At 72.4% G+C, this 57,671-nt stretch carries 44 protein-coding genes, 2 tRNA genes and 1 riboswitch (2 of these 47 cut by a window edge); of the genes, 20 read left to right on the forward strand and 26 right to left on the reverse strand.

Annotation, left to right across the window (positions count from 1 at the left end; all coding sequences use genetic code 11):
* Together QSK22_RS18265 and QSK22_RS18270 are read right to left on the reverse strand one after the other, a co-directional pair.
* Positions 1–332, reverse strand: the beginning of a protein-coding gene (locus QSK22_RS18265) for an ABC transporter permease (RefSeq protein ID WP_285495417.1). 628 nt of this gene lie to the left of the window's left edge; 332 of the gene's 960 nt are visible here — the first part of the coding sequence; its start codon is at positions 330–332; its stop codon lies beyond the left edge, outside the window.
* Between the two features lie 49 nt (positions 333–381).
* On the reverse strand, positions 382–2,001 hold the full coding sequence (locus tag QSK22_RS18270) for an ABC transporter substrate-binding protein (RefSeq protein WP_285495418.1): 1,620 nt from the start codon (positions 1,999–2,001) through the stop codon (positions 382–384).
* Positions 2,002–2,223: 222 nt separating this feature from the next.
* Here QSK22_RS18270 and QSK22_RS18275 point away from each other — a divergent pair, with 222 nt between their 5' ends.
* Entirely contained in the window at positions 2,224–4,098 is a 1,875-nt protein-coding gene (locus QSK22_RS18275; protein ID WP_285495419.1) for a sialidase family protein, read from the forward strand.
* Entirely contained in the window at positions 4,095–6,080 is a 1,986-nt protein-coding gene (locus QSK22_RS18280) for a beta-galactosidase (protein ID WP_285495421.1), read from the forward strand. The genes QSK22_RS18275 and QSK22_RS18280 overlap by 4 nt, the downstream gene beginning before the upstream one ends.
* A gap of 88 nt (positions 6,081–6,168) precedes the next feature.
* On the opposite strand, the gene QSK22_RS18285 is transcribed toward QSK22_RS18280, so the two are convergent.
* The 5 genes from QSK22_RS18285 to QSK22_RS18305 all read right to left on the reverse strand — a co-directional run bounded on the left by QSK22_RS18285 (position 6,169) and on the right by QSK22_RS18305 (position 13,975).
* Positions 6,169–7,005 carry a CPBP family intramembrane glutamic endopeptidase gene (locus QSK22_RS18285; protein WP_285495422.1) on the reverse strand — a complete coding sequence of 279 codons (837 nt, stop codon included), beginning with the start codon at positions 7,003–7,005 and terminating at the stop codon, positions 6,169–6,171.
* 204 nt (positions 7,006–7,209) lie between these two features.
* The gene (locus QSK22_RS18290) at positions 7,210–8,145 is read right to left on the reverse strand and encodes an NADP-dependent oxidoreductase (RefSeq protein WP_285495423.1); all 936 of its coding nucleotides are present in this window, start codon (positions 8,143–8,145) and stop codon (positions 7,210–7,212) included.
* A 376-nt stretch (positions 8,146–8,521) separates the two neighbouring features.
* The gene (locus QSK22_RS18295) at positions 8,522–9,847 is read right to left on the reverse strand and encodes a PAS domain-containing protein (protein WP_285495424.1); all 1,326 of its coding nucleotides are present in this window, start codon (positions 9,845–9,847) and stop codon (positions 8,522–8,524) included.
* Between the two features lie 327 nt (positions 9,848–10,174).
* Entirely contained in the window at positions 10,175–11,533 is a 1,359-nt protein-coding gene (locus tag QSK22_RS18300) for an MFS transporter (protein WP_285495425.1), read from the reverse strand.
* A gap of 60 nt (positions 11,534–11,593) precedes the next feature.
* Positions 11,594–13,975, reverse strand: coding sequence for a cytochrome P450/oxidoreductase (locus QSK22_RS18305; protein WP_285495426.1), 2,382 nt, complete (start codon positions 13,973–13,975; stop codon positions 11,594–11,596).
* Positions 13,976–14,215: 240 nt separating this feature from the next.
* Here QSK22_RS18305 and QSK22_RS18310 point away from each other — a divergent pair, with 240 nt between their 5' ends.
* The 12 genes from QSK22_RS18310 to QSK22_RS18365 all read left to right on the forward strand — a co-directional run bounded on the left by QSK22_RS18310 (position 14,216) and on the right by QSK22_RS18365 (position 25,075).
* Positions 14,216–14,899, forward strand: coding sequence for an IclR family transcriptional regulator (locus QSK22_RS18310; protein WP_285495427.1), 684 nt, complete (start codon positions 14,216–14,218; stop codon positions 14,897–14,899).
* A 477-nt stretch (positions 14,900–15,376) separates the two neighbouring features.
* Entirely contained in the window at positions 15,377–16,333 is a 957-nt protein-coding gene (locus QSK22_RS18315; RefSeq protein WP_285495428.1) for an ABC transporter substrate-binding protein, read from the forward strand.
* Positions 16,330–17,121: an ABC transporter permease gene (locus QSK22_RS18320; RefSeq protein ID WP_285495429.1), complete on the forward strand. Its 792-nt coding sequence runs from the start codon at positions 16,330–16,332 to the stop codon at positions 17,119–17,121. Before QSK22_RS18315 ends, QSK22_RS18320 begins: the two co-directional genes overlap by 4 nt.
* Positions 17,118–17,891 carry an ABC transporter permease gene (locus tag QSK22_RS18325; RefSeq protein ID WP_285495430.1) on the forward strand — a complete coding sequence of 258 codons (774 nt, stop codon included), beginning with the start codon at positions 17,118–17,120 and terminating at the stop codon, positions 17,889–17,891. Before QSK22_RS18320 ends, QSK22_RS18325 begins: the two co-directional genes overlap by 4 nt.
* 31 nt (positions 17,892–17,922) lie before the next feature.
* The gene (locus QSK22_RS18330) at positions 17,923–18,723 is read left to right on the forward strand and encodes an ABC transporter ATP-binding protein (protein WP_285495574.1); all 801 of its coding nucleotides are present in this window, start codon (positions 17,923–17,925) and stop codon (positions 18,721–18,723) included.
* A complete protein-coding gene (locus QSK22_RS18335; RefSeq protein ID WP_285495431.1) occupies positions 18,720–19,559 on the forward strand; it encodes a DUF1932 domain-containing protein in 840 nt (279 codons plus the stop codon). Before QSK22_RS18330 ends, QSK22_RS18335 begins: the two co-directional genes overlap by 4 nt.
* Positions 19,543–20,181 carry a GntR family transcriptional regulator gene (locus QSK22_RS18340; protein ID WP_285495432.1) on the forward strand — a complete coding sequence of 213 codons (639 nt, stop codon included), beginning with the start codon at positions 19,543–19,545 and terminating at the stop codon, positions 20,179–20,181. Before QSK22_RS18335 ends, QSK22_RS18340 begins: the two co-directional genes overlap by 17 nt.
* 351 nt (positions 20,182–20,532) lie before the next feature.
* Positions 20,533–21,276 carry a PIG-L deacetylase family protein gene (locus QSK22_RS18345; protein WP_285495433.1) on the forward strand — a complete coding sequence of 248 codons (744 nt, stop codon included), beginning with the start codon at positions 20,533–20,535 and terminating at the stop codon, positions 21,274–21,276.
* Entirely contained in the window at positions 21,273–21,971 is a 699-nt protein-coding gene (locus QSK22_RS18350; protein ID WP_285495434.1) for a 4-carboxy-4-hydroxy-2-oxoadipate aldolase/oxaloacetate decarboxylase, read from the forward strand. The genes QSK22_RS18345 and QSK22_RS18350 overlap by 4 nt, the downstream gene beginning before the upstream one ends.
* The gene (locus tag QSK22_RS18355) at positions 21,968–23,035 is read left to right on the forward strand and encodes a 4-oxalomesaconate tautomerase (RefSeq protein WP_285495435.1); all 1,068 of its coding nucleotides are present in this window, start codon (positions 21,968–21,970) and stop codon (positions 23,033–23,035) included. The genes QSK22_RS18350 and QSK22_RS18355 overlap by 4 nt, the downstream gene beginning before the upstream one ends.
* A gap of 32 nt (positions 23,036–23,067) precedes the next feature.
* Positions 23,068–24,021, forward strand: a complete 954-nt coding sequence (locus QSK22_RS18360; protein ID WP_285495436.1) for a catechol 2,3-dioxygenase — start codon at positions 23,068–23,070, stop codon at positions 24,019–24,021.
* 868 nt (positions 24,022–24,889) lie between these two features.
* On the forward strand, positions 24,890–25,075 hold the full coding sequence (locus QSK22_RS18365; protein ID WP_285495575.1) for a glycoside hydrolase family 6 protein: 186 nt from the start codon (positions 24,890–24,892) through the stop codon (positions 25,073–25,075).
* Here QSK22_RS18365 and QSK22_RS18370 read toward each other — a convergent pair.
* The 5 genes from QSK22_RS18370 to QSK22_RS18390 are packed head-to-tail and all read right to left on the reverse strand — an operon-like array spanning position 25,004 to position 30,514.
* The gene (locus tag QSK22_RS18370) at positions 25,004–25,459 is read right to left on the reverse strand and encodes a hypothetical protein (protein ID WP_285495582.1); all 456 of its coding nucleotides are present in this window, start codon (positions 25,457–25,459) and stop codon (positions 25,004–25,006) included. The genes QSK22_RS18365 and QSK22_RS18370 overlap by 72 nt on opposite strands.
* Positions 25,446–26,504 carry an NfeD family protein gene (locus tag QSK22_RS18375; RefSeq protein WP_285495437.1) on the reverse strand — a complete coding sequence of 353 codons (1,059 nt, stop codon included), beginning with the start codon at positions 26,502–26,504 and terminating at the stop codon, positions 25,446–25,448. Before QSK22_RS18375 ends, QSK22_RS18370 begins: the two co-directional genes overlap by 14 nt.
* 26 nt (positions 26,505–26,530) lie before the next feature.
* Entirely contained in the window at positions 26,531–28,447 is a 1,917-nt protein-coding gene (locus tag QSK22_RS18380; protein ID WP_285495438.1) for an nSTAND3 domain-containing NTPase, read from the reverse strand.
* Positions 28,444–29,172, reverse strand: coding sequence for a toll/interleukin-1 receptor domain-containing protein (locus QSK22_RS18385; protein ID WP_285495439.1), 729 nt, complete (start codon positions 29,170–29,172; stop codon positions 28,444–28,446). Before QSK22_RS18385 ends, QSK22_RS18380 begins: the two co-directional genes overlap by 4 nt.
* A gap of 10 nt (positions 29,173–29,182) precedes the next feature.
* The gene (locus QSK22_RS18390; protein ID WP_285495440.1) at positions 29,183–30,514 is read right to left on the reverse strand and encodes a helix-turn-helix domain-containing protein; all 1,332 of its coding nucleotides are present in this window, start codon (positions 30,512–30,514) and stop codon (positions 29,183–29,185) included.
* A 521-nt stretch (positions 30,515–31,035) separates the two neighbouring features.
* On the opposite strand from QSK22_RS18390, the gene QSK22_RS18395 reads away from it, so the two are divergent.
* Entirely contained in the window at positions 31,036–31,431 is a 396-nt protein-coding gene (locus tag QSK22_RS18395) for a Rossmann-fold NAD(P)-binding domain-containing protein (RefSeq protein WP_285495441.1), read from the forward strand.
* A gap of 629 nt (positions 31,432–32,060) precedes the next feature.
* Here QSK22_RS18395 and QSK22_RS18400 read toward each other — a convergent pair.
* From QSK22_RS18400 to QSK22_RS18420, 5 genes are all read right to left on the reverse strand, one after another.
* A tRNA-Lys gene (locus QSK22_RS18400) sits at positions 32,061–32,133 on the reverse strand.
* 89 nt (positions 32,134–32,222) lie between these two features.
* Entirely contained in the window at positions 32,223–32,795 is a 573-nt protein-coding gene (locus QSK22_RS18405) for a response regulator transcription factor (protein ID WP_285495442.1), read from the reverse strand.
* Between the two features lie 154 nt (positions 32,796–32,949).
* Positions 32,950–33,025: transfer RNA gene (locus QSK22_RS18410), tRNA-His, on the reverse strand.
* An 81-nt stretch (positions 33,026–33,106) separates the two neighbouring features.
* Positions 33,107–33,715: an oligoribonuclease gene (gene orn, locus QSK22_RS18415; protein ID WP_285495443.1), complete on the reverse strand. Its 609-nt coding sequence runs from the start codon at positions 33,713–33,715 to the stop codon at positions 33,107–33,109.
* Between the two features lie 204 nt (positions 33,716–33,919).
* Positions 33,920–34,570, reverse strand: a complete 651-nt coding sequence (locus tag QSK22_RS18420) for a pyridoxamine 5'-phosphate oxidase family protein (RefSeq protein WP_285495444.1) — start codon at positions 34,568–34,570, stop codon at positions 33,920–33,922.
* A gap of 69 nt (positions 34,571–34,639) precedes the next feature.
* Here QSK22_RS18420 and pdxR point away from each other — a divergent pair, with 69 nt between their 5' ends.
* Positions 34,640–36,082 carry a MocR-like pyridoxine biosynthesis transcription factor PdxR gene (gene pdxR, locus QSK22_RS18425; RefSeq protein ID WP_502872329.1) on the forward strand — a complete coding sequence of 481 codons (1,443 nt, stop codon included), beginning with the start codon at positions 34,640–34,642 and terminating at the stop codon, positions 36,080–36,082.
* Here pdxR and QSK22_RS18430 read toward each other — a convergent pair.
* A complete protein-coding gene (locus QSK22_RS18430; RefSeq protein WP_285495445.1) occupies positions 35,979–36,893 on the reverse strand; it encodes a hypothetical protein in 915 nt (304 codons plus the stop codon). The two genes, pdxR and QSK22_RS18430, sit on opposite strands and share 104 nt — an antisense overlap.
* Before the next feature lie 450 nt (positions 36,894–37,343).
* Here QSK22_RS18430 and QSK22_RS18435 point away from each other — a divergent pair, with 450 nt between their 5' ends.
* Positions 37,344–38,459 (forward strand): phosphotransferase family protein, encoded by a 1,116-nt coding sequence (locus QSK22_RS18435; RefSeq protein WP_285495446.1) that lies wholly within the window; start codon positions 37,344–37,346, stop codon positions 38,457–38,459.
* Between the two features lie 40 nt (positions 38,460–38,499).
* Here QSK22_RS18435 and QSK22_RS18440 read toward each other — a convergent pair whose 3' ends face one another.
* The 3 genes from QSK22_RS18440 to QSK22_RS18450 all read right to left on the reverse strand — a co-directional run bounded on the left by QSK22_RS18440 (position 38,500) and on the right by QSK22_RS18450 (position 44,780).
* The gene (locus QSK22_RS18440) at positions 38,500–40,014 is read right to left on the reverse strand and encodes an RNA polymerase sigma factor (protein WP_285495447.1); all 1,515 of its coding nucleotides are present in this window, start codon (positions 40,012–40,014) and stop codon (positions 38,500–38,502) included.
* A 257-nt stretch (positions 40,015–40,271) separates the two neighbouring features.
* On the reverse strand, positions 40,272–41,894 hold the full coding sequence (locus QSK22_RS18445; protein WP_285495448.1) for a sigma-70 family RNA polymerase sigma factor: 1,623 nt from the start codon (positions 41,892–41,894) through the stop codon (positions 40,272–40,274).
* Positions 41,895–42,314: 420 nt separating this feature from the next.
* Positions 42,315–44,780: a substrate-binding domain-containing protein gene (locus tag QSK22_RS18450; protein ID WP_285495449.1), complete on the reverse strand. Its 2,466-nt coding sequence runs from the start codon at positions 44,778–44,780 to the stop codon at positions 42,315–42,317.
* A 305-nt stretch (positions 44,781–45,085) separates the two neighbouring features.
* On the opposite strand from QSK22_RS18450, the gene QSK22_RS18455 reads away from it, so the two are divergent.
* Together QSK22_RS18455 and QSK22_RS18460 are read left to right on the forward strand one after the other, a co-directional pair.
* Positions 45,086–46,039, forward strand: coding sequence for an endonuclease/exonuclease/phosphatase family protein (locus QSK22_RS18455; protein ID WP_285495450.1), 954 nt, complete (start codon positions 45,086–45,088; stop codon positions 46,037–46,039).
* 207 nt (positions 46,040–46,246) lie between these two features.
* The gene (locus QSK22_RS18460) at positions 46,247–47,077 is read left to right on the forward strand and encodes a TrmH family RNA methyltransferase (protein WP_285495451.1); all 831 of its coding nucleotides are present in this window, start codon (positions 46,247–46,249) and stop codon (positions 47,075–47,077) included.
* A 41-nt stretch (positions 47,078–47,118) separates the two neighbouring features.
* Here QSK22_RS18460 and QSK22_RS18465 read toward each other — a convergent pair whose 3' ends face one another.
* From QSK22_RS18465 to QSK22_RS18480, 4 genes are all read right to left on the reverse strand, one after another.
* Positions 47,119–48,144: a hypothetical protein gene (locus tag QSK22_RS18465; protein WP_285495452.1), complete on the reverse strand. Its 1,026-nt coding sequence runs from the start codon at positions 48,142–48,144 to the stop codon at positions 47,119–47,121.
* 189 nt (positions 48,145–48,333) lie between these two features.
* A complete protein-coding gene (locus tag QSK22_RS18470) occupies positions 48,334–48,702 on the reverse strand; it encodes a UCP033725 family protein (protein ID WP_285495453.1) in 369 nt (122 codons plus the stop codon).
* Positions 48,699–52,433 (reverse strand): SseB family protein, encoded by a 3,735-nt coding sequence (locus tag QSK22_RS18475; RefSeq protein ID WP_285495454.1) that lies wholly within the window; start codon positions 52,431–52,433, stop codon positions 48,699–48,701. The genes QSK22_RS18470 and QSK22_RS18475 overlap by 4 nt, the downstream gene beginning before the upstream one ends.
* 101 nt (positions 52,434–52,534) lie before the next feature.
* A complete protein-coding gene (locus tag QSK22_RS18480; protein WP_285495455.1) occupies positions 52,535–53,824 on the reverse strand; it encodes an aminotransferase class V-fold PLP-dependent enzyme in 1,290 nt (429 codons plus the stop codon).
* Positions 53,825–53,919: 95 nt separating this feature from the next.
* Positions 53,920–54,035: riboswitch (SAM riboswitch) on the reverse strand.
* Between the two features lie 50 nt (positions 54,036–54,085).
* On the opposite strand from QSK22_RS18480, the gene QSK22_RS18485 reads away from it, so the two are divergent.
* Positions 54,086–54,466, forward strand: coding sequence for a DUF8711 family protein (locus tag QSK22_RS18485; protein ID WP_285495456.1), 381 nt, complete (start codon positions 54,086–54,088; stop codon positions 54,464–54,466).
* A 122-nt stretch (positions 54,467–54,588) separates the two neighbouring features.
* Here the strand turns inward: QSK22_RS18485 and QSK22_RS18490 are convergent, their stop codons facing one another.
* Positions 54,589–57,671, reverse strand: partial view of a transglycosylase domain-containing protein gene (locus QSK22_RS18490; protein ID WP_285495457.1) — the 3' portion only. Its footprint extends 265 nt past the window's final position; 3,083 of the gene's 3,348 nt are visible here — the last part of the coding sequence; its start codon lies beyond the right edge, outside the window; the stop codon is at positions 54,589–54,591.

A 57,671-nucleotide genomic window follows, 5' to 3' on the forward strand; every position in this document is an offset into this window, starting at 1 on the left:
AGCACCCCGTACAGGGTGAGCTGGAGCGTCAGCGGCAGCGCGGTGAGCACCGAGTCGCGCACCGGCGCCTTGGTGAGCACGCTGGTGCCCATGTCGCCCCGGACCAGGTCGCCCACGAACCGCGCGTAGCGCACTGGCAGCGGATCGAGCAGGCCGTTCTGCTCCTGGAACGCGCGGATCTGCTCCTGCGTGGGGTTGGCCCCCTGGAAGTAGGCGTACTCCGGCTTGCTGTCGGAGAACCGCATCACGATGAACACCAGCAGGCTGACGCCCAGCAGCAGCGGTATCAGCAGCAGCGTGCGCTGCACGAGCATGCGGACGACGATCGCCACCGCGCACCCCCTCGGACCTCGAAGACAGCAGGGATCGGGGATGGGGCCGTCACAGCCGGCGCGCCTGCAGCAGGTTGACGCCCGGGTACGCCTGGGCCCGCACCCCGGTGATCTTCTTGGGGTCCCAGGCGGTCATCAGCTCGGTGTGCACCACCGGGTAGAGCACGGCCTGCTCGGCGATGATGTCGATGTAGGCGCGGGTGAGCGCCAGCTTCTTGGCCGGGTCGGGTTCGCGGGTGGCCGCGTCCATCTTGGCGAACAGGTCCTTGGCCTCGGCGGTGCCGTCCCATCCGGTGTACTTCATCCAGGTGCCGCCGGAGGTGTAGTTGTAGCGCATGATCAGGTCGGCGTCGAGGCCGAACTGGTTGGGGTTCGAGGCGGCCGCCACCACCTGGTAGGACTGCGACTGGTCCATCTTGGTGAACAGCGCGCTGGTGTCCTGCGGCTCCAGCGTGGTGCGGACGCCGATCGCCGACCACGAGTTGGCGATCGTGGGCAGGCACTCGGTGATCCAGCTCAGGTTGACCGCCATCAGCTTGACGGCCAGGTTCGTCACCCCGGCCTCGGCGAGCAGCGCCCTGGCCTTGGCCGGGTCGTAGGAGTAGACGGTCTTGGCGCGGGCGTACGAGGGGTGCTGCTCGTTGAGGAAGCTGGTCGCCGGGGTGCCGTGGCCCTTCAGCCCCACGTTGATCATCGTCTTGGTGTCGATGGCGTACAGCAGCGCCTGGCGCACCCGGACGTCGTCGAACGGCTTCTGCTTGGTGTTGAACATCAGGAACATGTGGTTCATGCCCTTGCCGCCCTCGACCCGCAGCCCGGCGCGGCGCAGCTGGTCGATGTTGGCGAACGGCACGTTGTCGGCGATCTGCGCCTCGGCGGCGCTGCCGGAGATCTTGGCGACCCGGGCCGGCGCCTCCACGATCGACAGCCAGTTCATCTTCTTGACCAGCGGCTTGCGCGGCCCGTTGTAGTCGGGGAACGCCTCGAAGGAGGTGTTGGACTTGGGGTTGTGCGCGGTCATCCGGAACGGGCCCGAGCCGACCGCCTTGCCCTTGGCCGCCGCGTCCCAGCCGCCCGGCGCGCCGAACACGTGCCGCGGCATGATCTTGGCGATGGTCAGCCGGGGCAGCGCGTCCGGGAAGGGGAACTTCAGCACCAGCTCGACGGCGTTGTCGCCGGCTCGGCGGACCTCCTTCAGCCAGGTGGCGAAGAAGGAGTAGGTCAGCCGCTTGGCCTTGTCGTCCAGGATGGCCTCGAAGGTGAACAGCACGTCGTCCACGGTGACGGGCTTGCCGTCGTGCCACTTGGCGCCGGGCCGCAGCTCGAACCGCCAGGTGGTCGCGGAGGTGTCGGCGGGCAGCGCGGTGGCCAGCGCCGGATAGGGCGCGCGGGTGATCGGGTCGGTGTCGACCAGGCCCTCGTAGATGTGGTTGTTGGCCGCCATCGAGAACGCCGACGCGGTCATGGTCGGGTCCCAGCTCTGGTCGTTGCCGTAACCGATCACCGCGGTGATCAGGTCTTTGTCCTTGCCGGCGCCGCTCGACCCGGTCGAGGCCGGGCCGCCGCACGCCGACAGCGTCGCGGTGACGGCCGCGGCGGCGCCGAGCGTTCCGGTGTAGCGCAGAAAGTCCCGGCGGCCGAGGTCGGGCGTGGGGTCCGACGGGCTCACGATGCCTCCTGGGGGTGGGCGGGCGGATGCGGAGTCTCATCCTTCGGACAAGGGACATCGGACGTCCTACGTCTTGGGATTGTGAGGCTAGGGTCGGTTTCTCCGCCCGGTCAAGGGCCCGGCGGCGTCCGATCCGACCACGATTCGGCTCTTGCCGGATGAGATGTAGGACGTCCAACATGGGATGTCCCGGACGCTCCTCGACCACCCCGGAGGGCACCCATGACGTCCGCGACCGCGAGGGCGATGCTCGCCGTCTCGCTGCTGGGCGCGCTCGCCGCCGCCCCGGCGCCGCACGCCGCCGCCTCGGCGGCCCGCCCGTACATCGACGAGCAGGTCCTGTTCGAACAGGGGGACTTCGGTTACGCCTGCTTCCGCATCCCGGCGGTCGTCCGCGCAACGGACGGCACCGTCCTCGCCTTCGCCGAGGGACGCGTCGCCGACTGCGGCGACGACGGCGACATCGACCTGGTACTGCGCCGCTCGTCCGACGGCGGACGCACCTGGGGCCCGCTCCAGGTGGTCTCCGAGGGCAACGGCTCCACCCACGGCAACCCGGTGCCGATCGTCGACCGGCGGCACCCCGGACGCGTCGTCCTGGTGAGCACCCACAACGGGCCCGACCCCTGCCCCGACGGCTGCGACCGCGACCCGTACGTGCAGATCAGCGACGACAACGGCGCCACCTGGTCGGCGCTCCGCGAGATGACCGAGGGCAAACGGCCCGAGTGGAACTTCTGGTACGCCACGGGCCCGATGCACGGCATCCAGCTCACCCGCGGCCCGCACGCCGGACGGCTCGTCGTCGGCGCCAACTACGAAAGCTACGACCGCGCCGGCGGCCCGCACGTCTACGGAACCCACCTGCTCTACAGCGACGACGGCGGCCTGACCTGGCACGTCGGCGCCCAGAGCGCCTTCGACGACGGCACGGTGATCGCCCAGGAGGTCACCGTCGTCGAACGCACCGACGGGAAGATCTACGCGCTCGCCCGCGAACGCGGCACCGCCCCCGGGCACCGCGCCTACGCGGTGAGCAGCGACGGCGGCGAGACGTTCGACCGCCCCTTCCGCACCCTCGACCTGCCCATGCCGGACGTGCAGGCGTCCACGCTGCGCCTGCACGCCCGCGACGAGGGCGACGCCACCAACCGCATCCTGGTGTCGTCCCCGGCGCACCCCGTGGCGCGGGAGGTCATGGCGGTACGCTCCTCCTACGACGAGGGCCGCACCTGGCAGCCCTGGACCAAGGGCAAGGTCTTCTGGTGGGGCCCGTCGGCCTACTCCGACATGGTGAAACTCGGCGACGACGAGATCGGCCTCTACTACGAGGCGGGCACCTCCTCGCCCTACGAGACCATCCGCTGGGCCCGCTTCAACGAGGCCTACCTGGCCACCCCCAACGGCACCCCGCCCGGCATCCCCGGCCCGCCCGCCCCCGGCCCCAAGACCCCGGACTCCTCGCCCAACCGCAACGACGCCTACGTCAGGGGCGGAGCGTCCACGGCACCGGGCCGCTTCGGCAACGGCCTGGCCCTCGACGGCGTGGACGACCGCGTCGAGGTGCCGTTCGACCGGTCCATCGACGTCGGCGGCGGCGACTTCACCATGACGACCTGGTTCCGCTACACCGACACCACCGGGTCGCACGCCCTCCTGTGGGCCTACCGGACCGGCAGCGGCACCACCCCGCAGGTGTGGCTGCGCGCCGAACCCGCCGCAGGCCGCATCCGCGCGCTGATCATGGTGGACCGGTTCAACATCACCGTACAGTCGGCGGGCGCCTACAACGACGGGCAGTGGCACCATGCCGCCCTGCGCCGGGCCGACGGACGCCTCGGCCTGTGGATCGACGGCACCGAGGTCGCCTCGGCCGAGGTCCCGCCCGGCTCGGTCACCGAGGGCAAGGAGTTCGGCGTGGACGGCATCCACATCGGGCAGCGCCTCGACGGCGCCGACCGGTTCCACGGCACCATCGACGACGTGCGCGTCTACCGGCGCGCGCTGTCACCGGCGGAACTGGAGCGGGTCCGGGCGGGCGAACGGACGCCGGCGTCCCGGCTCGGCCTGTGGCTGCGCATGGAGGACATCACATGACGATCATGTTCGGCGGCGACTACAACCCCGAGCAGTGGCCGCCCTCCGTCTGGGCCGAGGACATGAAGCTGATGGCCGAGGCCGGCGTCACGCTGGTCACGGTGGGCGTGTTCGCCTGGGCGAGCGTCGAACCGCGGCCCGGCGAGTACGACTTCGGCTGGTTCGACCGGGTCATGGACAACCTGGCCGACCACGGCATCGGCGCCTGCCTGGCCACCATGACCGCGTCCCCGCCGCCCTGGCTGTCGCGACTGCACCCCGAGGTGCTGCCCGTCCGCGCCGACGGCACCAGACTGTGGCCGGGCGCGCGCCAGCACTACTGCCCGTCCAGCCCCGTCTACCGCGAGCACGCCCGCCGCCTCGCCGAGCAGGTGGCGCGCCGCTACGCCGGCCATCCCGCGCTGCGGCTCTGGCACATCGGCAACGAGTACGGCTGCCACGTCCGCCAGTGCTACTGCGAGGTGTCGGCCGCCGACTTCCGGCGCTGGCTGCGCGACCGCTACGGCGACATCGACGCGCTCAACCGGGCCTGGTCCACGGCGTTCTGGTCGCAGCGCTACGACGACTGGGAGGAGATCAACCCGCCCCGCACCACGCCCACGTTCGTGAACCCGGCGCACCGGCTGGACTTCGAACGGTTCAGCGACGACGCGATCCTCGCCTGCTACCTGAGCGAACGCGACGCCGTTCGCAGGCACTCGCCGGACGTGCCGGTCACCACCAACTTCACCGGCCTGGTGCACAAGCCGATCGACTCCTTCCGGTGGGCCGCCGAACAGGACGTCGTCAGCCTCGACAGCTACCCCGACCCCTACGACCCCCGCGCGCACGTCGACGCCGCGTTCGCCTACGACCTGGTCCGCTCCGCGGGCTCGGGCCGGCCGTGGCTGCTGATGGAGAACGCGCCGAGCGCGGTCAACTGGCGTCCGCGCAACGCCCCCAAACCGCCCGGCCTCATGCGCCTGTGGTGCTGGCAGGCCGTCGCGCAGGGCGCCGACGCCGTGCTGTTCTTCCAGTGGCGCCAGGCCGCCGGCGGCGCCGAGAAGTTCCACTCCGCGATGGTCCCGCACGGCGGCCCCGGCACCCGCACCCACCGGGAGGTCCGCGCCCTGGGCGCCGAACTGGCGGCCGTCCCCGAGCTCGCGGGCACCCGCGTCCGCGCCGACGTGGCGATCCTGCACGACTGGGACAGCTGGCGCGCCGTCGAAGGCGACGCCCACCCCGCCCCCATCGACCTGCTGGACGCCCACCGCGCCCACTACGCGCCCCTCTTCGACGCCCACGTGACCTGCGACGTCGTCCCGCCGACCGCCGACCTGACGGCGTACCGGCTGGTGGTCGTCCCCAACCTGTACCTGATGACCGGCGACGTCGGCGCCCGCCTCACCCGGTACGTCGCAGGCGGCGGGCACCTGCTCGTGTCGTTCTTCTCCGGCATCGTGGACGAGTCCGAACGCGTCCACCCGGGCGGCTATCCGGCGCCCCTGCGCGAGGTGCTCGGCCTGCACGTCGAGGAGTTCTGGCCTCTGGACGGGCCCACGCACATCGACATGGGCGGCGAACGCCACGAGGCCGCCCTGTGGTCCGAGTGGATCGACGTGGAGGGCGCCCGGCCCGTCGCCACCTTCACCGAGGGGCCGCTCGCCGGCCGCCCGGCCGTCACCCGGCACGCATACGGCGACGGCGTCGCCTGGTACCTGGCCACCCGCCCCGCCCCGGCGGCCATGCGTCGGCTCATGGACCGCGCCCGCGCGGACGCCGGTGTCCGCCCCGTCCTGCCCGGCCTGCCCCCGGGTGTCCAGGCCGTCGTGCGTCACGGCCCGGAGCACCGCTACCTGTTCCTGCTCAACCACGGCGCCGAGCCCGCCTCCGTCCGCCTCACGGAACCCGCCCCCGACCTTCTGGCAGACCCGGCCGAGCCCGTCGAGACCGTCGAACTGGCACCCCGCGCCGTCGCGGTCCTGCGCCACCCCCGGCACTGATCAGCGGCTCGCCCAGCGCCCCCAGCCTGGGCGGTGTCCGGCTTGTCGAACACCGCCCAGGCGCCGTCGTCCACGGGAAACCACGGGGTCAGACCTGCTGCAGCCCGGCGGCCGCGGCGGGGGCGGTGCGGCGGCGGAGGGGCACCAGGTTGCCGCGCCGACGGGCCAGCCACAGGAACACGACCGTCGCCAGCGCGCAGAACAGGATCGAGTAGACGCTGCCCTCCGGGCCGAAATCCCCGCCGCTGATCAGCTTCGGGCCGGACGTCGCGGCGTCCAGCAGCCCCTGCGAGGTGCCGTTGCCGGAGACCTCGGTGCTGAAGATGCCGGCCTCGGCGAAGTTCCAGCCGAAGTGCAGGCCGATCGGCAGCCACAGGTTGCGGGTGGCGGCGTAGGCGGCGGCGAGCATGCCGCCCGCCTCGATCGCGATGGCGATCGCGCCCCACAGGCTGGCGTGCGGGTTGGTCAGGTGCGACAGGCCGAACAGCACAGCGGTCAGCGCCAACGAGATCCACGTGCCGATGCGCTCCTCGATGATCCGGAACAGGACGCCGCGGAAGATCAGCTCCTCGGTCACGGCGGCGGCGGCCATGAAGCCGAACAACCCCACCGCGCCCGTCGGCGACCCCAGCCCGTCCACCTTGTAGTGGCCGAGGAAGGCGATGTTGGCGATGACGGCCCCGAACAGCGCGACCCCGATCAGGACTCCGACGCCCAGCGCGCCTCCGGCCCCCTTCCGGGCCACTTCCGCGACCGGGCGGCGCTCGGTCCGCCGCACCACCCATCCGTAGACCAGCAACGCGAGCACGGCCGTCACAAGGCCGGTGGCCAGCTCAAGCCACGGATTGCCCTCCACGGCGGCGAAGCACTGGCTGCCGGCCATCGCGACCACCACGACGGCCAGGAGCTGCCAGACCAGTCTCATGAGCATCCCCTCTCCGGATTCCGCGACCGGAGTGCCGCGGCTTGAGGGAACGCTACGGAGTCGAAGGCCCTCGAATCGTCACCGTCCGGTGGACATTTGCAAGTAGCTCGTACGGGGGACAGCCCGCGCGCGACGTGGCCATGATCGGCTGACCGCCCTTCCGTCCGAGCGGCCCCCTGTCAACACCCTTGACCCGACCTGTTGTCACGGGACGGGCTCGTGTTCGTCGGCGACCTTGATGATCGTTTTTCCGGGCGTGCGGCGGTGGCGGGCGAACGCGGAGGGTGTCTCGGAGAGCGGTCGCACGGCGCCGATGATGGGGTTGAGGCGTCCGGCCCGCAGACACCGGGCGAGCTCGGCCAGCCGGGCGCGGTCGGGTTCGACGACGAAGAAGACGGCTCGCCCGTCCTTGGGCTGCACGGTGGGCGGCATGGCGACGGAGACGACGCTGCCGCCCGGGCGCACCAGCTCCGTCGATCGCACGAGGACGTCGCCGCCGATGACGTCGAACACCACGTCCACCTCGCCGGCGCGCCGCGGATCGTCGGCGTCCAGATCGATGAAGGCCTGCGCGCCGAGGCCGAGCACGACATCGCGGTCCTCGGCCCGGCCGGTGCCGATCACGCGGGCGCCCGCAGCTCGCGCGAGCTGGACGGCGATCGAGCCGACGCCGCCCGCGGCGCCGTGGACGAGAACGGTCTGCCCGGTCGTGAGGCGGGCGTGGTCGAACAGTCCCTGCCATGCGGTCAGCCCGGAGATGGGCAGCGCGGCGGCGACGGTGTGGTCGATGTCGGCGGGGAGGGGAGCCAGGTTGCGGGCCTCCACCGCGGTGTATTCGGCCAGGGAACCGTTGCGGGCCCAGTCGGCCAGTCCGAACACCCGCTGGCCCTCGGTGAGGCCGGTGGTTCCATAGCCCAGTTCGACCACGACTCCGGACAGCTCGTGCCCGGGAATGCTGGGCGTCCGGTCGCGGCCCGTGCGATCGCACCACGTGCTCGGCCAGTCGAGTTCTCCGGGAGTGAAGCCCGCGGCGTGCACGCGCACGACGACGTCGTTCTCCGCCGCATGGGGGTAGGGCATGTCGCACAAGGTGAGCCCGCCGACACCGGCGTCACGGTCTCGCACGGTGATCGCTTGCATGCTCGATTCCTTTCAAGAACGCGGGCGCGGTCCGCTCGGGCCTGCGTCATGCCGCGGAGGACTCTGGCCGCCGCCGGGATCGACGCCGTCCACCGCATGCCATGGTGCGACGCCGGGCCGGGTCGGCGAGACGCCGCCGGATTCGCCACCACCGCACCGAACCCCCAGGTCGCGCCATACCCCACCGCGCCGGGCCGAAGCCGGGGCCGGGGAGATGAAACGCTGCGGCACCGATCACCGAACCGCGCCGCCGTTCGCGCGGACGGGGGTGTTCGCAGCAGCGCACGGCCGGGCCGTCCGGCGGCCCTCCTTGCCGGGCCGGCCGACTACGCACGCCGCCGCACGCCCGCGCGGCGGGCGGCGCGGCGGTTGCCGGTCACCCGGTGGACAGGGGCGCGGAGGTGCCCAGGGCGCCGCGCATCTTGTCCAGATGGGCGCCCAGCAGGCCGGCGTCGAACGGGATGACCGCGGACCGGTACTCCCGTCCCAGCGAGCGGAGCATGTCCATCCAGTCCCAGCTCGCGGTGATCTCGGCGTCGATCGTGGCGAGTTCGTCCCGCAGCGACGAGTCGGACCGGGACCGGAACACCAGATTGCGCCACTGGCCGAGGAACCGGCGGAACGTCTCCAGCAGCTCGCCGGCCTCCGCGACCAGGTCCGCGGACTGGCGCAGCTCCTCGTTCACCCGCCGGACCTGCTCCGACATCTCCAGGAACCCGGCCTGCGCGGCGTGGCACAGCAGGGGCACCGCGTGCAGCGAGTCCGGCGGCGCCGCATTGTCGATGACCTCGGCGGCGAACGCGGCGACCATGTCGTTGTAGACCCTCGCCAGCGAGATCCGGAACCGCAGTTCCGCCACGTCGGTGCGCAGCCGGCCGAGGCGGGCGCCCAGCCGGGAGAGCGCCGCGCCGGCGTCGCCCATCGGCGCGGCCATCACGCGGGCGACGTTCGCCAGGGTCGGCGCGGAGTCGGCGACCAGTTCCGATGCGTGCTGCGCGGCGGCCACCGAACCGGCGAGCCGCTCGGTGATGTCGAGGACGGTCGAGGACGTCGCCGCCAGCCGGTCGCACAGGTTCTGGTAGGCGGTCAGCCGGTCGACGAGTCCGCCGAGCAGTTCGTCCAGGGCGCCGGCGCCGCCCAGGACTTCGCCGATCACCCCGTGGGCGGGCCTGGCGAAGGCCGTCGTCACCAGATGGCGGCGGGCGGAGACCTCCGCGGGCAGCGCGTCGAGCGCGAATGCGTCGAGGGAGGCGAAGCCGTGCCGCCCCAGCGCCGTCTCGATGGCGGCCAGTCCCAACCCGGCGGCGTCGCGGCGCCCCGTCCCGCGGGTCCGCACCGCCTCCCGCTCCGCTGCGACCGCCTCCGCGTACACCTGCCTGACCACGTCGAACAGCGGGCCGCGCGGGGCCATGCGAACCGACAGGTAGCCGCTTGGGACCGGGCTCAGCACCGCGAACACCCAGTAGGCGCTGCCGTCCTTGGCCCGGTTCTTGACGTAGGCGCCCGCGGAGCGGCCGGCCGCCAGCCTGTCCCAGATCCACCGGAAGGCGCCGCCGGGCATGTCCGGGTGGCGGACGATGTTGTGCGGCTTCCCGGCGAGCTCGTCCCGCGAGTAGCCGGAGATCCGGACGAACACGCAGTTGCACTGCTCGATCACTCCGCGCCGGTCGGTGGTGGAGAAGAACAGATCCTCCGTCGCCACCGTCTTCTCACGGTCGTCGTGAGGGGACGCATGGGCCTGCATCAATCGTCTCCGCTCTACCGGGCACAGGCGCGGCGGGCGCGTGTGGCGGCGCAACACTCCACGACGAAACGTAGATCATTCACTCCGCCGAAACCAGCAGGAAACGTGTGATATACGCCAACCGGCGGCCGGCGAATACGCTGCTTCAGGCGCCGGATCCACGGGGCAGCGGACTCCGGCGCCGAGCGCACCGGCAGGCGCCGTGCCGCCCGCGCCGGGCGAGACGCGGGCCGTCCCCGGCGCCGCCCTGCCGGACGACGCCGGGGCGGTCCCGGCGGACGTGGATCAGCCGACCCGATCCAGGTCCACGCCCTTGGTCTCCCAGCTTGTGATCACCGCGACGAAGGTGATCGCCGTGGTGAGCACCAGGTAGCCGACGACCATCCCGACCCCGAAGCCGTCGATCAGCCACACCGCGATGAACGGGGCGGGCGCGCCGGCGATGATCGAGGACCCCTGGAACACCAGCGAGGAACCGGCGTAGCGGTACCGGGTCGGGAACAGCTCGGCGATCCAGGCGGCCTCCGGTCCGGCGAGCATGCCGTGGAAGAACGCGCCGACGCAGACACCGACCCACAGCAGCGGCAGGCTCTCGAAATGCACCAGCCAGAAGAACACCGGCGCCCAGACCACCAGCACCGCCGACGGCACCAGCATCGCGACCTTGCGGCCGACCCGGTCCGACCAGGCGCCACCTGCGATCATCCCGACGAACTGGAACACCGACGCGAAGGTGACCACCAGTGTCACGTCTCCGCGGTCGAAACCGTGGTACTTGGTGGCGTAGGCGATGACGAACACCGTGTAGATGTAGAACGCGATGTTCTCGCCGAGCCGCATGCCGAGGCCGTGCAGCACGGCCCGCGGCCGCGACAGCGCCTGCAGGATGCTGGACCGCTCGGCGTGCGCCCCGGCCGCCGCCTTCCGCCGCCCCTCGGCCGCGAGCTGCGCCTGGCGGAACACCGGCGACTCCTCCAGGCCCCGGCGGATCATGAACCCGATGACCAGCAGCGGCGCGGCGGCCAGGAACGCGATCCGCCAGCCCCAGGACTCGAAGTCGGCGTCGCTCATGGACATGCCCAGCACGGTGATCACGGCGGCCGCCAGCACGGTGCCGGCCGGGGCGCCGGCCTGCGGCCAGGACGTCCAGAACCCGCGGCGCCTGGGGGAGCCGTACTCGCTGACCAGCAGCACGGCCGCGCCGAACTCGCCGCCGAGCGCGAACCCCTGCACCAGGCGCAGCACGACGAGCAGGATCGTCGCGGTGATACCGACGTCGTGGTAGCTGGGCAGCAGGCCGATCGACGTGGTGGCGGCGCCCAGCATCAGGAACGTCGCCACCAGCATCGGCTTGCGGCCGAACCTGTCGCCGAGGTGCCCGAACACGATGCCGCCGAGCGGCCGGGCGAAGAAGCCGATCCCCTGGGTGGCCAGGGCCAGCAGGAGCTTGACGAAGGCGTTGCCGCCCGGGAAGAACAGCGGCCCGAGCACCGTCGCCGCCATCACGCCGTAGATGGCGAAGTCGTACCATTCGAGGACCGCGCCGGCCATGCTGCCCGCCAGCAGGCGGGGGAACCCGCGGGCGGGGGCTTGGCGGCCAATGCCGGTGCCTGCCGTGCGGGTGCGTGCCGCATCCGATGCCATGGGTTTTCCTTTCGATCTCCGAGGCCTGCTCCTCGCCCCCCGGAGCCAAGCCGCCGCGCGTCAAATACGGAGTGTGAGCGCCTTGCCGCAGGCGCGTGAGCAGCACGTCATCATCCGGTCGCCGCGTGCCCGCTCGGCCTTGGTCAGCACCAGGTCGCGGTGGTCGACCTCGCCGTCCACGACGGGGACCTCGCAGGTGCCGCACAGCCCTTCCTCGCAGTCGCTGGGCACCTCGACGCCGGCGGCGCGCAGGGCCGCGAGCACGGTCTGGTCGGCGGGGACGCGGACGGTGCCGCCGGACTCGGCCAGGTGCACGTCGAAGGCGTGCTCCTTGTCCGGGTCGAGCGCGCCCACGTCGGACGTGAAGTGCTCGATGCGCAGCGCTTCCTCGGGCCAGTGCCGGGTCGCCTCGCCGAGCGCGTCGAGCAGCCGCCGCGGGCCGCACGCGTAGATCAGGGTGCCCTCCGCCGGCTCGGCCAGCAGCGCGCCGACGTCCAGCCGGACGCCCTCGGCGGACCGGTACACGGTGAGCCGGTCGCCGTGGTCGCGGACGAGCCGGTCGAGGCAGGCCATCGCACCGCTCGACCGGCCGCAGTAGTGGATCTCGTAGTCGCGGCCGGTGCGGCGGGCGTGGTCGGCCATCGCGATGATCGGGGTGATGCCGATGCCGCCGGCGATGAACACGTAGCGCCGCGCGTCCGGGTCCAGCCGGAAGTGGTTGCGGGGCCCGCGCATGCGCAGCACGTCGCCGACGGCCAGGCGTTCGTGCAGGTAGCGGGAGCCGCCGCGGCCATCGGCGTCCCGGCGCACCGCGATCTGGTAGCAGGACCGGTCGTCGGGGTCGCCGCACAGGGAGTACTGGCGGGAGAACTCGCCGAACTCCAGGTCCACGTGCGAGCCGGGCGACCACTTCGGCAGGGGCCTGCCGCGCGGGTCGGCCAGCGTGATCCGCACGATGTCGTCCGCCTCCCGTTCGATGCGGCGCACGGCCACGGTGCGGGCGGCGGCGCGACCGGCCGGTCCGCGCAGCCGCACCGGCCGCCGGCGGTCCAGGATCGCCGGGTCGGCGCGTTCGGGGTTGCGCTCGGGATCCCATTCCACCCACAGGTGCTCGGGGCCGCGGAAGGAGGTGTTGGGCAGGTAGGTGAACTCCTGGTCGGGGACGAGCCGCAAGTGCGGCAGGCGCGTGGTGAACTCCTCCAGGATGATCTGCATCTCCATCCGGGCCAGGTGCTTGCCCAGGCACTGGTGGGAGCCGTAGCCGAACGACAGGTGCCGGCCGGCGTTGTCACGGCGGATGTCCAGCTCGTCGGGGTCGTCGAAGTGCCGCTCGTCGTGGTTGGCCGAGGCCTGGACGATCAGCAGCTTGGCGCCCTCGGGGATGGGCACGCCGCCGATCTCGGTGTCGGCCGTGGCGATCCGCCGCCACGCCACGATCGGGCCGGAGAAGCGCAGGCACTCCTCCACCGCGGCCGGGATGAGGCCCTGGTCGGCGCAGATCTCCTCCCACTGGGCGCGGTTCTCCAGCAGCAGCCGCAGCGCGTTGGTCGTGGCGAGCGCGGTGGTCTCGTGCGCGGCCACGATGCCGGCCATCATCATCGAGTGCAGGTAGGAGTCGGTGATGACGTCGGGCATCTCAGGCTGCAGCCGGATCCCGTACGGCATCCACCCGGGCATCGAGGGGGCCCGGCGCATCTTGTCCAGGACCTCGCCGGAGTACTGCCAGAACTTGCCGACCGACTCGGCGACGGCCATCTGCTCCTCGGGTGAGGGCCGCCCCCAGGTGTTGAGGGTGTGCGCGACCGAGTAGCGGCGCAGCGTGGCCATGTCCTCCTCGGGCACGCCGAGGAAGTGCAGCGCGACGGTCAGCGGCACCTCGTACAGCATCTCGGCGACGAGGTCGGCCCGGCCCGCGTCGATGATCCGGTCGACGTGCTCGCGGACGAGACGCCGCACGATCGGCTCGTGGTGGGCGAGCTTCTCGGGGGTGAACGGCTCCTGCAGCGCCCGGCGGCGCAGCATGTGGGCGGGCTCGTCCTCGTTGACCAGGGTGCGGTCCATCGCGTACCCGTGCGCCTTCAGCACCGCGTTCGCCTCGTCGGAGAACGGGGTGATCTTCTCCAGGGCGATGGACGGCGAGAAGGTGATGTTGTCGCGGAAGACCGCCTTGACGTCCTCGTAGCGGGTGACCACCCAGTAGCCCAGGACCGGACTGTAGAAGACCGGCTCCTCGTCCCTCGCCCACCGCAGCGCGCCCGCCGGGTCCCGCAGGTACGCCTCGCCGAACGGATCGAAGGCGGCCGCGTCGGCGGAGACGGGCCGTCCGGTCGGATCCAGCCGGTCCAGCCGGGAGTGGTCGACCGGGCAGCCTCCCGCGCCCGCGCCGAAGGCGGCCGCGGCGCCCTTCGACGCATCGGCTGCGGGGGATGAGACCGAGCCCATATGTTCTCCTCGCACCTCTCTGAACAGCGCTTTTACTTTTATCGAACACTTATGTGCGATAAGCGAGTTCGTGCAGGGTAAGCTGCATCACATTGGCAGGTCAAGAGCCGTTCCGCCGCGGGGCCGTCCAGGCGCCGTGCGGGAGCGCCGGCGGTGCGGGCGCACGCGGCACGGTGCGGACGGCGTTCGGCAAGACCGCTGTGCGATCATCTGAGGCGATCCATGGGGACGAGGAGTGGGATGAGCACGCTGCAGACGCTCGATCGCGGTCTGCGCGCCTTGGACGTCGTGTCGCGGAGCCCGGCGGGCATCTCGGTGGCGGAACTGGCCAAGGAGCTGGGCGTCCACCGCGCCATCTGCTACCGCATCGTGGCCACGCTGGAGGCCCACTCGCTCGTCGCGCGCGCCGCCGACGGCCGCATCCGGCTCGGCCTCGGCGCCGCGGTGCTGGCCTCCCGGTTCGAGCCGCATTTCATGCGCGGTGCCCGCCCCGTGCTGGAGGAACTGGCCGAACGGACCCGCGCGACCGCCTTCATCGCCGCCGCGGAGGGCGACGCCTGCGTCGCGGTCATGGTGGCCGAACCGCGGGAGGCCGTGCTGAGGGTCGGCTACCGGGTGGGCAGCAGGCACCCGCTGACGCAGGGGGCGTCCGGCATCGCGATCCTGGCGATGCGGCCGGAGAGCCCGCGCGACCCCGAGTCCGTCCGGCGGGCCCGCCGCGACGGCTACTGCGTGACCAGAGGCGAACTGCAGAAGGGTGCGGTCGGCGTTTCGGCGGGCATCGGCGTGCCCGCCGACGTGGAACCGGGCACCGTGATCGAACGCAGCGTCGGCGTGGTCTCCACCGAGGAGCTCGACGTCGAGGGCGCGGCGGCCGCCGTCACCCGCGCCGCGCGCCTCCTGTCACAACTCGTCACCGGCTGACGCGCCCCATCCGCTCCGCCGCCTGCCCGCTCAGGCCCCGGTTGAGCAGCCCTCTCTTCCTGCCGATCGGCTGCATCGACTCGCTGCCCGTCCAGCAGCGCCCCTCGCACATGAAGCCCGCCCGTTGCGCGCCGGTCCGTGGCCGACAGCGCCGCTCCCGCACGGCCCGTGGTCCGCGCCGTGCCCGACGGCGCGCTCTGCCACGCGATGCGGGCCGCCGCTCGGCGCCCGTCCCGATCGGGTGTTCGCCGAACCGGACCCGTCCGGCACCTCTCCCGGGGACGTGCCGGGCCGTCTGCCGTCGAACTCACCGAACCCCCTGACCGCCAGGACAACGGCACCAGGACGCCCGGGGACGCAGCAGCCAAAGATTGCAGGTCAAATCGTTGACAATTATGTAAGCGGATTTGTACCGTCTCGGGCACAGTGTGGAGGTCAGCGTTCCCGCTCACCCCCTCCGGGACGTTTGGAGATCACATGATCAGAGTCCGTGCGGCCCTGGCCGCAGCCGCCGTCCTGCTCCTCAGCTCCTGTGGAGGAGGGAGCTCGAGCGATGACGCGGCGAGCGGCGGTCTCGCCGAGGTGAAGGTCAGCGTGATTCCGATCGTGGATGTCGCGCCCGTCTACGTCGGGATCCAGCAGGGCTTCTTCAAGGAGCAGAACCTCAAGCCGGACGTCGTCACCGCGCAGGGCGGGGCGGCGATCGTGCCGGCGGTGGTGGCCGGTCAGGTGGACATCGGGTTCAGCAACTTCGTCTCGCTGATGGTCGCCAAGTCCAAGGGCCTGCCGCTCAAGGTCGTCTCGTCCGGGGTCGGCTCGACCGGCGCCGCGGGCAAGGACTTCGGCGGCATCGTCGTCAAGAAGGACAGCCCGATCAAAAGCGCCAAGGACCTGGCCGGCAAGAAGGTCGCGGTCAACACGCTGAACAACATCAACGACACGACCGTCCGGGCATCGGTCAGAAAGGCCGGCGGCGACCCCAAGGGTGTCAAGTTCACCGAGCTGGCCTTCCCTGACATGGGGGCCGCGCTCGACAAGGGCAACGTGGACGCCATCCAGGTGGTCGAGCCGTTCCTGTCGACCGCGCTCAAGGCCGGCGGGCGCCTGATCGCCTCCAATTACGTCGACACCGCGCCGAAGCTGACGATCGCCGGCTACTTCACCTCCCAGAAGACCGCGTCCACCAAGTCGGACATCGTCAAGCGCTTCACCGCGGCGATGCAGAAGTCGCTGCAGTACTCCGCGGCGCACCCCGAGGCGGTCCGCAAGGCCCTGCCGAGCTACACCAAGATCGACAACTCCGTCCTCCAGGAGCTGACGCTCCCGGACTACCCGGCGCAGGTGAACAAGGACAGCCTCCAGACGCTGGCCGACCTCGCCGTCCAGGACGGCCTGCTCACCAAGGCCCCCGACGTCTCGGCGCTGCTGCCATGACGGGTCGTCGCAACGGCCCCGCCCCGGCCTGGCTCCTCGGGGGCCTGGGCCTGGCGGGGCTCATCGTCCTCGGCGAACTGGTCCCCAGGTCGGGCCTGGTCGAACGCCGCTACCTGCCCCCGGTCAGCAGCATGCTGTCGGCGCTCGCCGACCAGGCCGCGGCGGGGGAGTTCTGGCAGGCGCTGGGCGAGACGCTGCGCGGCTGGGCGATCGGGCTGGCGATCGCGATGGTCGCCGGTGTCGTGCTCGGCGTGGTCATCGGCTGGGTCCCGCTGCTGCAGGCCGCGTTGAACTCCACGATCGAGTTCCTGCGGCCGATCCCGTCGGTCGCGCTGATCCCGCTGGCGGTGCTGCTGTACGGCACCGAACCGCGCTCCACCCTGCTCCTGGTGGTGTACGCCTCGTTCTGGCAGGTGCTCGTCCAGGTGCTGTACGGCGTCCGGGACGTCGACCCGGTCGCCCGCGACACCGCCCGCTCCTACCGCTTCCGCCTGCTGACGGCCGCCCGGACCGTGATCTGGCCGACCGCCCTGCCGTATGTGATGACCGGGTTTCGGCTCGGCGCCGCCGTCGCGCTGATCCTGGAGATCACCGGTGAGCTGGTCATCGGCTCGCCCGGCCTCGGCAGGCAGATCGCGGTCGCGCAGAACTCCAACGCGGTGTCCGCGATGTACGCCCTGATCATCGTCGTCGGCCTGATCGGGGTCGCGGTGAACGTCGTCGCGCGCGCCGTGGAGCGGCGGGCCCTGCGCTGGCACCCCTCGATCCGCACGGAGGCCGCCGTATGAGCGCACTCAAATCCGTCGTCCGGCTGCTGGCGGTGCCCGCGCTGCTCGTCGCCGTCTGGTGGACGGCCACCGAAGGCAGCACCGACTACTTCTGGCCGCCGCTGCGTACGATCGTCGGCACGTTCGACGACACCTGGTTCCACGGCCGGCTCACCAGCGACGTCCTGCCCAGCCTCCTGCGGCTGGTCGCCGGGTACCTCCTGGCGCTCGTGCTGGGGATCGGCGCGGGCGTCGCGATCGGATCGTCCCGGACGCTGCGCGCGGTCCTGGAACCGGTGCTGGAGTTCTTCCGGGCGATCCCGCCGCCGGTGCTCGTCCCGATCCTCATGCTGTTCGCCGGCATCGGCGACGGCATGAAGATCCTGGTGATCGTCACCGGCTGCGTGTGGCCGGTGCTGCTCAACACCGTCGAGGGCGTCCGCGCCCTGGACGAGGTGCTGCGCGACACCGCCCGCTCCTACCGGCTGCGGCGCGGCTCCCGCCTGGTGCATCTCGTGCTGCCCGGGGCGAGCCCCCAGATCGCCGCGGGGGCCCGGCAGGCGCTGTCGGTGGGCATCATCCTCATGGTGATCAGCGAGATGTTCGCCGCCAGCGAGGGCGTCGGCTTCACCATCATCCAGTTCCAGCGGACGTTCGCGATCCCCCAGATGTGGACCGGGGTCATCCTGCTCGGCGTCATCGGCGTCGCGCTGTCGGCGCTCTTCCACCTGGCCGAGGCGCGCGTGCTGCGCTGGTACACCGGGCTCCGCCGAGCCCAGCGAGAGGGTTGACATGACCATGACCACGGCCGACACCGGCACCATGCTCGAGGTCCGCCACCTGAAGAAGGTCTTCCAGGGGCGGGGCCGCACCGTCGAGGCGGTCGGCGACCTGACGTTCAAGGTCAAGGCGGGTGAGCTCGTCTGCGTCGTCGGGCCCTCGGGGGCGGGCAAGACCACCCTGCTCAAGTGCGTCGCGGGGCTGCTGGACAGCACCTCGGGCGAAGTGCTGCTGGAGGGCAGGGCCGTGACCGGGCCGCCGCCCGGCATGGCCGTCGTCTTCCAGGAGTACGGGCGCAGCCTGTTCCCGTGGATGACGGTCCGGCAGAACATCGAGCTGCCGCTCAAGGAGAAGAAGGTCCCGAAGGCCGAGCGGCAGCGCCTCGTGCGGGAGGCCCTGGCCGCCGTCGGGCTCTCCGACGCCGCCGACGCCCACCCCTGGCAGCTGTCGGGAGGCATGCAGCAGCGGGTGGCGATCGCCAGGGCCGTCGCCTACGAACCGCACATCCTGCTCATGGACGAGCCGTTCGCGGCCGTCGACGCGCAGACCCGCGCGGAGCTCGAAGACCTGGTCCGCTCGCTGTGGAAGCGCCTCGGCGTCACGGTACTGTTCATCACCCACGACATCGACGAGTCGGTCTACCTGGCCGAACGCGTGATCGTGCTGTCGTCCTCGCCGACCGAGGTGCTGGCCGACGTCGCCATCGACCTGCCCGCGGAGCGCGACCAGCTCGGCACCCGGTCGCTGCCGCGCTTCGCCGAGCTGCGCGCCGAGGTGTACCGGCTGGTCCAGCAGGCCAAGGACGGCGAGCGCCCCAGCACGATCGGAAAGGTCGCCCGATGACGGACAGGACTCTCACGGTCGCCGTTCTGGGGCTGGGCGAGGCGGGCGGCGAGATCGCCCGGGACCTGCTCGCGGCGGGCGCGCACGTGCGCGGCTACGATCCCGCCGTCCGGCCCGGCCCCGGGATCCGCGCCTGCGCCGACGAGGCCGACGCCGCCGTCGGCGCCGACCTCGTGCTCAGCGTGAACAGCGCCCACGACGCCGAGGACGCGCTGCGGGCGGGGCTGCCCGGCCTCGCGGCCGACGCGGTCTGGGCCGATCTCAACACCGGTTCGCCCGGCCTGAAGCGCGCCCTGGCCGAGCGCGCCGGACCGCGCTTCGCCGACGTCGCGTTGATGGCGCCGGTGCCCGGCAAGGGGCTGCGCACCCCCATGCTCGCCTCGGGTCCGGCGGCCGCCCGAGCCGCCGAACTGCTGCGGCCGCTCGGCGCCTCGGTGACCGTCCTGGACGGCGACGCGGGGGAGGCCGCGGCGCGCAAGCTGCTGCGCAGCGTGTTCTTCAAGGGGATGGCCGCGGCCGTCACCGAGGCGCTGCACGCCGCCCGCGAGGCGGGGCTGGAGGACTGGCTGCGCGACAACATCGCCGCCGAACTGGCGGGGGCGGACGCCTCGCTCGCCCGCAGGCTGGAGGAGGGCAGCGTCAAGCACGCCGTCCGGCGGGCCGAGGAGATGCGGGCGGCGTCGCAGCTGCTCGCCGAGCTGGGCGTGCCGTCCCGGATCAGCGACGCCAGCCGCGGCTGGCTCGAGCAGCTCGCATCGTCCACAGGATCGTCAACGATCGTCGAGGGCGCGATAAGATCCGAGCGTGGGAGGGAGAAAGGTGACGGAACTGGATGACGGGGTCGGCCTCGACATCACCGCGGCGATCCGGGAGGCGATCGTCAACGGTGACTTCGCCCCCAACCAGCGGCTCGTCGAGGCCGATCTGTCGCGCCAGTTCGGGGCCAGCCGCAGCAGTGTGCGCGCGGCTCTGTTCGAGCTGACCAAAGAGGGTCTGGTCGAGCGGGAGCAGAACCGGGGCGCGCGGGTCCGGGCGGTGACGCTCGCCGAGGCCATCGAGATCTCCGAGGTGCGGATGGTCCTCGAGGGGCTGTGCGCGGCCAAGGCCGCCGAGAACGTCACCGACGCCGAAATCGTCGAACTGCGCGGGCTCGGGGAGTCGATGCGGGCGGCCGTCGCCAACGGGCATGTGCTGGAGTACTCCGAGCTCAACCAGACCCTGCACCGCCGCATCCGCGAGATCAGCCGCCAGGCCACGGCCGCGGACCTGCTGGAGCGCCTGCGCGCCCAGAACGTCCGGCACCAGTTCCGGCTCGCGCTCGTGCCCGGGCGCCCGCAGGTGTCCCTGGCCGAGCATCTGGCGATGATCGACGAGATCTGCGCCCACTCCGCCGAGGGGGCCGAGCGGGCCGCCCGCCGCCACCTGGTCAGCGTCATCGAAGCGCTCCGCGGCATCTGATTCCGGTCGCCGCGAGACCCTGGCAAGCCCGCAGAGCTTTTCCGGGCATCCGGCTTTGAGTGCCGTTACCGCGCATTGTCGACGATTGTTCCGACGCATGTGTCGGATATCACTCCGGCGGGCGGGATCCTCGCCTCCTGCCCCGCGCCTCGTGCCCTGACCGGCCGACGCCGTTGGCCGGCGCGGGGTTTTCTGGGTCTGCCGGGCGCCGCCGCCGGAGAGTGCGCCTGAGAGCGCTCACGCACCGCGCGTCCGATCCGCTCCCGGATGGGCCGAATCTTCGGAACGATTGTTGACAATTTCGTGCAACATAGGTCAGGATGAAACCATCCACTGCGATCGAGGAGATTCATGGCTGCTGAGAACACGGGCGCCGGGCCGATGCTCGTCGTGAGCGCCCACGCCGGGGACTTCGTCTGGCGGGCCGGGGGCGCGATCGCGTTGTCGGCGTCGCGAGGCGAACGCGTCAAGGTGGTCTGCCTCAGCTACGGCGAGCGGGGCGAGTCGGCCAAGGCGTGGCGCGAGGGCAAGAAGCTCGAGGAAATCAAGCAGATCCGGCGCGCCGAGGCGGAGGCCGCCGCCGCCGAGCTGGGCGCCGAGATCGAGTTCTTCGACGCCGGCGACTATCCGCTGGTGGAGTCGCAGGAGCTGGTCGACCGGCTGGTCCATGTGTACCGCGAGGTCGAGCCGGCGGTGGTGCTCACCCACACGCTGTCCGACCCCTACAACGGAGACCACCCGGCCGCCGCCCGCATGGCGCTTCAGGCGCGCATCCTCGCCCAGGCGATCGGCTACGACGCTCCCGGCGAGCCGCTGGGCGCCCCGCCGGTCTTCTTCTTCGAACCGCATCAGCCCGAGCAGTGCGACTTCCGGCCCGACGTGCTGCTCGACATCACCGAGGTGTTCGACCGCAAGCGCAAGGCCATGGAGTGCCTGCCGGCCCAGGTGCACATGTGGGAGTACTACACCGACCTGGCCAGGCGGCGCGGCGTCCAGCTCAAGCGCAACGCCGGCCCGAACCTGGGCCTGCCCCACACGACGATGGCCGAGGCGTTCGTCCGCCTCTACCCGCAGACCACCACGGTGCTGGCATGAAGCCCGTCGTGGTCACCGGCCCGCCCCGGGCCGATCTGAAGACCGTGGACGCCCTGGCCGCACACGGGGTCGCGACCGTCCACGAGGCGATCGGCCGGGAGGGGTTCCTCGGCCCGCATCTGCGGCCCACGCACCTGGGCTCGCGGATCGGAGGGACGGCCGTCACGGTCCTGTCGTGGCCGGGCGACAACCTGATGATCCATGTCGCGGTCGAGCAGTGCGCACCCGGCGACATCCTGGTCGTCACCACTACCTCGCCGTCCACCGACGGGATGTTCGGGGAGCTGTTCGCCACCGCCCTGCAGTACCGGGGCGTGCGCGGCCTGGTCATCAACGCCGGGGTGCGCGACACCGCCGAACTGCACGCCATGGGCTTTCCCGTGTGGTCGGCTGCGGTCAGCGCCCAGGGCACCGTCAAAGCCACGCCCGGCTCGGTCAACGTGCCGATCACGATCGGCGGCCAGGTGATCCGGCCGGGCGACGCGATCCTGGCCGACGACGACGGCGTCATGGTCGTCGCCCGCGAGGCCGTCGACTCCGCGCTGGCCGCCGCCGAGGCGCGCGCGGCCAAGGAGGAGGCCACCCGCCGGGCCTTCCGCGAGGGCCAGCTCGGTCTCGACCGGTACGGGATGCGCGACAAGGTCGCCGACTTGGGGATCGAGTACGTCCCCTACGCCGAATGGGACCCCTCATGAGCGCAATTCCCTGCACGCTGATGCGCGGCGGCACCTCCAAGGGCGCCTACTTCCTCGCCGAGGACCTGCCCGCCGACCCCGCCGAACGGGACGACCTGCTGCTGCGCATCATGGGCAGCCCCGACCCCCGCCAGATCGACGGGATCGGCGGCGCCCACCCCCTCACCAGCAAGGTCGCGGTCGTCTCGGTCTCGCAGCGGCCCGACGTCGACGTCGACTACCTGTTCCTGCAGGTCGCGGTCGACGAGGCCGCCGTGTCCGACAAGCAGAACTGCGGCAACCTCCTCGCCGGCGTCGGCCCGTTCGCCGTCGAGCAGGGACTGGTGAAGGCCGGCGACCCCGAGACGACCGTCCGGATCAGGATGGTCAACTCCGACAGCGTCGCCGTCGCGACCTTCGCCACCCCCGGCGGGCGGGTCCGCTACGCCGGGGACACCGCGATCTCCGGCGTCCCCGGCACCGCCTCCCCGATCTACCTGGACTTCGCCGACACCGAGGGCTCGGCCACCGGCGCGCTCCTGCCGACCGGCCGGATCCGCGACGTCATCGACGGCATCGAGGTCACCTGCATCGACAACGGCATGCCCGTCGTCGTCGCGGAGGCGTCGGCGTTCGGACTGACCGGCCACGAGAGCGTCGCCGACCTCGCCGCCGACGAGGACCTGCGCGACCGGATCCAGTCCCTGCGGCTTCAGGCCGGACGGCTCATGGGGCTCGGCGACGTCTCGAACGCCTCGGTCCCCAAGACGACGCTCGTCGCACCCGCCCGCGACGGCGGCGTCATCTCCACCCGGACGTTCATCCCGCTGCGGGTCCACGACTCGATCGGGGTGCTCGGCGCCGTCACCGTCGCCACCGCCCTGGTCATCGAGGGTGCCGTCGGCCACGATCTGGCGGCCCTCCCCGCCCCCGGCGCACCGATGGCCATCGAGCACCCCACCGGACGTCTCGAGGTCCTGGTCGAACTCGACGGACCACCGGAGCGCCCGACGGTTCGCCGGTCGAGCCTGGTCCGCACGGCCCGCAAACTGTTCGACGGACGTGTCCACCCCCGCCATGCCTGACCCCAGCCCCCAACCGTCCTAAGGAGGTTCCGATGGCCCCGGCACACGAGATCGCCCACGTCGGGAACGTAGAGCTGCTCACCCCCGAGCCGGAGAAGAGCCTGTGGTTCTTCACCGAGGTGATGGGGATGACCGAGGTCGGCGTCGAGGGCGACTCGGTCTACCTGCGCACCTGGGACGACTACGAGCGGCACACCCTCAAACTCACCGCCCACCGCACCTCCGGTCTCCGGCGCGTCGCCCTGCGCGTCTCCAGCGCCGAGGCGCTCGACCGCAGGGTCAAGGCGATCGAGGAGGCCGAGCTCGGCATCGGCTGGCGTGACGGCGACCCGGGCATCGGCGCCACCTACGTCTTCCGCGACCCCGACGGCCACGAGCTGGAGCTCTACTGGGAGAGCGAGTGGTACGAGGCGCCGCAGGAGCTCGCGCCGTCGCTGAAGAACCAGGCCCAGGCCTACCCGGCGCGCGGCGTGTGCGTCCGGCGGCTCGACCACGTCAACTTCCTCGCCGCCGAGGTCGAGGGCAGCAGCGAGTTCGTCCGCGACGTCCTCGGCGGCCACGTCACCGAGCAGATCCGCCTCGACTCCGGGACGATCGCCGCCCGCTGGCTGACCTTCACCAACAAGTCCTACGACCTCGTCTACACCCGGGACCTGACCGGCAGCCACGGGCGCCTCCACCACATCGCGTTCGCGACCGACACCCGCGAGGACATCCTCCGCGCCGCCGACATCTGCCTCGACAAGGGCGTGTTCATCGAGACCGGCCCCCACAAGCACGCCATCCAGCAGACCTTCTTCCTCTACGTCTACGAGCCCGGCGGAAACCGCATCGAATTCTGCAACCCGGTGGCCCGTCTCGTGCTCGCCCCCGACTGGAAGACCATCACCTGGACCGAGGCGGAACGCGCGAAGGGCCAGGCCTGGGGCCTGAAGACCATCGAGTCCTTCCACACCCACGGCACCCCGCCGGTCGACGCCTCCTGAGAGGCCGGACCGGCGCCGCTTCGTCGTCGTCAAAAATCGGTGACAATCAAGCCAGGGGCGTCCGACGGCCGATAAGAGCCGTCGGACGCCCCTGGCCGGCGGAATGGCCGCCGGGTGCCCCAGCGACGTGCAGACCGCATCGCTTGAGAAAAGGGGCGCCGTGCCTTGGTGGAATCGCTGCCTCGCAGTAAACGACCGTGACGACGGCATCGGGCGGCAAGACGGCCGCCCACCGGCTGCCCTCACGCCGCCGCCCCGCCCGCCTACCGTCAACACGCCCCGACCGATACAGGGACCGGGGCCCGCAGGCGGGCGCTGACCTGTGGTGGCCAGGTGCTGCTGGTGCCGGTGCACCTGCGCGCCGGTGAGCCGTACGCGCAGGTGCGCTGCCGCCCGCATGCCGCCGCCCGGCCCGCCTACCGTCAACACGCCTCGACCGATACAGGGACCGGGGCCCGCAGGCGGCGCTGACCTGTGGTGGCCAGGCGCTGCTGGTGCCGGTGCACCTGCGCGCCGTTGAGCCGTACGCGCAGGTCGGGGTGGGGTTCGGGGTGCAGGCGTTGGAGGTATGCGGCCGAGGCGGTGGATCCGCTGGCGGCCCGCGCCCCGCAGCCCGACAGGGCACTGCGGGAGCGTGGTGAGCACGCGTTGGTTCCGGACGCCCCCCTGATCTCCACCAACCGGGTGGCCGCCGACCGGCTACTGTCGCCGTCGGTCAGTTGCAGGGGCCGAGAAAGACGTGGCCGAGCGGTACCGATACGCCCGCGGTCCGTCCGGCTGCGCCGACCGATTCGGTGACTGGGACGGCGACATCACCGCGGCGGTGTCGCGCTACGTCGGCGGCGGCGAGCAGGCCGGCGCCATACCGATGTTGGTCGTTTACAAACTCCCGGGCCCCGACTGCGGCAGCGACTCCGGCGGCGGCGCGGGCAGCCCGGACGCCTACCGCACCTGGATCCGGAGGGGGATGCGGTCGGGCGCTTCATCGGAGGTGGGGGTCTTGGTCGTTGTGGTGCTCGCCGGGTGGTGGTGGGTTGTGGAAAGTTGCTCCTGATATGTAGCCGGCTTGGATTATCGAGCCGCACTGCGCATCCCCGGTGTTGACGTTGGAGATGGAGTGTCCAGGGTGCCGCGTTGATGCGGCGAGAAGACGCCGTAGCTCGTCTGCGGCTGCTTCGTCCGTACGAAGGAGGAGTTCCAGCCTGGCGCGCCAATGGCTTTCGATGGTGGCCGCTTTCGTGGCGTCGTGCGCGAGATGGGCGGTCACAAGTTCGATCCGCGATGTCTCCAACTCCTCCAGCGGCTCCTCGGCAGGAGCGAGTCGGGCAAGCAATCGTGCGAATCCGTCCTTGATCTGCGCCCAGGAGTCGGAGACCATCAGCCCGACGAGTGCGGTTGCTCCGCTGCTCGCCAGCGCGGCAAGTTCAGCTTCCATCATCTGCCTCTTCCGCGGGATCGGGGTCGGCCGGCGGGTCGTACCGGCGGGACAGTTCCTCGGCCAGGTCATGCCATCCGCGCTCGGCGACCCACTCGGCCACCTGCCGACCGATCAGGCGGCGCCGGGGGTCGTCCCCGTCGGGCGATACCGCCTGGAGGAAAGCTTCAACCAGGTCGCCAGGGGACGCCTCATGCGACGGCGGAAAAGCCGCAGCCGAGCCGTTCGGGCCGGCATGGCCGTTCGGTGCGGCCAGGGTCGAGATGAACGAGTGGAACTCCTCCGGCACGTTCGTGTTGTTGGCGGCCGACGACAGCTGCGCGAGAAGACCGATGTCCCTGACCGTCTTCTCCACTTGGTCGTCGTTCCTGGCGAGCCACCAGACCACGGCGCTGCCGGGGGTCTTGAGTACGTCTTCGCCGAGGTACTCGCGCTTGTTCAGCTCGTATTTGCGCTCGTGCTCCCAGACGGCCTCTTCTTTGCGGACCGCGGCGAGCTTGTCCAGCCGCTCCTGGTCGCGGGCGGGAAGAACGAGTTGGACGGACTCGGCCATCGCCCGGAGGCGCCCTGTCGCGTCCGTCCGCATTTCTCCGAGCGCGCCGGCCAGTTCGTGCCGCACGAGCGAGGCGTGGCTCGGATCCCGACGCTCGGTTATCTTGCGTGCGCGCTGCAGCACGGCGTCGACCGCGAGGGCTTCGAGGTTGAACGCGGATTCGTCTGTGACGACCGAAGTTGTTTTCCAGACCACCGTAGCGGAGAAGAGGAAGGCATAGTCGGGCAGGCTGGTGGGCAGTTGGACGTCGGTGACGCGCCTTCTTTTGGCGCCCTCCGTCGCGCTGAATTCCTCTCCGAACACGGGATTCGGCCGCGGGGGCATGTCCAGCCGCCGCCCGGGCGACCTCGTCACGAAAAGCAGCCCGGCCCCGAGAACGGCCGCGGGCGCGAGCGAAATCCACAGCGGCCAGGGAGCGAAGAGGACCACTCCGACGAGGATCGCTCCGCCGGCGACCGCCGAATACAGCGTCACGGTGCTGCGACCGGTGCTCATAGGGGTTCTCCGTCCGTTCACCTGAGTCATGCGTTCCGGGCCGCCCAGACGGACTTGATGCCCTGATAGACCACGTCGCCGAGCGGTGCCCACGCCTGCCGCTCGCGCGTCATCGCGTAAAGCCGGGCCAGAACGCCGGCCTGTTCCTCTCCTCCCCGTACGATGACGTCGAGGAGTAGCCGCCGATGCCGTTCGTCCGCGGCGGCGACGTCCAACCACCGCCGCACGGTCGGTGTCCACGCTTCATGGGGGCGCTGCGCGAAGACGAGCGACCAGCACATGGCCAACTGCCGGCGTACGGTGCTTTCGGCTATGGGGGCGTGTTCGCGGTGCCCGGGTTCGGTGAGCGCCACGGGGTCGGCGAGTTCCAGGAACAGATCGATGTCGCGCTGCCATTTGCCCGGTGTGGATCTCGGGTCGGTGAGACGGGCCAGCATCTGCCGGCGGAGGCGAGGCGCATTGCCGACCAACTCGACCAGTGTCTCGCGGGCGTACGTTCCGCGTTCTCGCCTCGCGACGTGGTGCAGCCGGACGAGGGCCTCGTCGGGATGCCTCGCCATCATCTCGTCACGGCACGCCACAATGATCACTTCGGCGAGCCGTTCGGAGAGGGTGTCCCTGCAGGACCATTCGTATATCTGCCGGCGGAAGAACCGGCCCTGCCGCTCGTCCCGGAGGCCGCGCCGTACCACCAGGGCGGCCGCTTCCATCTTGCCGGCCGACGTGGGATGTGCGGTCCACTCCGTGACCAGGGACACCAGCCTCGACCGGTATCGCTCGTTCAGGCACTGCTCGGTGAACCGCTCGACCAGTTTGCTTCGTTCGGAAAGGAACTCGACCGAGTCGACGGCCTGCTTCACCCAACTTTGCAGGGGGTCGCGCAGGTCCGGCATATGGGTCCAGAAGTATGACCTGAGCGCCCTGTCGTAATCGAACTTTTGAAACCGGACGCGGTGCGAAGAATCGATCTCCGCGCCGATCTCCTTGAGTCTTCGGTCCAACGGGACGCGCTCGAGAACGGAGATGTCCTCACCCGAATGTCCGACAGCGTCGAGGAGTTCGGCGCCGGCCTGGTGGATCACGTCGGGGTGTGCTTCGTGCAGCATGGCGACGGCGAGCAGCAGTGCGCGCTGCGGTCCCGCGGAGAGCCCGATGACCTGCGCGGCCACGTCCTCGGTCTGGCCGGACAGCGCCTGCAGGGCGGCCTCGCACCAGACCGGGAAGCCGCCGTCGCGGTTCTCTTCCCGGGCCCGGCGGATCAGCCCGACATATTTGCCGACGTCCTCCATCTTCCGGTCCGCGTCCAGGAAACGCAGCGGGGGAAGCGGATCCGGTCGGGGAATCTCTTCCACCTGCAGGTAGCGGGACAGGACCGCGTCGACGGCCGGGCGTTGGATCTCGACGCGGTAATCGGCCAGAGTCGAAGCGAGATGATGGGGCCTGTCCGGCAGGACGACGACGAGATGCGCTTCACGCTGCTGCACTGTCGCGCGTAGCGGAGACAGTTCGACCTGGACGTCGTCCCAGCGCGTCCCGGTGGTCTCGGACAGGTCCAGCCACACCAGCTCGCCGTCACCGACGTGACCGTGGTCGATGTGCGGTGCCTCGTCCTGGAGCACCAGCTCGTGGATCCGCCTCCCACCGTCCCGCAACTCCCACAGGAGCATCTTCGCGGCGGTGATCCTGCCGCTGCCCGGTGGCCCGGCGAGGAACACGGTGCGGGTGGCCTCCAGGACGTCGCGTGCCCTGCCCAGGCCCGCCGGCTCGACGAAGCGCCGTCGCAACCATCGCAGCTCGTCCGCGGGTTGCATCCGGGGAGAGTGCCTGGGGGAGTCGGACTGCAGCAGGTAGTAGGAGTAGTGGTAGGTCTTGGTGATGTCTCCGCTTCCCGTGTGCATGTCCCCCTGGACACCGGACGCGTGCGTCTCGAACGAGTCGCTCACCACTCCCCCTCGTCTCTGCGCGTCCGGCCGAACTGGTTGTTGACACCGCCGTGGTTGTCGCCCTGGATGTACGTCGCCCCGTCCCCGGAGAAGTGCTGCGTGTTCTGGTTGATGTCGCCTCTCCCGGTGTGCACCGGGCCCTGGTTGTTCTTGACGACGGTGCCGACGTCGCCTTCGATGTGACCGCTCTGCACCACCGTCCCGCGGGTGCCGCGGGCCGTGTTGTGCACGGAGCCGGTGTCGGCGGACGAGGAGGCCCGCCGGTCCGCTTTCCTGAGCGCCGGGACGACGTCGGAGAGGAAATCACCGATGCGCCTGATGTCCATCTCGCTGTCGCGCGGCTCCAGCCGGAAGGACTGGATATCGGCCAGACGCGCCAGCTCGGCCGGCAGCTCGGCCGCCTTCAGGCGTTCGGTCGTGCGGCCCTTGAGCACGGGGACGACCCTGATGTTCGCGTCGAAGGCTTCCAAGATCTCCCGACGCACCCAGTCGTTCTCGTCGCGGAGCCGGGGGTCGCGGGCCCAACCGGGGCCCATGACGGCAAGCAGGACCGCGCTGCCGCGCACGGCGTTGAGCAGCCTCTCCGGGTACGTCTCACCGGGCCGGATGGACGTGGTGGCGCGGAAGACGCGCTCCTTGCCGAACCGCAAGGTCAGGCCCTGCTCCAGTATCGTGGCGGCCTCGTCTCCGTCGCCGGTGCGGTAGTTGATGAACACTTCCTGCATCGTGGTCTCCTCAGCCGTGGGTGGCGGTTCGTAGGGCGGTGCCGAGTTCAGGGGCCAGCGCGCGCACCGACCGGTTCCTGGAGTGGCGGGACAGCAGGCGCGCGAGAGCGCGAAGATCGGTGGCGACGGTCGCCGAGCCGATCGTGGTGAAAGACGGCAGCAGCTCGCGGGTGAGCTCGCACGCGTGGTCGATCTCACCGTCCGCCGCGTGGGCGAGCGCGCGCCGCACACCGAAGCGGACGCGCACACGCACGGCGTGTTCGGGCACCTGGGCAAGCTGCGCTTCGAGGACCTGCGCGGCGGCACGCGGCCGTCCCAGGTCGTACAGGCACCACCCCCTGACCATCTCGGCCGAATCGGGCAGGTTCGTACTGCCGATGACCGGGGCGCCCGAGTCGTCCGCCTGGCGTTCGAGCAGTGCGCGGGCCCGCTCCAGGCTCCGCATGCACGAGCGGTGGTCGCCGGCGAGGGCGTGCCCCTGGGCCTCCCGCTGGGCGGCCAGGCCGCGGATCCGCGGCGGCGCATCGCCCTTCTGCGCCTGCCGGGCCAGCCCGATCGTCTGCTCGGAGTCGTCGCGGTAGAGCGTGACGTCCGCCCGCCGGACCAGCGCGTAGGCGGTGAGATGGTGATCGCCGCCCGCCTCGGCGAGGTCGACGGCACGCCGGGTCCACCACAGCGCGCCCTGCTCGTCGCCGCTCTCCTGCACCAGCCAGCCGACGTATTCGGCGTAGCGGGACGCGAGCCGCAGCAACTCCTGGCGCGTTTGCGCACCGGCGTTCTTGGACAGCTCCTGGAGGGCATGGGTCTGTGCGATGAGCACGGGAAGCAGCAGCCCCGGGCCGGTGGCCTGGCCGAGCTTTCGGTATTGGTCGAACAGGGCCCGGAACGTCCCGGCGAGCGTCGTGTCCTCGACGTTCGCGGAAACGGCCGGCAGGCCGATGCTCAAACCCGCAAGGGACGCCGCACCGGTGGCGACCGCCTGTCTCCGACTCAGGGGCCGGAACCAGCTCTGGCCTTCCGAGGACAACTGCATCAGCCACACCTCCTCATCACCATCTGCCTCTGCGGTCTCTTCGGTTTCGGACGGGCATGCGGGTACCAGGGCGGCCAGCTCTCCTTCGGCGGCGAGCTCTGTGTCGCAGAGCAGGGCCAGCTGGCGGCTGGGCCTCTTCAGTCCCCGCTCGACCTTGCTCAGCTGGGCCTTGCTGTAATGCACCCGCTGGGCCAGACCGGTCAGCGTCATGTCGGCCGCCAGACGCCGTCGTCGAAGTTCCGTTCCGAAGTCAGTGGGCTGCTGGACCACGTCAACCTCCGTCACTGCCTGTCCGAACAGCCGGGTCACCGCCAGTAAGACTGCGGGGCCGCAGGCCGGCGGGCAAGGCGATACCGGCGTTTCCCGTTTCCACTCTGAGGCAATAGAAGATCGCCGCGTTCGTCGATGAGTGGGAATTGATCGGCCCGCACCCGGTCCGCCATGTGTCGGCGTACTGGCGGTTCTTTCAGATCACGACCAGCCCCTGTGCAGCCGCTCAGGACCTCTCCGGCTGTTCACTCACGGAAACGGCGTGTGACCTGTGTGGGAAAGAAACCGAGTAGGGGAAAGGTGCAGACCATAATCCGGTCACCCCGGCAGTCCCAACCTCAAACCACGGCACTTCGCCGATGGTCGCCCGCTTCCCCCTCTACCGGAACGGGCGGTGTGCTGATCGCGGTGTACTCGTCGGCGGTGACCAAGATGCAGAGTGTCAGGACAGTGGTGATGCGTGCGTGGTGCTGACCATCGGCAAGGCGTGCGTCCTGACCGCCGTGGACGAGCCCCGCAGGTGACGCGGATCCGCCGACCGACGGCCAAGGGGACACTGGATGACCGACGAACTCACCCCCGATGATGCGCGCGTGGTCGTGATGACCGGCGCCACCTTCGGCAGCGGTGCCGCCGCGGTGCAGGAGATCGCCCGCCGGCCCGGCGTCCTGGTCATCGTGGGCGCTCGCGGCATCGGACGCACCGTGCCCGCCGGCGTCGAGACGCTCCCGCTGGATCTCGCCTCGCTCGGCGGCGTCCGCGAGTTCGCCGCCGCAGTGGCCTCCCGGCTCGGCGGGACGCCCATCGACGCGCTGGTCCTCACTGCCGCCACCCTGTCCAGGTACGCGGGCGGACGCACGACCGATGGCTTCGAGACCGCCTTCGGCGTGAATCTCCTCGCCCACTGCCTGCCGGCCCGTCTCGGGAGCCGCGTCTCGCCGACAACGCACGGGTGATCTTTACGACCGGCGACACCCATGACCCGTCGGTGATTCCCCTGGCGCCCAAGTCGCTTGAACCCGAGACTTTCGCCCACCCGCCCGCGTCCCGGTTCGGTGCCGGCATGCGCGCCCATGCCGCCTCGAAACTCCGCGACATCCTCACCGTCCGCTCCCAGGCGGACTCTCCTGGCCTGCGGAAACGTGGCATCACGGTACTCGCGTACAACCCAGGAGCAATTCGGCCTACTCGACCTGCACGGCTCGGGCCTGCCATCCGGCCCTCCTGCGCGATGACCACGCCGACAAGGAAGCAGCCGAGCGGACACTCCGGTCCAGCGGTCTGGAATGGACGCCGGTCTACCCGACCGCCCTGAGCAACGGCCCGGGACGCATACCGTGTCGGCGACCGGGTGGAAATGAAGTTCCCAAGCAGGATCAGTCGTGCGGACGCGGCGTTCATGCATGAGGCGGCGCACAGCCGCGAACGGATCCGCCGCGATGCCGTCACCACGGACGGGCGGTTCCACGGGCACACGGGCAGCCATCGGTCTGGTCGCTTCCGCGTCCAAGACGGCCGAATTGCCGGTACATAAACAACGGTGGGCGTTCGCGACGTTTTTCGCGAACGCCCACCGTGCGGCGGGTGCGCCGTCAGGGACTTGAACCCCGAACCCGCGGATTAAGAGTCCGCTGCTCTGCCAATTGAGCTAACGGCGCTTGTCGTTGGGAGTTGCCCCCCTCCGGGAGGTTGCCCTCCCCGGCGACACCCAGAAGGTTAGCAGGACCGGCGCACCAGTGCGAATCGATTACTCCTTCGCCGGCATGACGCTCACGATGCCGCGCCACAGGGCGATGGCGGTGGCGCGGGAGCTGACGCCGAGCTTGGAGTAGATGCGGTTGACGTGGTTCTTGACGGTCTTCTCGCTGAGGAAGAGCTGGCGGGCGATCTCGCCGTTGGAGCGGCCGCTGGCGATGAGGTCCATGACCTCGGCCTCGCGGGCGGACAGGCCCAGGCTGACGCGGTTGGCGTCGCGGACGCCGCGGATCACGTCGCGGACGGTGAAGGAGCCGCGGACCAGGTGGCCGGAGGCGCCGTTGCGGATGGCGGCCTCCACCGCGCCCTGGTCGTCGGGGGAGGCCAGCACGAAGACGCGGGAGGAGCGGCTGAGGAGGGCCGCCTGGCGGGCGGCGGACGCGTCCAGCAGAATGAGGTCGGGGCGCAGTTCCTCGGCCAGGCGGGCGGCGTCGCCGCCGTCCCCGGTCTCCGCGATGACCTGGAGTTCCTCGCTGTCGGACAGCAGTGCGACCACCTCCGCGCGCTCGTGGGGGTTGCCGTCCACCACCAGTACGCGCAGCGGGGCCGTTTCGTCGACACTCATCCCGTCTCCGGCGGTCGCCCTTGGGGTGTCATTGTCATTTATAGGGTCGGAGCATAACCGGCCGATCATCAAGAGCCAACGAGCCTGGTCAAGGTACGGGGGGTTGCGAGGCAACGGCAAGGGCCCGGCCGCCTCGGCGGCCGGGCCCTTCTCGTGGGGTGAGTGAGGGGACTTGAACCCCCGACACCCAGGACCACAACCTGGTGCTCTGCCGACTGAGCTACACCCACCGCGGCCGGGAGCGCATCCCGGCTGAAGAAAGTGTAGCGGTTCCGGGCGGGTGGTTCGCCACAGGGTTTCGTCGGCCGGACTCAGCCGGATGCCGAGGGGGCGGCGATCTCGGCCGCCAGGGCCCGGGCCGTCTCGGAGTCGGGGCCGGGCTGGGGCACGAAGACGGTGGCGCGGTAGTAGCGCAGCTCCTGGATGCTCTCGGTGATGTCGGCCAGCGCGCGGTGGCCGCCCTTCTTCTCCGGGCTGGCGAAGTAGACGCGGGGGTACCAGCGGCGCGTCAGTTCCTTGATGCTGGAGACGTCCACCATGCGGTAGTGCAGGTGGGCGTCCAGGGCGGGCATGTCACGGGCGAGGAACGAGCGGTCGGTGGCGATGGAGTTGCCGCACAGCGGCGCCTTCTTGGCGTCGCGGACGTGCCTGCGGATATAGCCGAGCACGGCCTCCTCGGCCTCGGCGAGGGTGACCCCGCCGGGCAGCAGGTCCAGCAGCCCGGACGTGGTGTGCATGTCGCGCACCACCTGCGACATCCCGGCGAGCGCCTCCTCCGGAGGCTTGATCACCACATCGATCCCCTCGTCGAGGATGGTGAGCTCGCTGTCGGTCACCAGCGCGGCAATCTCGATCAGCGCGTCGCTGCGCAGGTCGAGACCTGTCATCTCGCAATCTATCCAGACGAGACGCTCGTTCACTTCATGCCCTCTCACCTGCGATGACTCCGTGGTGAGTCCACTCCGGCGGGCGGGCGTCCGGCCCGTGGAGCCCGCCGGACGCGCCGTCGCCGGCCGCAGTTCCGGGCTTCACCAACACGTACACGCAGCCAGGGTATGACGCTCGGTGGCGGTACACGACCAGCGGCAATGATCAACCAGACCCCGGCGGGCGGCGGGGACTTTCTACGCGCGGTCGGCGATGTGGGGCGGCACGGGGATTCCGGGGCGCAGCCGGGCGTCCGGCACGGGTTCGCCGAAGGTGCGGCGGACGGGCAGCACCCCGGCCCACACGTCCAGGGCGTAGTCCTCGTCGTCGTCGTTCGGGCCGCCCTCGCGCATCTTGACCGAGGCCTCCTCCAGGGGGAGGGCGAGCACGGAGGTGGCGGCCATCTCTTTGGGGGTGGGGCGGCGGGCGGTGTCCCACTGGCCCGGGGCGAGCCGTTCGGTGACGGCGCGCAGGCCCGCGAGCTTCTCGTCGGGGTCGGTGACGGTCCGCGGCACGCCGTACACGATGGCGCTGCGGTAGTTCACCGAGTGGTGGAACAGGGCGCGGGCCAGCACGATGCCGTCCAGGAGGGTGACGGTGACGCAGATCTCCTGGGACGGGGCGGCGCGCAGGCTGGCGGCGCCCGTGGAGCCGTGGACGTACAGGGTGTCGTCGACGCGCCCGTAGGCGGTGGGGATCACGCGCGGGGTGCCGTCCACCACGACGCCGAGGTGGCAGATGAGGCCCTCGTCCAGGATCTCGTACAGCGCGGAGCGTTCGGTACGGGCCCGCGCGCGGTTGCGGCGGAGGGCGGTGCGGTCGGTAGGGGACAGGGGCGTTGTGCTCATGGCTCCGTACGGTAGGAAGGAAGTGGCCTGGCCTGTAGAGCCACTTGACAGCGATCGCGGGAGACCACTTTGCCGACCCGACCGACCCTGCCGCTGACGGTGGACCGTTCCGTGCCCGAGCCGATGAGCGTCCAGCTGGCGGGGCAGCTGCGGTCGGCGATGAGCGAGGGGCGGGTGGCGGCCGGGGAGCGGCTGCCGTCCACGCGGGCGCTCGCGGCGGAGCTGGGGGTCAGCCGGACGGTGGTGACACAGGCCTACGAGCAGCTGTACGCCGAGGGGTGGCTGGAGGGGCGGCACGGCTCCGGCACCTACGTCACCGACATCGCGCCGCCGAGGGGCGCGGCGGCGCCCGTGCCGTTCGAGACCGGCGCTGAGACCGGCTGGGAGCGCACGGAGCAGGGCGTGACGGACCTGCGGCCCGGGGTGCCGTGGGTCGGCGCGCTGGACACCCCCGCCTGGCGGCGCGCGTGGCGGCTTGCCGCCGGCGTGCCGCCCGCGACGCGTCCCGACCCGCGCGGGCTGCCCGGTCTGCGCGCCGCGCTGGCCGACTACGTCCGCCGCAGCAGGGGCGTGGCCTGCCCGCCGAGCCGCCTGCTGGTCACGCGGGGCGTCACCAACGGGCTGGATCTGCTGGCCGCGACGGTGCTGCGCCCCGGCGACCGCGTCGGCGTGGAGGAGCCCGGGTACATCAAGGCACGCAACGTGCTGGCCGCGCGCGGGGCCGAACTCGTGCCGTGTCCGGTGGACGAGCACGGGCTGCTCGTCGACGCGCTCCCCGACGGCCTGCGCCTGGTTTACACCACGCCGTCGCACCAGTACCCGCTGGGCGGGGTGCTGCCGGTGCCGCGCCGGCAGGCGCTGCTGGCCTGGGCGCGGCGGACGGGCGCGCTCGTCGCCGAGGACGACTACGACGGCGAGTTCCGCTACGACGTGGCGCCGCTGCCCGCCCTGTACGGGCTGGATCCCGACGTGGTCGTCTACCTCGGCACCGCCACGAAGATGCTGACCGCGGACATGGGGGTCGGCTGGCTGGTGGCGCGCCCCGAGCTGGTGGAGGCGGTCGCCGCGCGCCGCGACGGGCTGAACGACCGCACCGCCGTCGTCCCGCAGGAGGCGATGCGGCTGCTGCTGGAACGCGGCGACCTGGACCGGCACGTGCGGCGGATGCGCGCCGAGTACGCCCGGCGCCGTGCGGCGGCCGTCGAGGCGCTGGCCGGGCTGCGGCTGCACGGCGACACCGCCGGGCTGCACCTGGTGGTGGAGCTGCCGGAGCACGAGACGGCGCGGGTGGCGGCCGAGGCGGCGCGCCGGGGCGTGCTGCTGGACACGCTCGACCGCCACCACGCCGGCCCGGTCCGCGTGTCCGGGCTGGTGATCGGCTACGGCGCCGCGGCGTCCGCGGCCGAGCTCAGGACCGCATGCTCGCTGGTTCGGGAGCTTGCGGAACGGCCGCCGGCTGCGGGTGCCCGGGGGAGGGCAGCGGCGCGGCGGCGGGCGCGGGTGCGGGCGTAGCGGGCACGTCGTCGCAGCCCGCCGGGCCGGGGCCGCGTCCGGCCACGGGCTCGACCGCTGCGACGTGCGCGACCAGAGCGGGCAGGGTTTCGCGGGTGTGGCCCGGCCGGTGCAGGGGGTCGGACGTCCGCGCCGGGTCGGACCCGCGCAGCGTCTCGGTCGGACGCAGGGGCTCGGCCGCGTGCAGGGAGGCGGGCACGGGCTCGCCCGGCCGGTGCGCGGCGATGCGGGTGCCCGCCGGGGGCAGGTCCGCCGGCTCGGAGCCGGGCGCGGCGCGCGGGTGCGGGACGGCGGTGATCGGGGCGTCCGGCCCGGTGACGCGGTGGATGTCGATGGCGCCCGGATCGGGGCGGGAGGTGTCGGGCACCTGGGAGCCGCCGTAGTGGCCGCCGCGGGCCCAGTCGCGGCGGGAGCGGCCGGAGTGGTACGACTGCGGGGACGGCAGCGGCGGGCCGGCGGGCCACCGGCGGGGCACGCCCCAGGCGTCCAGCCAGCGCATGATCTCTTCGAGCCCTGCGAGCAGGCCGGTGGTGAACGGCTCCCGGGCCTGGCCGACCACCATGATCTGGGCGCAGATCCGCCCCTCACGGCCGGCGCGGCCGGTGAGCGCCCGGGCGGCCCGGACGATGGGGACCTGCTGCACCACCTCGCCGGAGCCGGGGTTCCACACCAGGTGCGCGGGCCGCGCCTCGCGGGCCAGGTCGGCCGCCACCGACCTGGCCGACACCAGACGCGGGTCGGACTCGCTGGTGAGCCATACCACGCGGGGAGCACCTCCCCCCAGCGCGCCGCCGTCGAGTCGTGCCGGCATGCGTCCGGCTCCTGGCAGCCATGCGTCTGCCACGGTGCGTCCCCCCCAATCGGGCGGAGTGGCCCAAGATTGGTCTAGTCCCTCTACCTGTCGTCCGGGTCGGGCGGCGGGAGCCCGGACCGCCGCGGCGGGCTGCCGCGGTGCGGATCCGGATCGCCGGGATCCGATGTTATTGATCCGGATCAGTACCCTTCCGCACTGACATATCCACCTCCTGTTACGGTTTCGTACATACTGGCCAGAGCGGGCCCCGGTGACGAGCCGGTCACCACGGAGCAAACTGGCGTTCCCAGGGTATGAGAATTTCTTCCGCGCAAACGGCCGGAAGTGGCCGGAGATTTACCTTCCGCCGAGCGTCGCCTACCGCCGCGCGCGCCTGCGGACGGCGGCGCCCGCTTGGGCGGGGGTGGGGTTCACACCGCGCACCGAGCCGCGTTCTAATAGGGCGTCATGACCGTTGACGCTGAACTTCCGGCCGGGGTCCCCGGCATCGACGTCCCCCGCCTGGCCGGCTGGCTGGCGCAAGCGCTCCCCGGCAGCGGGCGGATCACCGCCGTCGACCTCATCTCCGGGGGGAGGTCCAACCTCACCTACCGGATCGCCCTGGACGGCGCAGGGAACGGCGGCCCGGGCACCGGGCGGCAGGTGGTGCTGCGCAGACCGCCCCTCGGCCACGTCCTGCCGACCGCGCACGACATGGCCCGCGAGTACCGGGTGCTGTCGGCACTCGGGCCCCGCACCGACGTGCCGGTGCCGGCGACGCTGGCCTTCTGCGACGACGAGAGCGTCATCGGCGCCCCGTTCTACCTGATGGACCACGTGGCGGGACGGGTGCTGCGCGAGGCCGAGGACGCCGACGGGCTCACCCCGGAGCAGGCCGCGGGGCTCAGCGAGCGGCTCGTCGAGGCGCTGGCCGCGATCCACACGGTGGACGTGGACGCGGTGGGCCTGGGCGACTTCGGCCGCCCCGACGGGTACATGGCGCGGCAGCTGCGGCGCTGGGGCAAGCAGTGGGACGCCTCGCAGGAGGCCGTCCGCGCCGCCGGAGCCGTCCACGACGTCCCCGAGTACGACCGCCTGGCCGCGCGGCTGGCCGAACGGCTCCCGGACCGCGGGCGCGCCGCCCTCGTGCACGGCGACTTCCGGCTGGACAACGCGCTGGTGCGGCTGGAGCCGGCCCCGCGGATCGCCGCCGTCGTCGACTGGGAGATGTCGACCCTGGGCGACCCGCTGTCCGACCTGGGGCTCACGCTCGTGTACTGGGCGCAGGCCGACGACCCCGACAGCGAGCGGCTGCCGGTCGGCGCGTCCGTCACCACGGCGCCCGGGTTCGTCACGCGCCGCGAGTTCACCGAGCGGTACGCCGCGCTGACCGGGTTCGACCTGGCCGACATCGACTTCTACGTGGCGTTCGCGTGCTTCAAGCTCGCGGTCATCCTGGAGGGCATCCACGCCCGGTTCCTGCAGAACGCCACCGTGGGAGAGGGGTTCGACCAGATCGGCGACGCCGTGCCGATCCTGGTCTCCCGCGCCCACCGCATCCTGGACTCCGGCTCGCCCTGGTAGGCGGCCTCCTCCTGGTGGACGGCGGGACGCGGCGCGGGCGTCAGCAGTACGTGACCGAGGCGGTGGCGCTCGGGGAGAACGACACCGAGCCCGTCTTCTCGCTCCAGCACCAATCGTTGGTGTGCGACACCCGCACGCTCGCCGACTCGCCGGCCTCCAGGTGGCCGGAGCCGCTTGCCGACAGCTCGCCGGACGTGCCGGTGACCGCCCAGTCCACCGGTCCGCCGACGGCCCTGACGGTGACGGTGCAGGCGTCGTCCCGGCCCATGTCGCATCCGGTGGCCGCCAGCCGTCCCTGCTGGGGCGTGCGGGGGCGGTCGGGCTCCGGGGACCGGGACGCGGGGGTCCTGGTGCGGCTGGGGGTCGCCGACGCCGCGTGCGTCGGCGACTTCGACGGGGTCGCGGACGCCGACGGGCCGGCGCTGCTGCTGGTCGGCGACGGCGACGAGCTGGTGACCGTCGCGCTGGCCTTGGCGGAGGGGGCGCCTTGCGACTGCGACGGGTCCACTCCGGTCGAGGCCGAGGAGTTGCCGCTGGGCAGGGCGCTCGCGGAGTCCGGGGAGTCGGAATCGCCGCCGGTGAAGGCCGCGACCGACCCGCCGATCAGCACCACGGCCGCGACCACCGCGGCGAGCGCGGCGAGGACCGGACCCTTGCGCCGCGACGACTGGCGTTCGCGGGCGCGCGAGGCGGCGCGCTGGTAGGGCAGCGGCCAGCCCCGCTCGTCGAACGGCTCGGCCCAGGCGGCGATGGCGCGCCGGTTGTCGGCCCGTTCCGGGTCGGTCGCCGCGCCCAGCACGTCCAGCCGCAGGTCGGCGGGCAGCGCCGCGACCGGCAGCACGGCCAGCAGCCGGTCGGCGGGCAGCCGCGGGGTGTCCCGCTCGCCGCAGGTGGGGCAGCCGGCCACATGCCGCATCACCGAGCGGGCCGACTGCCTCGACAGCGGCCAGGTCTCGGTCAGCGCCGACAGGCTGGGGCAGTCCTCCCAGTGGTTGCGGGCCACCAGCGCGGCGTGCACGGCCGCCTCCAGCGTGGTCTCGGCCTCGCCGAGCAGCACGGCCGTCTCCTCGGGGGACTCGCCGAACACGCCCGCCAGGTCCACCGCGTCCAGCTCGTGCCGGGCCACCAGGTCGATCGCCTCGCGCTGGCGCCCGCTGAGCGCGGCCAGCGCGCTGAGCGCCAGCATCCGCCGCTCCTCGCGGCGTTTGAACTGCTCCTCGCTCAGCTCTCCGTCGTCGACCTCGGCCGCCTCCTGCCCGACGTGCCGGGACGGGTTGTCGCGGCGGCGCAGCGACTCCTTGCGGGCCAGGGCGTACAGCCAGCCGCGCAGCCGCTCGGGCGTCTGCAGCCCGCCGACGTGCTCGCGCGCCGAGACCATGACGTTGCGCAGGGCCCCCGCCGCCTCGACGCGGTCCCGCAGCAGACCGTGGCAGTAGTCGAACAGCAGGGGCGCGTAGGCGTCGTACACCTCCGACAGCGCGATGACGTCCCCGACCCGCAGTGATTCCGCCAGCCGGGGGTCATCGAAGCGCCCCTGTGCAGGCCCAGCGGCCACGACGATCCTCCCGTGCTCGATGATCCGAACATCCCCGCAAGCGAGCCCCGACGCCGGGTCGGCCGACTCTGGGTGCCAGATCCTGCCATCAAATTCGGGAGATTTCAGAGCCATACGGGACTCAAGGGACGTAAGGCGGCACGCTCCGTGGTCGTTTCGCCACGTGGACGGGCGGTTTTCGCACGTGCTGTGATCTGAGTCTCGTCACGGCGAGATGATCGCTCAGGCCGCGCCCGGGGCCGCTGGAGAACGCGACCTCAGCCCTCCACGGCCGGGTCGTTGCCCTCCGGGGCGTCGTCCTCCGGCACCTCCGGGCAGGTCCAGGTCACGGTGGCCGTGCCCGAGGGGGCGAACCGCACGCTGCCCGAGTGGGTTCCGGGCGGGCAGTCGGACGGACGCGACGCCGTCACGCTTGCCGTGCCGCCGCCGAGCAGCCGCCCGCCGCCAGAGGCGCTCACCCCTCCCGACGTGCCGATGACCGCCCAGGTGACGGGCCCGCCCACCGCCCGTACCGGCACCGCGCACGACAGCTGCTCCGCGGGGATCGCGCAGCCGGTGACCGCCAGGCGCCCGGCCGCCACGCGGCTGGGCGAGGGCGCGCGGCGCGACGGCCGCGCCGACGCGCGCGGCGTCGGGCTCGCCGACGACCGCGACGGGCTGGGCGTCGGCGTGGTGGGCGTCGCGGACGGCGTGGGCGACGGCGACCCGCTCGGCGACGGCTCGTCCGAGGGTTCGGACGACGGCTCGGCGGACGCGCCGGACGTGGACGGATCCGGCGCCGCGGTGCTCCCCGGGACCGCCCCGGTGCGCTGGCCGGATTCGAGCGGCAGCAGGATGAACGCGCCGGTGGCGATCAGCAGCAGCCCCGCCGCCGCGGCCGCGACAGGCAGCGGCCCGGGCACCGGACGGCGGCCGTGCGCGGCGCGTCCGCGCAGCCGCGCCACCGGCACCGGCCAGCCCCGGGCGTCGAACGGCTCGGCGCGCTCGGCCGCCGCGGCCAGGGCGTCGGCCGCCCCCGGCGCGGTCGCGGTCGCCATGACCCGGGAGGGCAGCTCCGACGGCAGCAGCGCCACCGGCAGCACCTGCAGCAGCCGCACCGTCGACACCCGCCGGTAGCGCAGCTCGGTGCACGTCGCACAGTGCGAGATGTGCTTCAGCAGCCGGCGGGCGAGGGCGGGCGTCGGCGGCTGATCCGGGTCGGCGTCCGCGGTCAGCTCCGCCGCCTGCGGGCACGCCTCCCGCCCCTCGCGGGCGACCAGGGCGGCGGCCAGCGCGTCGTCCAGCCGCTGCCGCGCCGCACCGGTCAGATCGGCGGCCTGCCGGGCGTCCATGCCCAGCACCGCGCCGACCTCCGCCGCCTCCAGGCCGTGCCGCAGCAGCAGGTCGAGGGCCTCGCGTTCGGCGCCGCGCAGGCCCGCCAGCGCGCCGTGCACGAGCTTGCGGCTCTCGATGCGCTGCGCCCGCTCCGGCGCGTCCAGGAACACGTCCTCCACCTCGGGCGCCTCGCGGCGCTCGGCGGGGAAGTCCGGTTCGGCGCGGCGGCGCAGGCACTCGTTGCGGACCAGGGCGTACAGCCAGGACCGGAACCGGACCGGTTCGCGCAGCACCCCGGCGTGCGCATACGCCTGCAGGAAGGCGTCGTGCAGCGCCCGCGCGGCCGTCTCCTGGTCGCGCACCAGCGCGTGGGCGTAGTCGTAGAGGCGCGCCGCGTAGCGGTCGACCACCTGCGCGAGGGCCTCGATCGGATCAAGGGGGCGCGGGCCGCCCTGCGCGCCGTCGTCCTGCGCGGTGCCGTCCTCGGGGGCGCCGTCGTCGGCGGCGGCCAGGAACCGGGCGAGCCTGAGATCGTCCCCGCGATCGAGACTGGGCCAAGGGGACACGCATCCTCCCGCGAACTGAGACGTCGGCACCGCGACCACCGGACGGGCCGTGACTGCTCTCCTTGCGAGCCGTGCCGTGCTCTCCCCCGGAACCTCGTGGGTCCGGCCCCGCCACGGGACGCGGGGGGAAGGTTGGAGGCCCGACGGCCCCGCTCCCCGTCGGGCCTCCGTATGTGTGACGGCCGACCCCCGCCCCCGGTTGACACCTGCGACGAACAAATCTCGAAAAATCCGCCGAACCTCTTCCGGCTCGGCTCCGCGCCCCCGTCCCAGCCGCTCCGCACGTCCCCTGACGTGCGGCGACGCCCCTCCCGTGCGGGCGGGCGCGGCGAAGGGCACGCGGGGCGAGGCCCCCGAAAAGCCGGACGCCCGGCGAACGGAGCTCGTCCGTCCGCCGGGCGTCGCACGTCGCGCTCCGGCTCAGTCGGAGATGCGGCGCGACAGCATCTTCAGGAAGATCTTGGAGATCTCCTGCGGGGTCTGCGCCACCTCGACGTCGCCGTTGGTGAGCGAGGCGATCTGCTCCAGCTCGTTGCGGTCGGTGCCCGGACCGAAGCCGATCATGTTGACCTGGATCGGCTTGTTCGGATCGACCATCGACTTCAGCTGGGACAGGGTCTGCTTGAGCGTCGGCCCGTCGCTGTCGTCGTTCTTGCCGTCGGTCAGCAGCAGGATCGAGTTGCCGAACTCGGGCTTGTAGGTCTTGTTCATCATCTTGTACGCGGCCAGCACCGTGTCGTAGAGGCCGGTGTCGCCGCGCGGCTGGATCCGCCCCAGGTTCGACAGCACCAGGTTGCGGCGGGTGCTGGACCCCACCCGCTCGCCGAGCGGGCCGATCGACACGATCTCCCGCCAGTCCTGGTCGCCGTTGAGCTTGGTGGAGAACACCCACGTGCCGAGCTCGGTGTCGTCCGACATCATGCTGAGCCCGCCCTGCGACAGCTGCGCGACGGCCTGCAGCCGGGTGGTGTTGCCGCCGACCTTCTCGGCCATCGAGCCCGACACGTCGATGACGGTGAGGATGCGCAGGCCCAGCGTCAGCTTCGACCACGCCTGCATGACCCGCGCAACGTCCGAGTCCTTCGGCGTGGGCAGCTTGCGGGGACGCGCCGTGCTCGTCCCGACGCTCGAACCGAACCCGGAGGGGGCCTTGCCGTCCGGGGTGCGGAAGCCCAGCTCCTGCATCTCCTGCCGGGACTTGTCGCCGGTCAGCTCCCGCTCCAGCAGCTTCGCCGCCTTGCGCTCGGCGGCGTCGCGGGTGACGACGGTGAACGGGTAGTCCAGCGACAGCGTGCCCTCGACCGGGTACATCGCCACCGCGGGCTCGGCGGGGCTGGTCCGGTTGAACGCGTACAGGGCCTGCTCGGACGACAGCGAGATCGGCTGCCGGCCGGTACTGCCCTTGCGGAAGCGGGTGAACTGCGCCTGCACGGTCGCCACCATGCTCTCGCGCACCGTGCGCACGATCCCGGTGAAGATCGAGTTGCGGTTGGGGTCGTTGGTCAGCAGGGTGTCGGTCACCATCAGGGCGCCCATCCCGGCGCCGTTGCGCGTCGGGTCCGGCACCAGCAGCCGCACCGTGCCGGCCGGGATCACCTGGTTCTTGGTCACCGCGCCGCCGGGTGTGCCGCCCGCGGCGTTCAGCAGGTTGTCCCAGGACGGGTTGGACGTGATGCCCTGCTTGCGCAGCTTCGTCGCCAGCGTGCGCGGCATGCCCACCACGATCGGGCTGCTCGCCAGCGACGTGCCCGCCGTCGCCGGAACGGCGTCCTTGCCCTTGTCGGACGAGCGGACCAGCGACGTCCACAGCGAGGTGTCGGGGATCCACACGTCGGGGCGCCGGTTGGTGGCCGTCGGCACCGCCTGCCCCGACAGCAGCGGAGTGACCGACGACGGCTCGGCCTTGGCGACCCTGGCCTGCGCGCACTTGCCGTCCACCTTGTGCCGGGCGTCGTTGAAGCGCTGCGCGGCCTTCACCACGGCGGGCTGGATGTCGGCGGACACCGCCACGTCCAGAACGAGCGCATCGTCGTCGTCGCAGCCGCCGCTGACCTCCGCGAACGCGTACACGCCGACGCCGAGCAGCAGCGCCAGCCCGACCGCCCCGGCCATCGGCCCGATCAGCGCGCCGGCGCTGCGCCGCTTCTTGCGCCGCCGGCCGTCGTACTCGCCGCCGCCGTAACCGCCCGAACCGCCGTCACCGCCGGACCCGCCGCCGGGGGCACCGGGGCCGCTCGGGCCGCTGCTCGCGTGGCCGCCCGAACCGCCGCTTCCGTAGCCGCCGGAACCGTAGCCGCCGGAACCGTAACCGCCGGAACCGTAACCACCGGAACCGTAACCACCGGAACCGGAGGCACCGTAGCCGCCTGAATCGGAGACGCCGTAACCGCCCGAGCCGGAACCGCCGCTCGGGTAGCCGGCCGGACCGCCGTCCGAACTGCGGATCGACTCGTACCGGCCGTACGCCGGGGCCGCGGCGGGCGGCTGCGCGCCGGTGGGTGACGCGGGCCCGCCCCCGGACCCCGCGTGCGGCTCCGGTGCAGGGGAACCGTACGTGTCGGAGGACGCCGACGACCGCCCGAGTCCGTGACCGCCCGCGTCGGACGCGCCGCCGAACCCGCCCGCGCCGAACACCGGCTGCTCACCGGTCTGCCGCGGCGTGAACCAGTCGGAGGTCTCCGCGCCGCCCGCGGAGGCTCCCGGCGCCGCGCCGGAGGCCGGGTCGCCGGGCGGCGCGCCCGGTCCCGCCTGCGGCGCCTGCTGCTGACGCGGGGCGAACCAGTCGGCGGAACCGTCGTTCGCCGGACCGAAGACCGGCCTGGACGGGTCGATCCCATCGTCGCCCCGAGGCCACTCGGGGAGATCATCGTGATGACGTCCGGTCACGGCTGTCCTCGATTCACCAGAAACCCACCGATGTTCCCCGGCACTGTAGTAGTACGAGGGTGATGTTACAAAAGGTTCAATATTGTTACTTTCGCAGGTCATGAGCGTACGACCGGTTGACTGTCGTCACGTCGGCCGAACGGTCGCCATGCGCATCCGGCACGATTCCGGGCACCGGCAACCCTGAGCGCACCTTTGATCGTCCCTAGTGTGCAGGGGCACTGCCGGTAGGGACGGCCATCGGGGGATCGTTGGGCGAGTCGAGGATGCGGCGGCCGGCGCCGTCGCCGAACACCGCCGGTCGCGTGGGCGCCGTCGCAGCCTGGGCGGGCGTCACCGCGTGGGGGCTGTGGGCCGCGCTCCGGTACGCCGGGGGCGACAGGCTGCCCGGTCTGGGCGCGCCGTCCTCCCAGCTGCTGGCCTTCACACCGTACGCGGCGGCGGCCGCACCGCTGCCGGTGCTGGTCGCGCTGGTGCTGCGCCGCTGGTGGGCGGCGGTCGCGGCGACCGTCGTCGCGACCGCCCTGGCACTGGCCGTGCTGCCGCGCGCCGTGGCAGGGGGCGACTCCGCCGCCCGGGGGCCGGTCGTCCGGGTGCTGACCGCCAACCTGCTGTTCGGCCAGGCCGCTCCCGCCCGGATCGTCGACCTCGTCCGCCGCTCCGGCGTCGACGTGCTCAGTCTGCAGGAACTCACGCCCGAGGCGCGCGACCGCCTGGAACGGGCCGGGCTGACACGCCTGCTGCCCCACTCGGTGGTGGACGCCCGCCAAGGCGGTACCGGTTCCGGCATCTACTCGCGCCATTCGCTGCGGGCGCTGCCGTCGCCTGCGGGCATGTCGACGGCCACCCCGCAGGCCGAGATCACCCTCCCCGGAGGCCGCCGCATCACGGTCACCGCCGTGCATCCGCTGCCGCCCCTGACGGCCGCAGCGTTCCGCCAGTGGCGCCACGACCTCGCCGAACTGCCCGCCGCCGCGGCACAGTCCGGCGGAACGGGTTCGGTGCGGATCCTCGCGGGCGACTTCAACGCCACGCTCGACCATGCCTCGCTGCGCCGCCTCATCGAACGCGGCTATGCCGACGCCGCGGATCGGGCGGGCGCCGGGCTCGTCCCGACCTGGGGGCTTCGGTCGTCGCGTCCCCCGCTGGCCATCGACCATGTGCTGGTGGACCGGCGGTGCGCCGTCCGCCGCGTCACCGTGCACGACCTGCCCGGCAGCGACCACCGGGCCGTCTACGCCGAGATCCGGCTGCCTTAGGCCTTGGGACGTCCATACCGGCCGCAATCCGTCCCGCCGCCGAATGGATCACCGATATTCGAATGCCGCGGATACCTGTGGCGGTGACCTGATCCGGCCAACCGAACGCGGCGGAATGGCCAATTCCGGCCAGTCGAGCAATTCGGGGGCCGACGGTTCGGAGCGGTGCGTGACGGCGCCGTCGCGCGGAGGCGGCAGAATTGGGACATGGCCCGGTTCGTCACCGTCTCCGATCCCGCCGACCCGCGGTTGGCCGACTACGTGCGGCTGCGCGACGTCAACCTGCGCAAGAGCCTGGAGGCCGAGCACGGGCTGTTCATCGCCGAGGGGGAGAAGGTCATCCGCCGGGCCGTCGGCACCGGATACCCGGCGCGCTCGTTCCTCATGGCCGAGCGCTGGGTGGAACCGCTCGCCGACGTGCTGGAACGCACCGACGCGCCCGTGTACGTGGCGGACGACGCCACCGTCGAGGCCATCGCGGGCTTTCCCGTCCACCGCGGCGCCCTGGCCTCGATGCGGCGGCTGCCCCTGCCCGCCGTGGACGACCTGCTGACCGGCGCCCGCCGCGTCCTGGTGCTGGAGGACCTGGTCGACCACGCCAACGTCGGGTCCATCTTCCGCTGCGCCGCCGCGCTCGGCGTGGACGCCGTGGTGCTGTCGCCGCGCTGCGCCGACCCGCTCTACCGGCGGTCCGTCAAGGTGTCGATGGGGGCGGTGTTCGCCATCCCCTACGCCCGCATGGCGTCCTGGCACGACGGCCTGAAGGTGTTGCGCGCGGCGGGCTTCACCCTGCTTGCGCTCACCCCCGACCAGTCGGCCGTCCCCCTCGACAAGGCGCTGTCCGCCGCCGCACGGCACCGGGCCGACCGGGTCGCGCTCATGCTCGGCTCGGAGGGCGACGGGCTGTCGTCACGCTGGCTGGACGAGGCCGACCAGCCCGTCTGCATCCCCATGAGCCCCGCCGCCATGGACAACGGCGTCGACTCGCTCAACGTGGTCGCCGCCGCGGCCATCGCCTGCCACGCCCTCATGCGCTGAACGACGGCGGGCCCGCGACCCCGCCTTCTTGCGGGGCGTCGTCACTTGCCGAAGACGCCCCGGCGGGGCCTGCGGTGGGCGCCCTTCGAACGCTTCGGTGCCGCGGCCCCCCTGGCGGTGGCCGCCGCGCCGGGGGCGGCGCGGCGCCGTCCCAGCCGCAGCTGCGTGAGCAGCACGGAGAACGCGGCCAGCAGCGCGGCCAGCCACGCCACCTGCGTGCTCGCCATCTGCTCGAACGTCAGGTCCTGCGCGACGGGCGCCTTGTTGTTGCGCAGCCTGCTCTCGGGGGTCGGCGTCGACTGCCCGGGTGCGACCGAGGGGCTGGGCGGTGCGATCGACGGCAGCGACACTCCCGGGCTCGCGGGCGGCGTGAACGACGCATTGGGCGACGGCGGCGTGTAGCCCGCCCCGGACGAGCCGCTCCCGCTGCTCCCGCTGGAACCGGAACTGGACCCCGAGTCGGACCCGCTGTCGTTGTCGTCGTCCTTGTCCTTGCTGTCCTCGTTATCGGAGGACTCCTTTCCCTTACCCGGCGACGAAGTCGGCGACTTCGTGGGGGTGGGAGTAGGGCTGGGGCTCTCGGTGGACGGTGGATCCGAAGGCGACGCGAGTGGGGTGAAGGTCACCGTCTCCTCGCCCGTCCCGTGCAGTTTGTCCTCGGTGTCCGGGGAATCGACCTGCACCTTCACTGTGACGTCGGTCTTCTCGGTGATGCTCTTCTTGGCCGTCATCTTGGCGACCGTGGTCGGCTGCTCATCCCCGACCTTGATCGTGCAATCCGGCGGGAAGCACTCCCGTTCGAGGATCGTGTCGTCCTTCGGTGTGCGGGTGACGGATGAGACCGTGACGTTGAGGTCCTCCGCCTCCTTAAGGTCCTCCGCCTTCACGGTCACCTTGAGCGTGAGGAACTCGCCCGCCTCCGCTGTCGTGTCGGGGGACGCGGTGACTTTCACGTCAAGTTCCGGGGTGTCGTCATCGGCGGCGAGGACCGGGGGCGTGCCGGCGGCGAGGATGGCCGCGGCGGCGAGCCCCAGGACGAGCGGACTACCTGCCGATCGGGAGAGCACCGCTCCCGCACCTCCGTCGGTTAGTCGTCGTTGACCGCCGTGACGCCGGGGCAGCGCCCACCCCAAGCGCGCATTCCGCATCATGCGAACACGGATCGGCGATCCAAATCAACCCCGATGCCCGTGATATCACGTCTCTGTCGCACCCCGGCGCGGCGAGGCATGCCTACCGGTCGAACTACCGAGAGGTCAGACGAGTTCCTCACGCACGTCGAGGACTTCGTGGCGGGGCGCCCACGCCTGCCACACGCCGTGGTCGATGCGGTCCAGGCCGAGCCGTTCGGCGACCGGCGCGCGGCCGCCCGCGTACTCCACGCGCAGCCACGACTCGTGCTCGCCGACCACGATGAACGGCTCGCCGCGCCACGTGCACACGGTGCGCACGTACCGCAGGTCCTCGATCTCCGAGGCGGGCACCACGCGCCGGTACCGTCCCGGCCGCAGCTCCTCGAACCCGTCGGTGGGTTCGGGCGTGTAGAGCCGCACGTCCCCGTCGGCGCCCGGCACCGCCTCGAACTCGCGGCCCAGCCAGCGGGCGACGTACCCGTCCCGGATCATCGGGGCGCCTCCGTCCTGTCACTGCCGGTTCCGTCGTCCGGCAGGGGCTCGGGCCGCAGCCATGCCAGCTGGTCCGGGTCGTACATGGCGACGAACCGCTCGGATCTGTCCATGCCCAGGTAGTACATCTCCGCGCCGTAGGGAAGGCGCACGCTGTCGACCTTGTACTCGCGGATCGAGCCCGCGCTGCCCGGCGCGAACCCGCCGCCGAGGAACGGCGCCCGTTCGATGACCCAGCCGGAGTCGCCCCAGGCGGCCAGTTCCTCCTCCGTCTGCCCGCCGAACGGGATGCGGTAGAGGTCGGGGCAGTAGGCGGGCCAGCGGATGACGTACACGCCCTCGTCCGCCGGACTGAACGGCGACCCCTCGTACAGCAGGCCCAGCGCCTCGTACAGCTGCATCGGCGTCTGCAGTTCGGCGACGTCCACGGTGGGATGCACGAAGCCGCCCACCCGGTCGTATCCCTGTTCGAGGTACCAGCCGACGTGGCCGTGCGGGACGACCTTCTGCATGATGACCGGCTGAGCGGTCCGCTCGGGGTCGGGTTCGGGCACCGTCGGACGGGCCGCCTGCATGTAAGGCTGAGGTTCGGGCTCCGGTTCGGCGGCGGCCTCCGGCTGCTGCGGCTGCGGCGGCGCGTCGGGGGGCGAGGCGAAGGACTGCGGCGCCGTGTCGAGCGGGCCGGCGGCGGGCGGCGCCGAGGGCTCGGGACGCGGCTGGACGAGCCCGACGCGCACCGCCCACTCGCTGAGCGACCGGACCTGGTCGCCGGTCAGCGAAGCGCCGATCCGGGTGCCCGGGTTGAGCAGCATGGCCCAGTCGTCCCGCGGCCAGGCGGCGATGAGCTCGCGGAAGTCGGCGTACACGAACCGCGACTCCGGCAGCACCTCCCGAAGCCGCACCAGCGAGGTGAACACCTGCACGGCGGACGGCCCGCGCAGCGCCGCCTCCCAGCGGAATTCCCGCTGGACGGGCGTGACCTCCAGCGGTGCGTCCTGCGGAATCGGCACCAGGACGTTGGCGGCCAGCAGCACGCGCAGGAACGCGTCGGAGTCGCCGCTCTGCACCGCCTCGTACAGCTCCTGGTCGATGCGGTTGCCCGGCTCGAACTCCGGTTCGCCGGCCGAGTGCCGCGGACGGTGTTCGGATACCGGCCCGGGGCCGGGCGCCCCGGTGGCGGACACCGGCTCGACGGGCCGCGGCCCCGGCTGCTGGGGCGGCTCCGGCGCGGGCGGCAGGCCCATCGGGGAGGTGACCTGCGTGGCTCCCGCCGCCTGCGCAGGCTCGGCGGGCCGCGGCGCCGCGCCCTGCGCCGGGTCGGCGGCGTGCGGCTCGGGCGCCGGCGGCCGGTCGGGGCCGTGCGGCGGTTCGGGGCTGTGCTGCGGCTCCGGCGGCAGCGGCTGCTCCGGCGTGCGCGGCGGTTCGCCGAACGGCGGCGGCTCGACGGCACGCGGCTGCTCCGGAGCGGGCGCGGCTTCCCCGGCGCGCGGCGGTTCGGGCGGCTGCGGCAGGTCGGCCGGGCGCGGCGGCTCACCGAACGGAGGCTGCTCCTCCGCGCGCGGCTGCGCGGCCTGGGAAGACGCGGCGGAGATGAGTTCGCTGATGTCCGGGGTGGTGACCGTGGGGTCGCTCGCCGCCGGGGAGGCCGGGGCCGCGGGCGTCTCCTGCGGCGGCGCCGCCGGAGGGGCGGGGGCCTCGGCCGATGCGGCAGGGGCCTCGGCCGGGACGGCAGGGGGCTCGGCCGGGGCGGCGGGGGCCTCAGCCGGGGCGGCGGGCGGCGCGGCCGGGGACGGCGCGGCGCCGGCGGAGCCGCCGAGGGCGCGGACCTGCTCGCCCGGCATGGACGCGTCGATGGGCGTGCCCGGGTTGAGTACGAGGGTCCACTCGGCGTCCGGCCACGCCGACACCATGTCCAGGAAGCTCGGCATCACGAAGCGCGACGAGCCGAGCGCCTCGTTCATCCACCTCAGCGAGGTGAAGACCTGCACGGACGCGGTGCCGTGCACCCGTACCGGGCCCCACGGGAACTCCGGGTCGTCCGGCGTGATGCCCCACGGCGTGTCCGGTTCGGCGGGCACCAGCACCTGTGCGCTCAGCAGGATCTTGAAGAACGCGTCGGTGTCGCGCCGCGTCGCGGCCTCCAACAGCTTGCGCTCGACGTCGTTCTGCGGTTCGAAGTCTTCCGACAGGCGCCGGGCCGCGCGCTGGTCGGCCCACCGCGCCAGCCCGGGGAGCTGCTGGGCCACGACGGTGCCGCCCGCCGGGGACCCGAAGTTGACCGCCAGCGCGTGGCTCTGGTCGGGCCAGTACCGAAGCAGCGTGGTGAACGGCAGGCGGATGAACTCCCGGCCGAACACCAACGGCTCGGCGGCCTCCATCAGCCGTTCGGGCGAGGTGAACACCGGGACGACCGGGGCGCCGTCGACCTCCCGCACCAGCCACGGGAAGCCGGGCCGCCCGGGACGCAGCGAGTAGTCGATGTCTTCCGGGACGGGCATCAGCAGTTCGGCGTCGGCCAGCGTTTGCAGGAACAGGTCGTGGTCGTTGCCGGCGGCGGCGCGCAGCAGCTCCCGTTCCACGTCGTTGGCGGGACGGAACTCCGAGCGGCGCTCCTGGGGCGGCGGCAGGTCGCGATGCTGGTCCTGCAGCTCCTCCCAGGGGGCGGACTCGGCGGCCGGCTGCTCGGCGGCGGCCGCACCCTGCGGACCGTCCGCGGCCGCGGGCACGTCCACGACGGTGTCGTCCGGCGACGGAGAACGCTGCGGCGCGCGGGCGACGAGCCGGTCGCCCGGGGCGGGCACGTTCGCGGGGGACTCGGTGTCGTCCGGCGCGGGCTGCTCCGAAGCCGCGGCCGGGGCCTCCCCGGAGACCGGGGCGCGCGGCGCGGGCGGGACGTTCGGGATCGGCGCGGGCGGCTCCACCGGATGGGCGGCCGCCGGTTCGACGGGCGGCGCGGCGGGCGGCGCGGGCGGACCCTGCGGGGCGCCCGGTGCCGAGGGCGTGGGCGCCGCGGGGGGCGCAGCCGGGGCGTCCCCGAGCGGCGCGGCGGGACGGTCCGCATGCCCGTGCGGAGCCGCCCCTTCGGGTTCGGCGGCCGGTTCGGGACGCGGGTCGGCGGGCGGCGTGTGCGCGCCGACCGCCTCCGACGACGGCACGTCCACGGCGAGAGCGTCCGCGGTCGGAATGTCCGCGGTCGGAATGTCCGCAGCCGGAATGTCCGCAGCCGGCGTGTCAGCGGCGGGCGCGGTCGCCGCGGAGGAGGCGACGCGGCGCCCGACCCGCGGGGGCCGCGGGTCGCCCTCGGCGATCTGCCGGACGAACCAGGAGGGCAGCCGCCCCTCGATCGGCGGCGCAGCGTCCGCCGCGCCCGGCCCGGGCGCGTCGATCGCCAGCCACCAGCCCGGGTGCGGCCAGCTCTGCGCCAGGTCGGCGAACCTCAGCCGCACGAAGTGCTGGTAGGCGGGCCCGAGGCAGGCGCGCATCGCGTCGGGCGAGGTGTAGGCCAGCACGTGGGTGCGGCCGTCCTCCTCCCGGGTCGGCCACGTCGGCTGCGCCTGGCCGGCGAGCACGTCGTCGACGAGCTCGGGGGGCACGGGGATCACCAGCTCGCTGTCGGCGAGCAGGCGGAAGTATCCCTCGTGGTCTCCGGCCCGCACTGTCTCGTCCAGTCGGCGCTCCAGTTCCGACGTGGGTCGCCACGCGTCGGCCACGGTCGCCTCCCCCTGTTTCATGCCGCGCTGTCCCTGCTGTCTCCGGCGCCGTCTCAGGTCCGGGTACGGACCTGCCTACGCTACATGGGCGAACAGGGCGAAAGTGCATCATCTTCCGCGGTTCAGCACACGGCACCGATGGCGCTCAGCGCATTCACCAGCCGGTCGACGTGTTCGTCGGTCGTCCCCAGGCCCAGGCTGGCGCGTACCGCCGAGGCCGGGGCCGCGGCGTCGGCGCAACCGCCGCCGCCGGCCGCGCGCGGGGTGTCGGGCCGGTCGTCCGGCCGGTCGGCCAGCAGGTGCCGTACGAATGGATGAGCGCAGAACTTCCCGTCCCGGACGCCGATGCCGTACTCCCCAGACAGCCTAAGCGCCACGTCCCGCGCGTTCCAGCCGTCGACGGTGAAGGACACGATACCCACGCGCGGATGACGCTCCCCCCACAAGCTCAGCTCCCGCACCGCGGGAACGCGGGCGAGGCCCCGGCGCAGCCGGGCCAGCAGCCGCTCCTCCTCGGCGACGAGCGCGTCCCACCCGGCGGCGGCCAGCGTCTCGCACGCGGCCGCGAGCGCCACCGCGCCCAGCACGTTCGGGGTGCCCGCCTCGTGGCGCTGCTGCGGGTCGGCGGCCCAGCGGGTGCGCTCGCCCACCGACACGGTGGCGCCCCCGCCCCGCAGGTACGGCTCGGCGGCGCGCAGCCAGTCGGACCGCCCCGCCAGCACGCCCGCCCCGAACGGCGCGTACAGCTTGTGCCCGGAGAACGCCACGTAGTCCAGGCCGAGCGCGGTCATGTCCAGCGGCCGGTGCGGGACGAACTGGGCGGCGTCCACGGCGATGCGGGCGCCGCGCCGCCGCGCCACCTCCGCCAGCTCGGCGACCGGCCACAGCTCGCCGGTGACGTTGGACGCCGCCGTGACCACCAGCAGCCGCGGGCCCTGCGGCGCGGCGGCAAGCGCCCGGTCGGCCGCGGCGACCGCCTCGACCGGGGTCGCCGGCGCGGGCAGCCGCACCGCCCGCCGCCACGGCAGCAGCGTGGCATGGTGCTCGGTCTCGAACACCACGACCGTGGTGCGGGGCGGCAGCGCGTGCGCCAGCAGGTTCATCGCGTCGGTGGTGTTGCGGGTGAACACGACCGACGCCCGCTCCCAGGCGCCGATGAAGACCCGCACGGTCTCCCGCGCGCGCTCGTAGGCGGCCGTGGTCACCTGGGAGGCGTACCCGGCGCCGCGGTGCACGCTGCTGTAGTACGGCAGCGCCCGCGTGACGGCGTCGTGCACCGCCTCGAGACACGGCGCGCTGGCGGCGTAGTCGAAGTTGGCGTACGGGACGCGGCGCCCGTCCTCCAGCGGCACCGGCGCGTCCGCGCCGACGATCCGCGGAAGTCGAGTCGGCGCGGACGCGGTTCGCTGCATCCAAGAGGACAGAGCGAAGGGACGGGGTGACGTCGTGGCAGCGGACATACGCGTGACCTCCTTCGGGATCCAGGGATCCCGGGAGGTGTCCGCGGGATCCGCGCTTGCCGGACGCGGTGTGCGATCCGGCCGGGTCCTCACCCGGGGCACCCCATCGCGGACGAAGGGTTGCCGGCCAGCAAGCCGGGGCTTTGCGCTGGCGCTCATGACCTTGTGCGGAAGTATAGGCGGATGTCGACGGTGATCACTCGGGAGGGTGCGATGCGATACGGGACGGCCGGAAGGCTGGCCCAAGGGTTTGCGCTGCTCGTCGCGGCCGGGACGCTGACGGGCTGCGGGCTGTCCGGAGGCAACAGCGGCCAGGTCTGCGCCGACACCAAGAAGGCGTTCCAGCAGTACGTCTCCCAGGTGCAGGCCGTGCCGGCGAACGACCCGGCGCAGTGGAAGCAGGTCACCGACCGGTTCGCCGGACGCGTCGACGGCCTGGCCCGCCAGGCCGAGGACGAGAAGCTGAGGAACGCGCTCAAGACCGAGGCGAACCGCCTGCGCGGCGCCGCCGCGAGCGTGGGCTCCGGTGACGCGGCGCAGCTCAACGCCGTGATGACCGACGCCCCCGACCGCATCGGCGCGGCCTGCGACTGACCGGTGCGAAAGAACGGCGGAGGGGCCCGGCGAGATGCTCGCCGGGCCCCTCCTCACGTTCACGCCGCGCCGGACGGGCGGCCGTGGCGGCGGCCGCGCACCCGGCCGGGTGCCGGCCGGGGTTAGGAATCCGGGCGGGTCGGAGTGTTGCCGCTGCCGCCGTCGCCCCCGCCGTCGCCGGTGCCCCCGCCGTCGTTTCCGCCGGAGCCGCCGTCACCGCCGTTCCCGTTGCCGGTGCCGCCGGTGGGCTGCTGCGGCGTCGTTTCCCGGGGGGTGTCCGCCGGCTGCCTGCTGGACGGCCGGCCCGCGCGTTCCGGCGTGGACTGCCGCACCCCTCCTTGCCCGCGCGTCGTCGGCGAGTCGTTCTGCCGCCCGTACGGCTCGCCCACGTAGGAGCCGGGGGACATCGACGGGGACCCGAACTCCTTGGGCGTGAAGCCCTTGAGGTTCACCGCGCGGGTGACGTAGGAGTTCCAGATCTGCGCGGGCAGCTGCCCGCCGTACACCCCGTACCCGGGGATGCTCAGCGGCTTGCCGTCGCTGCGGAACATCGCCACCGACGTCGCCAGCTGCGGGATGAACCCGTTGAACCAGATCGCCCGGCCCGCGTCGGTGGTGCCGGTCTTGCCCGCCACGTCGCGGCCGTCGGCCAGCTGGGCGTTGCGGCCGGTGCCCGCCTGGACCACGCGCTGCATCGCGTACGTGGCGTCCCGCGCGACCTGCGCGCTGAACACCCGCTCGCCCTTCTCCGAGAAGCGGGTGGTCTTGCCGGTGTTGTCGGTGACCGACTTCACCACGTACGGGGTGCGGTGCACGCCCTCGGCGGCGAACGTCGCGTAGACCCCCGCCTGCTGCACCGGGTGCACGGAGATCGTGCCCAGCGGGAAGGTCGGGTACTTGTTGGCGCCGTTGGCCGTCAGCTGCGACTTGGGGATGCCCATCTTCTCGGCCATCTTGGTGACCTTGTCCAGGCCGACCTTCTGCCCCAGGTTGACGTAGGCGGTGTTGACCGAGTTCTGCGTGGACGTGACCAGGTTGATCGTGCCGTAGCTGCGGTTGCCGTCGTTGTGGATCGCGGTGCCGTTGTAGTACTGCGGCGAGCTGCCGTCCACGTAGGTGTTCAGGCTCAGCCCGCTGTCGAGCGCGGTGGCCAGCACGATCGGCTTGAACCCGGACCCGGCCTGCGCCCAGTCGCTGAACGCGCTGCTGAGCGCCTCCTCCAGATAGCCGCGCCCGCCGTAGAACGCCACCACCTGCCCGGTCTCGGGGTTTACCGAGACCAGCCCGGTGCGGATCTGCTTGCTCATCCCCTTCGGGAGGTTGCCGCGCACCGCCTGCTGGGCGGCGTCCATCAGCTCCTTGTCGAACGTCGTGGTGATCTTCAGTCCGCTGCGGTTGATCTCGTCCTCGGTGTAGCCGCGCCGCTCGGTCAGCTCGCGCTTGGCGATGTTGACCATGTAGCCCTTCTGGCCGCCGAGGACGTCGGTCACCTTCTGCTTGATCGGCTGCGGGAACGTCATGCGCGCGGCGTCGGCCGAGGAGACGGCGCCGTCGCGGACCATGTTGTTCACCACGGCGCGCCAGCGGTTCTCGGCGTAGGCGCGGGTGGACCCCGACGGGTCGGCGAAGTTGCTGGGCTGCTGGATCGCCGCCGCCAGGTAGGCGCCCTCGGCCGGGGTGAGCTGCCCGACGTCCTTGCCGTAGTACGCCCGCGCCGCGGCCTGTACGCCGTAGGCGTCGCGGCCGAAGTAGATGGTGTTGAGGTACTGCTCCAGGATCCAGTCCTTGGACTTCTCCCGGCCCACCTTCAACGACACCATGATCTCTTTGAGCTTGCGGGTGATCGAGCGTTCCTTGCCGATGCCGCCGTAGTAGTTGCGGACCATCTGCTGGGTGATGGTGGACCCGCCCTGCAGCTGCTCACCGGAGACCGTGGACCAGAAGGCGCGCAGCGTGCCCGGGATCGACACCCCGGGGTCGTCGTAGAAGCTGCGGTTCTCGGCGGCGATCACCGCGTCGCGCACGCCCTTGGGGATGGTGTCGAGCCGGACCGCGTCGCGGTTCACCCCGGTCTTGGCGATCGGGGTCTTGCCGTCGGAGTACAGGAACGTCGGCCCCTGCGCGATCGCCTCCTCCTGAGGGGACGGCACCGGCGTCAGCAGGTACGCCACACCGAACGCGGCGACGGCCAGGCCGAGGAGGCCCAGCACCACGAAGAGCACCCGCCGCCCGATGCGCGCCGCCTTGCCGCGCGGCTTCTTGTGCTTCTTCTTCGCGTCCATACCCCCCTTCCGCGCCTTCTTCGTCGTGTCCGCCGGAGGCTTCGCCGCCGCGGGCTCCTGCTTCTGCGCGGCGGCCGTCTTGTCGGCCCCAGAATCCCCGACGCCCTTGGAGCCGGTCTCGTTCTTGTCCTTACCGTCGCCGGAACCAGACGCGGTGTTGGTGTGGGCGGATGCCGCGACCGCGCCGTCCGCGCCCGCCCCGGTGGACGGGGCCGCAGGCGCGGGCGGGTCGACGACGGTGAGGTCGGGGGTCGTGGCGGCCGTCCCCGCGTTCTTCTCGGTGCCGCTCGTGCCGGCGGTGGACGGCGTCGCGGTGTCCGCGGCCTTCTCCGTGCCCGCAGCGCCGCTCGCGGCCACGTGCTCGTCGGCGTCCGCGGTGGGGCGCGTGTCCGCGGTGGTGGCGGCGTCCGCGCGGTCACCCGCGTCCGTGTCCTTGCCTTCGTCGGCGGTGGTGTCCGCGTCCGCACCGGCGCTGGTGTCGGTGACGGTGGACGGGGCCGCGGGCGGGTCGATGACGGTGAGGTCGGGGGTCGTGGCGGCCGTTCCCGCGTTCTGCTCGGCCTCGCCCGCGTCGCCGGAGTCCTGGGCGGCGCCCGCCTCCGCTGCGGTGCCCGTGTCCGAGCCCTCGCCTGCGGCCGGGTCCGCGGCGGCGTCGGGGCCGTCGCTCGCGTCGGAGTCGGTGCCCTCCTCCGCGCCCTCGCCCGCGTCCGGTCCTGCGGCGGAGACCGGAGCATCGCCCGTGCCTGAGTCGGCGTCCGCTTCCGCTGCGGTGTCCGCCTCCGAGGCCTCGCCTGTCGCGTTCGGAGCCTTGTCCGCGTCCGGGGCAGTGCCGGCCTCCGGGCCGTCGCCCGTGCCTGAGCCGGCGTCCGCGTCCGCCGCGTCGCCGGTGTCGGCGATGTCGCTCAGCTCCACCGTGGTGCCCG

Origin of the sequence: Actinomadura sp. NBRC 104425 (assembly GCF_030269545.1) — a bacterium.
GTDB lineage: Bacteria > Actinomycetota > Actinomycetes > Streptosporangiales > Streptosporangiaceae > Spirillospora > Spirillospora keratinilytica.

Coding starts and splice junctions, on each gene's coding strand:
- QSK22_RS18275 (WP_285495419.1), top strand. CDS start 2,224: ATGACGTCCGCGACCGCGAGGGCGATGCTCGCCGTCTCGCTGCTGGGC.
- QSK22_RS18280 (WP_285495421.1), top strand. CDS start 4,095: ATGACGATCATGTTCGGCGGCGACTACAACCCCGAGCAGTGGCCGCCC.
- QSK22_RS18285 (WP_285495422.1), bottom strand. CDS start 7,005: ATGAGACTGGTCTGGCAGCTCCTGGCCGTCGTGGTGGTCGCGATGGCC.
- QSK22_RS18290 (WP_285495423.1), bottom strand. CDS start 8,145: ATGCAAGCGATCACCGTGCGAGACCGTGACGCCGGTGTCGGCGGGCTC.
- QSK22_RS18300 (WP_285495425.1), bottom strand. CDS start 11,533: ATGGCATCGGATGCGGCACGCACCCGCACGGCAGGCACCGGCATTGGC.
- QSK22_RS18305 (WP_285495426.1), bottom strand. CDS start 13,975: ATGGGCTCGGTCTCATCCCCCGCAGCCGATGCGTCGAAGGGCGCCGCG.
- QSK22_RS18310 (WP_285495427.1), top strand. CDS start 14,216: ATGAGCACGCTGCAGACGCTCGATCGCGGTCTGCGCGCCTTGGACGTC.
- QSK22_RS18315 (WP_285495428.1), top strand. CDS start 15,377: ATGATCAGAGTCCGTGCGGCCCTGGCCGCAGCCGCCGTCCTGCTCCTC.
- QSK22_RS18320 (WP_285495429.1), top strand. CDS start 16,330: ATGACGGGTCGTCGCAACGGCCCCGCCCCGGCCTGGCTCCTCGGGGGC.
- QSK22_RS18325 (WP_285495430.1), top strand. CDS start 17,118: ATGAGCGCACTCAAATCCGTCGTCCGGCTGCTGGCGGTGCCCGCGCTG.
- QSK22_RS18330 (WP_285495574.1), top strand. CDS start 17,923: ATGCTCGAGGTCCGCCACCTGAAGAAGGTCTTCCAGGGGCGGGGCCGC.
- QSK22_RS18335 (WP_285495431.1), top strand. CDS start 18,720: ATGACGGACAGGACTCTCACGGTCGCCGTTCTGGGGCTGGGCGAGGCG.
- QSK22_RS18345 (WP_285495433.1), top strand. CDS start 20,533: ATGGCTGCTGAGAACACGGGCGCCGGGCCGATGCTCGTCGTGAGCGCC.
- QSK22_RS18350 (WP_285495434.1), top strand. CDS start 21,273: ATGAAGCCCGTCGTGGTCACCGGCCCGCCCCGGGCCGATCTGAAGACC.
- QSK22_RS18355 (WP_285495435.1), top strand. CDS start 21,968: ATGAGCGCAATTCCCTGCACGCTGATGCGCGGCGGCACCTCCAAGGGC.
- QSK22_RS18360 (WP_285495436.1), top strand. CDS start 23,068: ATGGCCCCGGCACACGAGATCGCCCACGTCGGGAACGTAGAGCTGCTC.
- QSK22_RS18365 (WP_285495575.1), top strand. CDS start 24,890: ATGTTGGTCGTTTACAAACTCCCGGGCCCCGACTGCGGCAGCGACTCC.
- QSK22_RS18370 (WP_285495582.1), bottom strand. CDS start 25,459: ATGATGGAAGCTGAACTTGCCGCGCTGGCGAGCAGCGGAGCAACCGCA.
- QSK22_RS18375 (WP_285495437.1), bottom strand. CDS start 26,504: ATGAGCACCGGTCGCAGCACCGTGACGCTGTATTCGGCGGTCGCCGGC.
- QSK22_RS18385 (WP_285495439.1), bottom strand. CDS start 29,172: ATGCAGGAAGTGTTCATCAACTACCGCACCGGCGACGGAGACGAGGCC.
- QSK22_RS18395 (WP_285495441.1), top strand. CDS start 31,036: ATGACCGACGAACTCACCCCCGATGATGCGCGCGTGGTCGTGATGACC.
- QSK22_RS18405 (WP_285495442.1), bottom strand. CDS start 32,795: ATGAGTGTCGACGAAACGGCCCCGCTGCGCGTACTGGTGGTGGACGGC.
- QSK22_RS18420 (WP_285495444.1), bottom strand. CDS start 34,570: ATGAGCACAACGCCCCTGTCCCCTACCGACCGCACCGCCCTCCGCCGC.
- QSK22_RS18430 (WP_285495445.1), bottom strand. CDS start 36,893: ATGCCGGCACGACTCGACGGCGGCGCGCTGGGGGGAGGTGCTCCCCGC.
- QSK22_RS18435 (WP_285495446.1), top strand. CDS start 37,344: ATGACCGTTGACGCTGAACTTCCGGCCGGGGTCCCCGGCATCGACGTC.
- QSK22_RS18460 (WP_285495451.1), top strand. CDS start 46,247: ATGGCCCGGTTCGTCACCGTCTCCGATCCCGCCGACCCGCGGTTGGCC.
- QSK22_RS18470 (WP_285495453.1), bottom strand. CDS start 48,702: ATGATCCGGGACGGGTACGTCGCCCGCTGGCTGGGCCGCGAGTTCGAG.
- QSK22_RS18475 (WP_285495454.1), bottom strand. CDS start 52,433: ATGAAACAGGGGGAGGCGACCGTGGCCGACGCGTGGCGACCCACGTCG.
- QSK22_RS18480 (WP_285495455.1), bottom strand. CDS start 53,824: ATGCAGCGAACCGCGTCCGCGCCGACTCGACTTCCGCGGATCGTCGGC.
- QSK22_RS18485 (WP_285495456.1), top strand. CDS start 54,086: ATGCGATACGGGACGGCCGGAAGGCTGGCCCAAGGGTTTGCGCTGCTC.